The organism is Novosphingobium sp. AP12 (genome assembly GCF_000281975.1).
Taxonomy (GTDB): Bacteria; Pseudomonadota; Alphaproteobacteria; order Sphingomonadales; family Sphingomonadaceae; genus Novosphingobium.
The window spans coordinates 1-44,629 of record NZ_AKKE01000175.1 but is presented as its reverse complement, the minus strand read 5'-3'; the positions used below and the strand labels follow the sequence as shown (position 1 = coordinate 44,629).

The 44,629-nt window shown below is 67.2% G+C and carries 47 protein-coding genes and 1 tRNA gene; 24 read left to right on the top strand and 24 right to left on the bottom strand.

The window, feature by feature from the left end:
* Window positions 1-150 precede the first annotated feature (150 nt).
* A tRNA-Thr gene (locus tag PMI02_RS25110) sits at window positions 151-226 on the top strand.
* A gap of 304 nt (window positions 227-530) precedes the next feature.
* Here PMI02_RS25110 and PMI02_RS25105 read toward each other — a convergent pair.
* The 3 genes from PMI02_RS25105 to PMI02_RS25095 all read right to left on the bottom strand — a co-directional run bounded on the left by PMI02_RS25105 (window position 531) and on the right by PMI02_RS25095 (window position 5,278).
* Entirely contained in the window at window positions 531-1,826 is a 1,296-nt protein-coding gene (locus PMI02_RS25105) for an MFS transporter (protein WP_007688366.1), read from the bottom strand.
* A 52-nt stretch (window positions 1,827-1,878) separates the two neighbouring features.
* Window positions 1,879-2,757, bottom strand: a complete 879-nt coding sequence (locus tag PMI02_RS25100) for an alpha/beta fold hydrolase (RefSeq protein WP_007688364.1) — start codon at window positions 2,755-2,757, stop codon at window positions 1,879-1,881.
* 166 nt (window positions 2,758-2,923) lie between these two features.
* On the bottom strand, window positions 2,924-5,278 hold the full coding sequence (locus PMI02_RS25095) for a TonB-dependent receptor (protein WP_007688362.1): 2,355 nt from the start codon (window positions 5,276-5,278) through the stop codon (window positions 2,924-2,926).
* A gap of 111 nt (window positions 5,279-5,389) precedes the next feature.
* Between PMI02_RS25095 and PMI02_RS25090 the strand changes: the two genes are divergently transcribed.
* Together PMI02_RS25090 and PMI02_RS25085 are read left to right on the top strand one after the other, a co-directional pair.
* On the top strand, window positions 5,390-6,004 hold the full coding sequence (locus PMI02_RS25090; protein WP_036505431.1) for a TetR/AcrR family transcriptional regulator: 615 nt from the start codon (window positions 5,390-5,392) through the stop codon (window positions 6,002-6,004).
* A 98-nt stretch (window positions 6,005-6,102) separates the two neighbouring features.
* Window positions 6,103-6,747 carry a L,D-transpeptidase family protein gene (locus tag PMI02_RS25085; protein WP_007688358.1) on the top strand — a complete coding sequence of 215 codons (645 nt, stop codon included), beginning with the start codon at window positions 6,103-6,105 and terminating at the stop codon, window positions 6,745-6,747.
* A gap of 3 nt (window positions 6,748-6,750) precedes the next feature.
* On the opposite strand, the gene tilS is transcribed toward PMI02_RS25085, so the two are convergent.
* The 5 genes from tilS to PMI02_RS26685 all read right to left on the bottom strand — a co-directional run bounded on the left by tilS (window position 6,751) and on the right by PMI02_RS26685 (window position 12,574).
* Window positions 6,751-7,731, bottom strand: a complete 981-nt coding sequence (tilS, locus tag PMI02_RS25080) for a tRNA lysidine(34) synthetase TilS (RefSeq protein WP_007688357.1) — start codon at window positions 7,729-7,731, stop codon at window positions 6,751-6,753.
* The gene (locus PMI02_RS25075) at window positions 7,712-8,680 is read right to left on the bottom strand and encodes a tol-pal system YbgF family protein (protein WP_007688354.1); all 969 of its coding nucleotides are present in this window, start codon (window positions 8,678-8,680) and stop codon (window positions 7,712-7,714) included. Before PMI02_RS25075 ends, tilS begins: the two co-directional genes overlap by 20 nt.
* Before the next feature lie 162 nt (window positions 8,681-8,842).
* On the bottom strand, window positions 8,843-9,841 hold the full coding sequence (locus PMI02_RS25070; RefSeq protein ID WP_007688352.1) for a helix-turn-helix domain-containing protein: 999 nt from the start codon (window positions 9,839-9,841) through the stop codon (window positions 8,843-8,845).
* A 147-nt stretch (window positions 9,842-9,988) separates the two neighbouring features.
* Complete coding sequence (ptsP, locus tag PMI02_RS25065) at window positions 9,989-12,265, bottom strand: phosphoenolpyruvate--protein phosphotransferase (protein WP_007688351.1); 2,277 nt, start codon at window positions 12,263-12,265, stop codon at window positions 9,989-9,991.
* Window positions 12,266-12,418: 153 nt separating this feature from the next.
* Window positions 12,419-12,574 (bottom strand): YdcH family protein, encoded by a 156-nt coding sequence (locus PMI02_RS26685; protein ID WP_007688349.1) that lies wholly within the window; start codon window positions 12,572-12,574, stop codon window positions 12,419-12,421.
* A 251-nt stretch (window positions 12,575-12,825) separates the two neighbouring features.
* Between PMI02_RS26685 and PMI02_RS25060 the strand changes: the two genes are divergently transcribed.
* From PMI02_RS25060 to nadA, 5 genes are all read left to right on the top strand, one after another.
* Window positions 12,826-13,023, top strand: a complete 198-nt coding sequence (locus PMI02_RS25060; RefSeq protein WP_007688346.1) for a YdcH family protein — start codon at window positions 12,826-12,828, stop codon at window positions 13,021-13,023.
* Between the two features lie 182 nt (window positions 13,024-13,205).
* Window positions 13,206-13,670: a DUF1465 family protein gene (locus PMI02_RS25055; protein ID WP_007688344.1), complete on the top strand. Its 465-nt coding sequence runs from the start codon at window positions 13,206-13,208 to the stop codon at window positions 13,668-13,670.
* Window positions 13,671-13,714: 44 nt separating this feature from the next.
* Window positions 13,715-14,599: an MBL fold metallo-hydrolase gene (locus tag PMI02_RS25050; protein WP_007688342.1), complete on the top strand. Its 885-nt coding sequence runs from the start codon at window positions 13,715-13,717 to the stop codon at window positions 14,597-14,599.
* 77 nt (window positions 14,600-14,676) lie between these two features.
* Window positions 14,677-15,393: a hypothetical protein gene (locus PMI02_RS25045; RefSeq protein ID WP_007688340.1), complete on the top strand. Its 717-nt coding sequence runs from the start codon at window positions 14,677-14,679 to the stop codon at window positions 15,391-15,393.
* A gap of 92 nt (window positions 15,394-15,485) precedes the next feature.
* A complete protein-coding gene (nadA, locus tag PMI02_RS25040; protein ID WP_007688339.1) occupies window positions 15,486-16,472 on the top strand; it encodes a quinolinate synthase NadA in 987 nt (328 codons plus the stop codon).
* 21 nt (window positions 16,473-16,493) lie between these two features.
* On the opposite strand, the gene trxC is transcribed toward nadA, so the two are convergent.
* The 5 genes from trxC to PMI02_RS25015 all read right to left on the bottom strand — a co-directional run bounded on the left by trxC (window position 16,494) and on the right by PMI02_RS25015 (window position 19,833).
* Window positions 16,494-16,937, bottom strand: coding sequence for a thioredoxin TrxC (gene trxC / locus PMI02_RS25035; RefSeq protein WP_007688338.1), 444 nt, complete (start codon window positions 16,935-16,937; stop codon window positions 16,494-16,496).
* Window positions 16,938-16,989: 52 nt separating this feature from the next.
* On the bottom strand, window positions 16,990-17,538 hold the full coding sequence (locus tag PMI02_RS25030) for a pseudouridine synthase (RefSeq protein WP_007688337.1): 549 nt from the start codon (window positions 17,536-17,538) through the stop codon (window positions 16,990-16,992).
* 3 nt (window positions 17,539-17,541) lie between these two features.
* Window positions 17,542-18,447 (bottom strand): DMT family transporter, encoded by a 906-nt coding sequence (locus PMI02_RS25025; RefSeq protein ID WP_007688336.1) that lies wholly within the window; start codon window positions 18,445-18,447, stop codon window positions 17,542-17,544.
* A 128-nt stretch (window positions 18,448-18,575) separates the two neighbouring features.
* A complete protein-coding gene (locus PMI02_RS25020; RefSeq protein WP_007688335.1) occupies window positions 18,576-19,562 on the bottom strand; it encodes a TerC family protein in 987 nt (328 codons plus the stop codon).
* A gap of 82 nt (window positions 19,563-19,644) precedes the next feature.
* Window positions 19,645-19,833: a DUF465 domain-containing protein gene (locus tag PMI02_RS25015; protein ID WP_007688334.1), complete on the bottom strand. Its 189-nt coding sequence runs from the start codon at window positions 19,831-19,833 to the stop codon at window positions 19,645-19,647.
* Window positions 19,834-20,130: 297 nt separating this feature from the next.
* Here PMI02_RS25015 and PMI02_RS25010 point away from each other — a divergent pair, with 297 nt between their 5' ends.
* From PMI02_RS25010 to PMI02_RS24985, 6 genes are all read left to right on the top strand, one after another.
* Window positions 20,131-21,045 carry an SPFH domain-containing protein gene (locus tag PMI02_RS25010; protein ID WP_007688333.1) on the top strand — a complete coding sequence of 305 codons (915 nt, stop codon included), beginning with the start codon at window positions 20,131-20,133 and terminating at the stop codon, window positions 21,043-21,045.
* Between the two features lie 7 nt (window positions 21,046-21,052).
* Window positions 21,053-21,253, top strand: coding sequence for a hypothetical protein (locus PMI02_RS25005; protein WP_007688332.1), 201 nt, complete (start codon window positions 21,053-21,055; stop codon window positions 21,251-21,253).
* Window positions 21,254-21,256: 3 nt separating this feature from the next.
* Window positions 21,257-21,526: a hypothetical protein gene (locus tag PMI02_RS25000; protein ID WP_007688331.1), complete on the top strand. Its 270-nt coding sequence runs from the start codon at window positions 21,257-21,259 to the stop codon at window positions 21,524-21,526.
* A gap of 75 nt (window positions 21,527-21,601) precedes the next feature.
* Window positions 21,602-22,558: a right-handed parallel beta-helix repeat-containing protein gene (locus PMI02_RS24995; RefSeq protein ID WP_007688329.1), complete on the top strand. Its 957-nt coding sequence runs from the start codon at window positions 21,602-21,604 to the stop codon at window positions 22,556-22,558.
* Window positions 22,559-22,621: 63 nt separating this feature from the next.
* The gene (locus PMI02_RS24990; protein WP_007688326.1) at window positions 22,622-22,981 is read left to right on the top strand and encodes a hypothetical protein; all 360 of its coding nucleotides are present in this window, start codon (window positions 22,622-22,624) and stop codon (window positions 22,979-22,981) included.
* 68 nt (window positions 22,982-23,049) lie between these two features.
* Window positions 23,050-23,355 carry a hypothetical protein gene (locus PMI02_RS24985; protein WP_007688324.1) on the top strand — a complete coding sequence of 102 codons (306 nt, stop codon included), beginning with the start codon at window positions 23,050-23,052 and terminating at the stop codon, window positions 23,353-23,355.
* A gap of 56 nt (window positions 23,356-23,411) precedes the next feature.
* On the opposite strand, the gene ribA is transcribed toward PMI02_RS24985, so the two are convergent.
* The 8 genes from ribA to PMI02_RS24945 form a co-directional block, all read right to left on the bottom strand.
* The gene (ribA, locus tag PMI02_RS24980; RefSeq protein WP_007688322.1) at window positions 23,412-24,479 is read right to left on the bottom strand and encodes a GTP cyclohydrolase II; all 1,068 of its coding nucleotides are present in this window, start codon (window positions 24,477-24,479) and stop codon (window positions 23,412-23,414) included.
* Window positions 24,480-24,481: 2 nt separating this feature from the next.
* Window positions 24,482-25,270: an exodeoxyribonuclease III gene (gene xth / locus PMI02_RS24975; protein WP_036505430.1), complete on the bottom strand. Its 789-nt coding sequence runs from the start codon at window positions 25,268-25,270 to the stop codon at window positions 24,482-24,484.
* A gap of 520 nt (window positions 25,271-25,790) precedes the next feature.
* The gene (locus tag PMI02_RS24970; protein WP_007688319.1) at window positions 25,791-26,447 is read right to left on the bottom strand and encodes an outer membrane lipoprotein carrier protein LolA; all 657 of its coding nucleotides are present in this window, start codon (window positions 26,445-26,447) and stop codon (window positions 25,791-25,793) included.
* Window positions 26,448-26,489: 42 nt separating this feature from the next.
* Window positions 26,490-26,657 (bottom strand): 50S ribosomal protein L33, encoded by a 168-nt coding sequence (rpmG, locus tag PMI02_RS24965; protein ID WP_007688317.1) that lies wholly within the window; start codon window positions 26,655-26,657, stop codon window positions 26,490-26,492.
* A 153-nt stretch (window positions 26,658-26,810) separates the two neighbouring features.
* Entirely contained in the window at window positions 26,811-27,605 is a 795-nt protein-coding gene (gene ppk2, locus PMI02_RS24960) for a polyphosphate kinase 2 (RefSeq protein ID WP_007688315.1), read from the bottom strand.
* Between the two features lie 3 nt (window positions 27,606-27,608).
* Window positions 27,609-28,421 (bottom strand): undecaprenyl-diphosphate phosphatase, encoded by an 813-nt coding sequence (locus PMI02_RS24955; protein ID WP_007688313.1) that lies wholly within the window; start codon window positions 28,419-28,421, stop codon window positions 27,609-27,611.
* 110 nt (window positions 28,422-28,531) lie between these two features.
* Complete coding sequence (locus PMI02_RS24950) at window positions 28,532-30,676, bottom strand: M13 family metallopeptidase (RefSeq protein WP_007688311.1); 2,145 nt, start codon at window positions 30,674-30,676, stop codon at window positions 28,532-28,534.
* A 147-nt stretch (window positions 30,677-30,823) separates the two neighbouring features.
* A complete protein-coding gene (locus PMI02_RS24945; RefSeq protein ID WP_036505427.1) occupies window positions 30,824-32,650 on the bottom strand; it encodes an ABC transporter transmembrane domain-containing protein in 1,827 nt (608 codons plus the stop codon).
* 181 nt (window positions 32,651-32,831) lie between these two features.
* Here PMI02_RS24945 and PMI02_RS24940 point away from each other — a divergent pair, with 181 nt between their 5' ends.
* From PMI02_RS24940 to PMI02_RS24915, 6 genes are all read left to right on the top strand, one after another.
* The gene (locus PMI02_RS24940) at window positions 32,832-34,076 is read left to right on the top strand and encodes a polyhydroxyalkanoate depolymerase (protein ID WP_007688307.1); all 1,245 of its coding nucleotides are present in this window, start codon (window positions 32,832-32,834) and stop codon (window positions 34,074-34,076) included.
* A gap of 166 nt (window positions 34,077-34,242) precedes the next feature.
* Window positions 34,243-34,908 carry a murein L,D-transpeptidase catalytic domain family protein gene (locus tag PMI02_RS24935; RefSeq protein ID WP_007688305.1) on the top strand — a complete coding sequence of 222 codons (666 nt, stop codon included), beginning with the start codon at window positions 34,243-34,245 and terminating at the stop codon, window positions 34,906-34,908.
* Between the two features lie 82 nt (window positions 34,909-34,990).
* Window positions 34,991-35,608, top strand: a complete 618-nt coding sequence (locus PMI02_RS24930) for a TetR/AcrR family transcriptional regulator (RefSeq protein WP_007688303.1) — start codon at window positions 34,991-34,993, stop codon at window positions 35,606-35,608.
* Entirely contained in the window at window positions 35,608-36,627 is a 1,020-nt protein-coding gene (locus PMI02_RS24925; RefSeq protein ID WP_007688301.1) for an XdhC family protein, read from the top strand. Before PMI02_RS24930 ends, PMI02_RS24925 begins: the two co-directional genes overlap by 1 nt.
* Window positions 36,624-37,181: an NTP transferase domain-containing protein gene (locus PMI02_RS24920; RefSeq protein WP_007688299.1), complete on the top strand. Its 558-nt coding sequence runs from the start codon at window positions 36,624-36,626 to the stop codon at window positions 37,179-37,181. The genes PMI02_RS24925 and PMI02_RS24920 overlap by 4 nt, the downstream gene beginning before the upstream one ends.
* 26 nt (window positions 37,182-37,207) lie before the next feature.
* Entirely contained in the window at window positions 37,208-38,356 is a 1,149-nt protein-coding gene (locus PMI02_RS24915; protein ID WP_007688298.1) for a 12-oxophytodienoate reductase, read from the top strand.
* 18 nt (window positions 38,357-38,374) lie between these two features.
* Here PMI02_RS24915 and PMI02_RS24910 read toward each other — a convergent pair whose 3' ends face one another.
* Together PMI02_RS24910 and PMI02_RS24905 are read right to left on the bottom strand one after the other, a co-directional pair.
* The gene (locus tag PMI02_RS24910) at window positions 38,375-38,734 is read right to left on the bottom strand and encodes a hypothetical protein (protein ID WP_007688296.1); all 360 of its coding nucleotides are present in this window, start codon (window positions 38,732-38,734) and stop codon (window positions 38,375-38,377) included.
* Window positions 38,735-38,816: 82 nt separating this feature from the next.
* Window positions 38,817-39,572: a TetR/AcrR family transcriptional regulator gene (locus PMI02_RS24905; RefSeq protein WP_007688294.1), complete on the bottom strand. Its 756-nt coding sequence runs from the start codon at window positions 39,570-39,572 to the stop codon at window positions 38,817-38,819.
* 216 nt (window positions 39,573-39,788) lie between these two features.
* On the opposite strand from PMI02_RS24905, the gene PMI02_RS24900 reads away from it, so the two are divergent.
* Genes PMI02_RS24900 through PMI02_RS24885 form a run of 4 tightly spaced genes read left to right on the top strand, consistent with a single transcriptional unit; the run spans window position 39,789 to window position 43,678 of the window.
* Window positions 39,789-40,673 carry a TauD/TfdA family dioxygenase gene (locus PMI02_RS24900; RefSeq protein ID WP_007688292.1) on the top strand — a complete coding sequence of 295 codons (885 nt, stop codon included), beginning with the start codon at window positions 39,789-39,791 and terminating at the stop codon, window positions 40,671-40,673.
* Between the two features lie 32 nt (window positions 40,674-40,705).
* Entirely contained in the window at window positions 40,706-41,782 is a 1,077-nt protein-coding gene (locus PMI02_RS24895; RefSeq protein WP_007688290.1) for an LLM class flavin-dependent oxidoreductase, read from the top strand.
* A gap of 24 nt (window positions 41,783-41,806) precedes the next feature.
* Window positions 41,807-42,697, top strand: a complete 891-nt coding sequence (locus PMI02_RS24890; RefSeq protein WP_007688288.1) for an SDR family NAD(P)-dependent oxidoreductase — start codon at window positions 41,807-41,809, stop codon at window positions 42,695-42,697.
* 15 nt (window positions 42,698-42,712) lie between these two features.
* Complete coding sequence (locus PMI02_RS24885; protein WP_007688286.1) at window positions 42,713-43,678, top strand: TauD/TfdA family dioxygenase; 966 nt, start codon at window positions 42,713-42,715, stop codon at window positions 43,676-43,678.
* A 162-nt stretch (window positions 43,679-43,840) separates the two neighbouring features.
* Here PMI02_RS24885 and PMI02_RS24880 read toward each other — a convergent pair whose 3' ends face one another.
* Window positions 43,841-44,527, bottom strand: coding sequence for a phytanoyl-CoA dioxygenase family protein (locus PMI02_RS24880; RefSeq protein ID WP_007688284.1), 687 nt, complete (start codon window positions 44,525-44,527; stop codon window positions 43,841-43,843).
* Window positions 44,528-44,629 lie beyond the last annotated feature (102 nt).

The window sequence follows — 44,629 nt, the reverse complement described above, 5'->3', positions numbered from 1 at the left end:
CCCCCCCCCCCCCCCCCCCCCGCCGATCCCGCTGGTCCGTCAGGCCATGATGAAGGAAGACGCGCCCCACGCGGTTTTCTGACCCTAAAGGTTTAGGCTTTACCGGCGCCCCCCGCTCGCGGTAAGGGCGCCGGACTTGCCTTAGGGCATGCCGGCTTAGCTCAGTTGGTAGAGCACCTGATTTGTAATCAGGGGGCCACGGGTTCGAATCCTGTAGCCGGCACCATTTCCGCACATCGAAGGACAGTCTAGAGCGGGCGCCGCCTGGCGCTCTTGCTCCGCCGCGCGCGTTCAGATCTTGGGTGTCGAGCCAGCAGGCCGTGCAGGGAGACTTGCGCGTGCACCTGGCATAGCCGTGCGCGCAATTCCAGCGCCTTAAGCCATTGATCCAAAGACATAAGACATGAATAATCCGGCGCATCTTGGGTGATTACCACCGGGATTTGCCGATTCAATATTCGGCTAATGCAATTAACGTGTTTTAATGTGTCTCGCTTGGCGGGCGGCTCGGTGCAAACCCGAGCCCTTGCCTATTTCTCCGCGACCCATTCATTGCGCAGCGCCGGCCCGGCGAGGGTCATCAGTGCGGCCGCGATGAGGTAGAGGACTAACGCGAAGAGCATCGAGTAGCGCAATGATTCCGCGCCCCACACCGGCGCCAGCGCCTTCGACAGCGCGCCCAGCGCGTAGATGCCGCCGCCGAGGCCGATGAGGTTGTTGATGAGCAGGAACAACGCCGAGGCAGTCGCGCGCGCGGGAGGCTCGACGAGGTGCTGCACGGCGCTCGTCACCGGGCCGAGCCAAAAGTAGGCGAGCGCCTGGGGCACTAGGAACATCAGGAAGGCCAGCGGCACGCTGGAGGTCCAGATGCCGCCGGCGAAGAGCGGCACTGCGCAGACGAAGGCAATGGCGGGCACGCGGCCGTACCAGACGCGGTCGCCCTTCCCCAGCCGGTCCGCCAGCGCGCCGCCGGCCAGCACACCGACGCAGCCGCCCAGCAGCAGCACCGCGCCGATGAACCACGAGGTATGGACGAGGTCGAGCCCGAAACTGCGCTGGAGCAGGCTCGGCAGCCAGAACATGAGACCATAGCCGAGCATCGAACTGGAAGCGGCGCCGAAGCTCAGCAGCCAGAACGCGCGTTTGCCGGCCAGCGTCCGGGCGACTTCGCCGAAGCGGATCGCTGGCGCATCGGTGGCGGTGCGCGCGGCGCGTGGCTGGTCCCGCACCACCAGCTTGAACAGCGGGGCGATCAGGATACCGGCGAGGCCGACGACCAAAAATGCCGTACGCCAGTCCACCGCCTGCGCCACGTACCCCCCCGCCAGCACGCCAGCCGCCGAGCCGAGCGGGATGCCCAGCGAATAGATCGAAAGCGCCAGCGCGCGGCGGTGGCTGGGGAAATGGTCGCCGATCACCGCGTAGCTGGGGGCGACGCCGCCCGCCTCGCCGATGCCGACGCCCACGCGCGCGGCGAAGATGTGCCAGAACCCCTGCGCCAGCGCGCAGGCCGAGGTGAACAGGCTCCACAGCACCAGCGATCCGGTGATGACCCAGGACCGGCTGGTGCGGTCGGCCAGCCACGCCAGCGGGACCCCAAGCGTCGAATAGAGGATCGCGAAGGCGAGGCCGCCCAGCATGCCGAGCTGCGCGTCGTCGAGCCCCAGGTCGGCCTGGATCGGCGCCGCGAGGATCGAGAGAATCTGTCGGTCCACGAAGTTGAAGATATAGACGAGCAGCAACATTCCCAGCACGAGGTTGGGCGAGGCTCCGGTGCGGGCGGCCGCAGGGGGGATCACTGCATTGTCCACGGGCTGCATTTTCATTCCCGACCTCATTTCGTCATCCCCGCGAAGGCGGGGCGGGTGAGCCCTGCCATCACGCCCCTCTCCCCGCATGCTCCGCCAGAAACGCCTCGATCGCGGCCAGCGCTGCCGGCTCGTCGAGCATCGGCGCATGGCCGACGCGCGGTACTTCCACGCTTGCATAAGGCCCGGCGTGCCGGCGCGCCATCTCGGCGACGGTGGCGGCGCTCAGCAGGTCGGAGAGCGCGCCGCGCACCACCAGCACCGGGACGGCATCGAACAGGTCCCACAGCGGCCAGAGATCGGGCGGCACCGCCTCGGGATCGTCGCCCGCCAAGCCTTGCGCGATCGCGGGGTCGTAGGAGAAGGAGACGGTGCCGTCGGCATTAGCCCGCGCGATCCGGCGGGCGAAGGCGTCCCACTGCGCGCCGCCGTAGTCCGGGAAGGCCGGGGCGTTGATGGCGCGGGTGCGCGCGGCGGCCGCGGTCCAGTCGGCCATGGCGCCCGCCGGGCCGACGTAGCCCTGGATGCGCGCGAGGCCGGAGGGTTCGAGCACCGGGCCAATGTCGTTGAAGATCGCCGCCTGCGCCAAGCCCGGTCGCAGCGCGTTCATGGCGAGCGCCATCAGCCCACCCATCGAGGTGCCGACGAGCGCCGCGCGGGTAATGCCAAGGTCGTCCACAAGCGCCAGCATGTCCTGCGCATAGACGTCGGGGCGGTACTGCGCGGGGTCCGCGTCCCACTGCGACAGGCCGCGCCCGCGCTGGTCCGGCACGATCATCCGGTAGCGCCCAGCAAGCCGCGCGGCGAGCGGCTCGAAGTCGGCGCTGTTGCGGGTGAGGCCGTGCATCATCAGCAGTACCGGCGCATCGGCGCGCGCCGCCGGATAGTCCCGCGCGGCAAGCTCGAGCCGGCCGTCGGCACTGCGATAGCGGTGGACGCGATAGTCCATGAGATATCCCTTTCCTGCGCGGCTGTACCGCGAGCCCGGTCCACCGCCCCCGTTCTTCGTCATCCCCGCGAAGGCGGGGACCCATCTGATGACAATGCAATCTGAACCGAAATCAGCTGGGTTCCCTCTCGGGAATGACGAAAGTCTTGGGTGGAGACATTGGCCCTCAAAACTCCAGCGTCGCGGTCGCGAAGACCTGGCGCGGATTGCCGTAGAAGGTGGTCAGCGTGCCCTCGGTGCCGAGCGTCGGCACGAATTGCCCGTTGGGCCTCGTCAGCAGCTCTCCGGTGACCGGGTTGGCGGCGAGGAACGTGTAGCCCGAGGTCTTGTAGCGCTTGTCGAACAGGTTCTTGCCGTGGACGCCCAGGCTCCAGCGCCCGCCCGGCGCGGTGTAGACGAGGCTGGCGTCCAGCAGGCCGTAGCCATTCTGGTCGAGGTATGGGTTGGGGATCTCGAACTGGTAGGTCTTGCCGCGATACGAATAGGTCGTGCTGAAGTTCACGTCGCCCTCGCCCACCGGCGTATTGTAGGCGAGGGTGGCGCTGCCGGTCCACTTGGGCGTGTTCTGGACCTTGCGGTTGTCCGCCACGTCGGTCGGCACCCCGGCGATGTTGGCGATATATTCCTTGTACTGCGCGTCGATGTAGCCGAGCGAGCCGGACAGGCTGAGCCGGTCACCCGCCATCGCCAAGTCCTGTGCAAGGCGGCCGGTCGCTTCGAGTTCGAAGCCGTTGAACTTCGCCTTGCCCGCATTGGTGATGACGCCGCAGAACGTCGGCAGACCGCCCACGGTGCAACCCGCCGAGCCCGGGATCTGCACGTCCTTGTAGTCCATGTGGAACGCCGCCGCCGCGATGTAGAGCACGCCGCCGAAGAGGTTGCCCTTGTAGCCGATCTCGTAGCTGTCGACCGTCTCGGGCTCGAAGCTCAGGTAGTCGGAAATCTCGGCGTCGGTCGGGCGGCCCGGCGTCGCCGCGGGCGCGTTGACGCCGACGCCGCGCGGGTCGAAGCCGCCGCCCTTGAAGCCCTGGCTGTAGCTTGCGTAGAGGTTGTGGTCAGGGCTCGGCTTGAAGCTGATCGAGGCGCGGGGCGTGAACTTCTCGAACTTGGCCTTGCCCGAGAAGTCGGTGCTGGCGGCGCCGAGCGGCACGCCCGCCCCGCCGAACACCGGAGAGCCCCCGCCGAGGTAGTTCTGGCGCAGGATCTGCGCCTTGCGCTCGTCCCAGGTGTAGCGCCCGCCGAGCGAGAGGCTGAACTGCTCGGTGAAGTCGAAAGTGAAGTCCCCGAACACCGCGAACGTCTCGGTGTCGACGTTGGCCTGCGTGAAGGCGGTCAGGCCATTGATGGCGGTGAAGAGGCGGGTGTCGAACTGGGTGTCGGCCTTGGCGCCGAGGTAATAGCCGCCGATCATGCCCTGCACCATGCCGCCATCATCGTAGAGCAGCTGGAATTCCTGACTGACCTGCTCGTTGCGGTAATAGGCCGGCACGTCGAGATCGACCGCAGGCAGCGCGTCGAAGTCGATCGGCGAGGCGCTGTCGTCCTTGCGCCAGGCGCTGATCGAGCGGAACGTGATGCGGTCGGTCAGTTCGGCGGAGGCATTGATGGCAAGGCCGTAAGCCTCGACCTCCTGTTTCGGGTCGATGAGGCCGCCGCGCGTGTCGTATACGTCGTCCAGCACCGGCGCGCCCGAGGCGTAGCCGGGGATCAGTCGGTGGCCGCCGCGCGCGTTGGACTTGTCCTTGGTGTAGTCGCCCGAGATCCGGATCAGCACCGGCTCGCCGTAGCCGCCGATGTCGACGCTGGCGCGGCCCGCCCAGATGTCCTTGTCGTAGTTGTCCTCGCCCGTGGTTAGGTTGGTGCCGAAGCCCCCGCGCGACAGCCGCGCCGCCGAACCGCCGATGCGCACGAGGTCGTTCACCGGCGCCGATGCGGTGACGACGAGGTCGGCCTGGTCGTAAGTGCCGTAAGTGCCCTTGACCTTGACGGACAGGTCCTGCGGCAGCTGCTTGGTCACGTACTTGACCGCGCCGCCGATGGTGTTGCGCCCGTAGAGCGTGCCCTGCGGCCCGCGCAGCACTTCGATGCGCTCGACGTCGTAGATGTCGAGCACGGCGCCCTGGGGACGGTTGAGGTAGACGTCGTCGAGATAGATGCCGACGCCCTGCTCGAAGCCGGAGACCGGGTCCTGCTGGCCGACGCCGCGGATGAAGGCCGAAAGGGTCGAGTTGGTGCCGCGAGAGGGCTCCAATGTCACGTTAGGTGCGCTCTGGGCTATCTCCGTGACGTCGATCGCGCCCGACTTTTCGAGCTGGTCAGCGCTGAAGCTGGTGACGGCGATCGGCACGTCGACGAGGCGTTCCTCGCGGCGGCGGGCCGTGACGATGATGTCGCCGCCAGTCTGCTCGGCCGGGCTTTGCGCAGCAGGTGGGGCTTCCTGGGCCATCGCCGGGACCGTCGTCAGCCCGCCGCAAATGGCCAGCATGCTCGAGGAAATCGCGAGGAATCGCGCCTTGCGCATCGTAGTCTCTCCCATGGTCGCTTCTTGTTAGCGACCCTCATATTGATAGTTGAACCATGTTTCAACTTTGAATGTTTGCCAAGGCCGAAGGAGCCGTCTAGCTGTGTCGCGATGACCACAGGACAAGCCCTTCCCGACAAGGCGCCCCGCACCGAACGCGGACGGCGAACCTTGCGCAAGCTGCTGGACGCAGCAGCGCTGGAGTTCGGCGAACGCGGCTTCCACGAGGCGTCCATCACCGCGATCACCAAGCGCGCGGGCACGGCGCTGGGCAGCTTCTATACGTACTTCAATTCCAAGGACGAAATCTTCCGCGCGCTGGTCGACGACCTCAGCAGCAAGGTCCGCGAGGCTGCGCTGAGCGCCCGCCAGCAGGACCTGCCCGCGCTGGAGACCGAACGCGCTTCGCTCACCGGGTTCCTGCGCTTCGCCAGCGAGCACAAGGAAATCTACCGCATCATCGACGAGGCCGAGTTCGTCAATCCGGACAGCTTCCGCCTCCACTACCGCAACACCGCCCGCCGTATCCACGAGCGCCTCGCCGAAGGCATTCGCAAGGGCGAACTGCGCGAGGACCTGGGCGAAGCGCATGCCTGGGCCATCATGGGCATGAATGTGTTCCTGGGCCTTCGCTACGCGGTCTGGTCGGAAGACGCCTCGGCCGATGAAGTGGCTGAACTGGCGAACTCGATCCTGCGCGAAGGCATCACTCGCAAGGACGGTTAGCTGACATGGCTTCCGCATGACTGGCGCTGGGCCGTCATTTACGCGATGATAAGGCCGACCTGTCAGGATCACCCGGCCTAACGAATCGGACAATCAACGTGGACGCGCGCATCCTCCTCGCCTCGGGCTTCGTCGCCCTGGCTACCATCGCCGGGGTGCTGGTCGTCGCCGCATCGCCTGGCAAGCCGGAGCCCGCCTCGCTTGCCGAGGCCAAGCTGACGCAGCCCAAGGTCGCGGCCGCGAAGCCCGCTCCGGCGCCAATTCCAAAGAAGGACGAGCCCTTCGTCATCAAGCGGATCCTACCGATCAACGGGCCGATCAAGTACGGGCAGTGGCACTGGGACGACAAGAACGTGCCCGCCGGCCCGATCGTCGTGACCGTCGACCTGGAGGCGCGCGTCCTTTCGGTGTTCCGCGCCGGCTACGAGATCGGCGCCACAGCCGTGCTGCTCGGGACGGAGGACAAGCCGACCCCGCTCGGCGTCTATCCGATCACGCAAAAGGACAGGGACCACGTCTCAAACATCTACACCGGCGCGCCGATGCCCTTCATGCAGCGCCTGACCGACGACGGCATCACGCTGCACGGATCGAACGTCGAACTCGGCTATGCGAGCCACGGCTGCGTGGGCATGCCCAACGACTTCGCCGCCAAGCTGTTCGCGACCACTCATCTAGGCGACAAGGTCTACATCACGCGCGGCAAGCAGGTCGGCATGGGCGACAGCCTCGTCGGCGGGTAGACCTTATTTCCCGGGCTTCACCGCGCGCACCGGGGCCTTCGCAAAGCTCCAGCCGCCCGAATTGGGCCGTGCTACAAGGGCACCGATCGAGGCGGGACGCCCTGCGACGAGGCTCTCTACCAGCCGCGAGATCGCGCCGCCGCGCGCCTCCTCGTCGAGTTCGCGCACGATCCGGGCAACCACGCGCAAGGCCACCGCGCGCGGCGCCTGCGGGCGATACTTCAGTCCCATCGGCTCCTTTTTGACACAGGAGCGCCATTCGAGCGCGGCCATCCAGTCCAGCGCGGCGTCCGCCTCCGCGAGGTTCGCGGCGCTTTGGGCAATGGCGCGTACGTCGAGCCAGTCAGCATCGGCCAGCGCCTTGCGGACACGCACCCGGTCGAACCGGTCGTTGGTGTTGCTGGGGTCCTCGACCGCTATGAGGCCGGCGCCGCGCACGACCTCACCCAGTTCCGCGCGCCGCCAGTCCAGCACAGGCCGCAGCAGCGGCAGGTCCGAGCCGGGCACGACGCCGCGCGAACGCACGCTCGCTAGGCCCGCGAGGCCACTGGCCCGGTTGAGGCGCATGATGAGCGTTTCCGCCTGGTCATCGGCCTGGTGCCCGGTAGCAAGTGCGGCGAGGCCCTGCACGGCGGCCCATTCCGCCAGCGCACCGTAGCGCGCCGCCCGTGCCTCCGCCTGAATATTGCCGGGCCCGACTTTGACCCGCAGAACGGCATGGGGAACGCCGAGACCGATGCAAACCTTCGCGACTTCCGCCGCTTCCTCTGCGCTTTCAGGGCGCAGGCCATGGTCGACGGTAGCCGCATCTACCCGCCCCGGCAGCGCGGCGTTGGCGAGCAGGAGAAGCGCTAGGCTGTCTGGCCCGCCCGACACGGCCACGCCCAGCCGCGCGCGCGCTTCATCGACGCCTTCGGCCCAGATCGCCGCCAGACCGGCGCGGAACCGGTCGGCAGCGCCCGCATCAGCTACAGGTGAGCCCACTGCGCGTGCTGTTGTAGAGCCCGCTCAGGCGGCCTGCGGCCTCGCTGGCGTAAGTCTCGCTGAACTCGGCAAGCGCGATGCAGGCGCGCTTGGTGTCCTTGAGCTGCTTCATCGAAACGCCGAGGTAGAGCAGGCTGTCGGGCGCACGATCGCCGCGCTTGTCGGTCTGGAAGTTCTGGAGGAACCACTTGGCCGCTTCGCTCGGGTTGTTGTCGTCAAGGTAGGCCCGGCCGAGCAGGTTGCGGCCCCAGCTGGCGCGGGCGTGCTTGGGGTATTTTTCCAGGTAGAGCTTCAGCTGCTGCTGCGCCTCGGGGTAGAACTTCGCTTCCCACAGGCGGTAGCCATAGCTGTACTCGTCGTCGGCGGCGTCCGCGCTCTGGGGCTTGACGATGGCCTTCACCGCCTCGACCCGCGAGGACGGCGCGGCAACGGGCTTGGGCGCCGGGGTTGCCGCAGGAGGCGTCGATGGGCGGGCCGCAGGGGTGTTAGCCGGGACGGACGGGCCAGTCGCCGGGCGAGCGGAGGTCCCGCCGCTCATCGCATCCAGATTGCTCTGCGACGCAGGGGGCGGAGCGAGGATCGGCGCAGCGGCAGGAACACCGCCCGCGAGCTTTTCCTCGAGCTGGCTGATGCGATTGGTGTTCTGCTCGACCTGCGCGGTCAGCCGCGCCATCTGCGCCTCCACCGAGTCCATGCGAGTGAGCAGGTCGCTCACCGGCGTGCTGGCGGGGCCACCTGGCGTTGTCACCGGAGCGGGCCGCGTCGTGATCTCGGGCTCGAAATACTTGCCGTCGTTGCCGGGGAAGACCTTGCGCTGCAGCGCGCGCACTTCGCCTTCGACCTTGTTCAGGCGTGCACTGGTGTTGGCGTCCTGCGCGAAGGCCGGAGCCGCCCCGCCGACGAGGATCGCCGCCGCGGCAGCCGTGGCCAGCCAGTGTGCGCTGCGCATTGCGCCTAGGGGACGTGTCCCAAGGGTACGTATCATCGCCAAATCAACTCCGTGCCGGACATTCCGCCGCGCCGCTTTGGCAGCGGCTGGCAGAACCGGGAATTAACCAATTGGACCATCCGGCGGTGTTGCCCGAAACAGCCCCCGCCTGTCGAGCCAGGGTCAGTTGGAAGTCGTGGAAAGCGAAGCCGGCAGCAGCGATTCCGGCGTCGGCGCCTCGGTCGGCCTTCGCCCCGTCGTCGCCGCGGGAGCATTGCGCGCGGTAGGACGCCGCGTTGGCGCCTGGACCTGAGGCTGGCCCGGCGCGGTGTTCGTCGTCGGCAAGGATGCAGGAGGCGCAGGCACAGGCACGGTGCTGCCCGCCGAGGCCGGATTGGCGCGGGCCAGTAGGTCGGCTGCGGCGAGCGAGACGCCCGACATCAGGCGCGGCTCCGTATCGAGCGGGGGCAAGGCCTTGCCGCCGACCGAGACTTGTAGCGCATCGGGGCGCCCGGTGCGCAGCTGCAGCCCCGGCACGCCGGCGGGAGCCGTCCAGCTTTCGCCCTTTGCCAGTTCCTTCTGCAGCACCTGCGCGCCGGTACTGTCGGTCACCTTGACCCAGACCTGGTCGCCGGTGGCGGTCAGCACGACCGGGCCGGAGGCGGGCACGGGGGGCGGTGGAGGCGGCGCGGAAGCGACGGGCGCGGATGTGCCGCCGGGCGTCTCCGCCTTGTCGGCGACGAGGTCGGGCAGCTGGCCCTCGGGCGAGAGGAAGCTGCTCCAGAATATCAGCAATACTGCCACCGCGACCACCACGCCCGCTGCTGCGACCCAAGCGAGGCGCCGGGTCGGCACGCGTGCGGGATCGCCGGGCTCAAAACTGGTGATGGTCTGCGGGCGCTCGACCACTTCGCTGTCGAGCTGTTCGCGCACTTTCGCGGCGATGACGTTCTCGCTCAATCCCACCGCACGGGCATAGGCGCGCGCAAAACCCACCGCATAGGTCCGCGCGGCGAGGTCGCCCAAGCGGTCTTCCTCGATGGCCAGGAGATGGCGTTCGGCGACCTTGGTCTTCGATGCGATGTCCGCGCGGCTGAGCCCGGCGGCTTCGCGGGCTCCGCGAAGCTGGCTTCCGACGCTTTGCGACGCGGGCGCACGACCTTGGGATTCGACGTTTTCCATTCCGCTCCAGAAGCGATGTGTGTTGCGACCTGACCTCGACCTAACCAAACCGTCTGACGCTGCAAAGTCAATCAGTCGGCAGTCAATCGCCCGAAAATTCTGCGGTAAACCTCCGCATCAACCGATTGCGGCCGAAATCGGCCGGCCTCAGTCGACGGGGATGTCCCGCTCGGCGGCCCAGGCGACCATGGCCGCGCGCATGTCGGCCGGCGGCGACGTCATCCAGCCTTCCATGGCCTTGGTGATCTCGCCGAGGTCGACCTTGCCTACCAGCTCCTTGATCGGGCCGATCGCGGCCGGGGTGATCGACATGCGGCGGATGCCCAGGCCCAGCAGCGCCAGCGCCTCAAGCCGGCGCCCGCCCATCTCGCCGCAGACGCTGATGTCCACGCCGGTGCCGTCGAGCGTGCGGACCACCCTGCGCAGGAAGCGCAGGATCGCCGGGCTCAGCCAGTCGTAGCGTTCCGCCAGCTTGGGGTTGGAACGGTCGGCCGCGAACAGGAACTGCGTCAGGTCGTTGGTGCCGATCGAGAGGAAGGCGATCTTCGGCGCCAGCAGGTCGAGCTGCTCGGCGAGCGCCGGCACTTCCAGCATCACGCCGTAGCGGATCGCCTCGGGCAGCACTTTCTTGCGCTTGCGCAGGTAGTCGAGCTGGCCGTCGAACACGGCCTTGGCGGCGTCGAACTCCCACGGCTCGGCAACCATCGGGAACATGACGTTGAGCTTGCGGCCGGCCGCCGCCTCCAGCAGCGAGCGCGCCTGGACCTTGAGCAGACCGTCGCGTTCGAGCGCGACGCGCAGCGCGCGCCAGCCCATCGCCGGGTTTTCCTCGCCCTCGCCGTCGTCGTGGCGCAGGTAGGGCAGCGTCTTGTCGCCGCCGATGTCGACCGTGCGGAACACCACCGGGCGATCCCCCGCCGCGTCGAGCACGTCGCGATAGAGGCGGGTCTGCTTCTCGCGCTGGGGAAGCGTCGCCGAGACGAGGAACTGGAACTCAGTGCGGAACAGGCCGATGCCGTCGGCGCCGGTGAGGTTGAGGTTGACGACGTCGTCGCGCAGCCCCGCGTTGATCATCACGTTGATGCGGGCGCCGTCACGCGTTGTCGGCTGCACGTCACGCATGCCGGCATAGATCGCCTGACGCTCCCGGCTCTTGGCGAAGCGCGCGTCGAACGCTTCGAGCGAGCCGGTCGACGGGCGCACGGTGCAGGTGGCCTGGTCGGCGTCGAGCAGCAACTGGTCGCCCTCGCGCACGGCACCGCGCAGGCCCCGCACACGGCCCAGCACCGGCACACCCATGGCGCGCGCGACGATGACGACGTGGCTGGTGAGCGAGCCTTCCTCGAGCACCACGCCCTTCAGTCGCCGTCTATCGTATTCGAGCAGTTCGGCCGGGCCAAGGTTGCGCGCAATGAGGATCGCGTCGTTCCTGAGGCCCATCGACGCTGCCGTGCCGAGCTGGCCCGAGACGATCCGCAGCAGGCGATTCGCGAGGTCTTCCAGGTCGTGCATGCGGTCGGCAAGCAGCGGGTCGTCGATCTGGCGCATGCGCATGCGGGTGCGCTGCTGCACGCGCTCGATCGCCGCTTCTGCGGTGAGGCCGCTGTCGATCGCCTCGTTGATGCGGCGCGTCCAGCCCTCGTCGTAGGCGAACATGCGGTAGGTCTCGAGCACTTCCTCGTGCTCGCCGCCGACGCCGAACTCGGCCTGGCTGGACATGCGGTCGATCTGTTCGCGCATGCGCTCGAACGCCATGATGACGCGCTGGCGCTCGGCCTCGGTGTCCTCGGCGACGACATGCTCGATGGTGACGCGCGGCTGGTGATACACCGCGACGCCAAGCGCGAGGCCCTTGACCAGGGTCAGGCCATGGAGCTGGACCGGCCCGGTCTGCCCGGCGCCGAGAGCACGCGCGTCCTCCTCGTCGATGAGGTCGGCGTTGGTTATCAGTTCCGACAGCACCATCGCCACCGTCTGCAGGGCCTCTATCTCCACTTCCTCGTAGCGGCGCGGCTCGACGTGCTGGACGCAGAGCACGCCCACGGCCCGCTCACGCCGCACGATGGGCACGCCGGCAAAGGAGTGGAACTTGTCCTCGCCCGTTTCGGGACGATACGAGAAGTCGGGGTGGGCTGCCGCTTCGGCGAGATTGAGCGTACCCGTCTGGTCGGCGATCGTGCCGACGAGGCCCTCTCCCACGGCCATGCGCGTGACGTGCACGGCTTCTTGCGCAAGACCGCGCGTGGCGAAGAGTTCGAGCATGCCTTCGCGCAGGAGATAAATCGAGCAGACCTCGCTATCGAGGCTCTCGCCGATCACTTCCACCACGTTGTTGAGCTTGGACTGCGCATTGCTGCGCGAGGCCATCACCTCGTGGAGGCGCGTGAGGATTGTTCGGGCTGCTTCGACGGCTCCGCTGGTCATTTGTTACGCGTAACGCAAAGCGATCGCTTTGTGAACGCAGCGGATGCCGTCGAATCAGCTTATGTGGGTGATATCGGAATCTCCGGTTCGACCGGTGGATTTCTCCGGTGGTCTAATGGCCGGCGGCGAAATGTCCGCGGCTCAAATCGGCGGTCAGAACCGGCCGATTTCCTCCTTGAGCCTAAGCTTTCGCTTCTTGAGGGCCTGAACCACCGCAGCATCAGGAACCGGACGGCTCATTTCCTCGTGGATCTGCCGTTCGATGCCGGCATGCTTGAGCTGAAGGGCGCTGACGTGCGAACTATCCATAGATGGTTCCTCCTCTTGGGCCGGACCCCTGGCGGTGGACCTAAATGGCGAGTGACCCGAATTGGCGACTCGGCTTCGATGATCCGGCGCAAAACCCAAGGAACCACATCCGGCCGACCTTGCGAAGACTCCTATTGCTTCATATCGGTGAATCGCGTGAATCCTGCGTCAGGCAGGATTCGGCCGCGCACTGCCCCGAGCAGCGCACGGACGGTCGCACCAGCGCGTTTATTTGAGCAAGGAATTCCGGCGTGACCGAAGAGGAAATGCGCAAGCGCCTCGAAATCCTGAAGATCGAGCACCGCGACCTCGATGCCGCGATCGATGCTTTGATGGCTGCCGGGTCCGGCGACCAGTTGCAGATCGCGCGGCTGAAGAAGCGCAAGCTGCGCCTGAAGGACCAGATCAGCCAGATCGCCGACTACCTGATCCCCGATATTATCGCCTGAGCCCACCAGAACCGAGCCCTGTTCAAAAGCTGTCAGGCCCGAAACTTGCGCCATTTCCCCGCGAAACCTGCGGGTGTTTTTCGGCCCGCAGGCGTACCGATCGGGGACAGGCGAATTTTTGCGCGGGATTTTGGATATGGGGCAGTTGCCGCCGACTCGCGGTTCGGAAATATGACCGCATCATGTCCGCACCGTGCCCGATCAGCCCGCGCATCCTCGAAGCGCTTTATTGCGAGGCCCTCGTGCTGTCCGACGAGGTGCACGGCGCCTTTACCCTGTCCGGGCGGATCGAGAGAATAAACCGCGACGAAGACCTCGCGCGCATTGCGCTGTCGAGCGAAGGACTGCGCACGACCACGCGGATGATGCATGCCATCGCCTGGCTGCTCAATCACCGCGCATACTTCCTGGGCGAAATCAACGAGGCGCAGCTGCGCCGCCACGGCCGCCTCTCGCCCGACATGCGCCAGTCGGACCCGGTGCAGACGGCCCTTCTCGACACCGCGACCGCGCTACTGGTCGACACCACCCGCCGCTTCTACGAGCGCCTGCTGCGTCTCGACGAGTCCTGGCGCCTGGCCGCTCCTGTCGCCCCCAGCGCCATCGACAGCTTGCGCCAACGGATCGAGGGCAGGCTGGTCGGCTAAGGCCCAATCTCGACACGAGGGCCGCAAGCCCCCATATCTGCGGCATGGACGCTACCACCGAGATCGACAGGCCCTATGCCCTCGCCGAGCGTGTCGGCCCACTGGTCAGGCGGGTGCTGGCGCGCAACCCCTCGCCTTTCACGTACACCGGCACCCAGACCTATATCGTGGGCGATGGGTCCGAAGTGGCGGTGATCGATCCCGGTCCGGACGAACCCGAACACATCGCCGCGCTGGTCGAGGCGATTGGCGATAGCCGCGTCGTCGCTATTGCCTGCACCCACACCCACCGTGACCATTCGCCCGCCGCCGCTCCGCTCAAGGCGCTCACCGGCGCTTCTATCATCGGCTGCGCAGCGCTGGTGCTCGACGATGACGGCCCGCGCGCCGACGCGTCCTTCGATGCCGGCTACAAGCCCGACCGCGTGCTTGCCGACGGCGAGGCGCTCACCGGCGAGGGCTGGACGCTGCGCGGGGTGGCGACGCCGGGGCACACCTCGAACCACCTCTGCTTCGCGCTGGAGGAAACCGGCGCGCTGTTCACCGGCGATCACGTCATGGGCTGGTCGACCAGCGTCGTCTCGCCCCCCGACGGCGACATGACCGCCTACATGGCCAGCCTCACCAAGCTCTACGAACGCGAGCAGGACAGCGTCTATTACCCCGCCCACGGCCCCGAGGTGACCAAGCCCCGCCAGCTCGTGCGCGGCATGATCGGCCACCGCCGCCAGCGCGAGCGGCAAATCCTGCGCCAGGTCGAATCGGGCGTCACGCGCATCACGGATATGGTGCCACTTATGTACAAGGGCGTGGACGAACGCCTGTGGCCGGCCGCCGGGCGCTCCGTATTGGCCCACCTGCTCGACCTGGAAAAGCGTGGAGTTACAGTGCGCCGCGAAGATGAGTGGGGCCTCGTCGCGGCGAATTAGACATTCGTCGACAAGCATTGGCCGAAAAGCGCTGAAAGATTTACTATCCGCCATCGTCACGGGGTGGAGGATAATTCATGGCAACCACAGCCGGCGCACAAGTGGTGCGCCTTTCGTTCTGGGCGAAGATGACGATCGGCATGAGCCTGTTCATCGTATTCGGCTTCGCGCAGTTCGCGCTGCGCGGCTTCGTGCCATACACGCAGGTCCCGCTGATCTTCCACCTCCACGGCATGACGATGCTCGCATGGCTCGGCCTGCTGTGCACGCAGTCGGTACTGGCGGGGCGAGGCGTCGGCCTCGAAATCCACCGCAAGCTCGGCTGGGCGAGCGCGTTGATGCTGCCCCTCATCATGGTGCTGGCGAGCGTCACCTGCGTGACCGCCTTGCAGGCCGGCTTCTTCCCGCCGTTCTTCACGCCTGCCTATTTCCTCGCGCTCGTCCACGTCGGCGTGGTGATCTTTGCCGTGCTGCTGGCCACCGCCATCGCCTGGCGCGCACAGGCGGACTGGCACAAGCGGCTCATCATCGGCTCGACGGTGTTGCTGATGGAGCCAGCCCTCGGCCGCGTGCTGCCCATGCCGTTCATCATGCCCTGGGGCGAGTGGGTGGCCATGGTGATCCAGCTTGGTGTCGTCGCGCTGGTCGTGCGGCACGACCGCCGCTCGCTGGGGCGGGTCCATCCCGCGACCATGGCGGTGATGCTCGCCGTCGTGCTGGGACACGTTGTGATCGAACTGTTGGCGATATCGCCGTGGTGGATCGCGTTCGCCGGGCGGGTCGCCGCCGCCTGACTGCGCATTTTCCCCTTGGGTCCGCGACCTCTCGTGCCTAGATAGGCCCCGCCGCGGCGCAAGGACCGCAGCACGCGACCAGAGGGAATGCCATGACCGTAATGCCCGCCGATCTTTCCGGCATCGACGTGCGCGCCGAGATCGAACGGCTGCGCAAGGAACGCAACGCGGTCATCCTCGCCCACTATTACCAGAAGCCCGAACTGCAGGACCTTGCCGACTTCGTGGGCGACAGCCTCGAGCTCAGCCGCAAGGCCGCCGAGACCGACGCCGACGTCATCGCCTTCTGCGGCGTCAAGTTCATGGCCGACACCGCCAAGATCCTCTCGCCGAACAAGATCGTCGTGCTGCCCGACCTCGACGCCGGGTGCAGCCTCGAGGATTCTTGCCCGCCTGAGAAGTTCAAGGCCTTCCGCGAGGCGCATCCCGACCACATCGCGCTGACCTACATCAACTGCTCGACCGAGGTGAAGGCGCTGTCCGACGTGATCGTAACCAGCTCCAGCGCCGAGACGATCCTGCAGCAGATCCCGCGAGACCAGAAGATCATCTTCGGCCCCGACCGGCACCTCGGCGGCTACCTCAGCCGCAAGTTCGACCGCGAGATGCTGCTGTGGCCGGGTGTCTGCATCGTCCACGAGGCGTTCAGCGAGACCGAGCTGCTCAAGCTCAAGGCGCAGCATCCCGGCGCACCGATCGCCGCGCACCCGGAATGCCCGCCGACGATCGTCGACCACGCGGACTACGTCGGCTCGACTAGCGGCATCCTGCAATATGCCAAGACGATGCCCGGCGACACGCTGATCGTCGCCACCGAACCGCACATCATCCACCAGATGCAGCTGGCGATCCCGAACAAGATCTTCATCGGCGCGCCGGGAGCGGACGGCAACTGCAATTGCAACATCTGCCCCTACATGGCGCTCAACACCATGGAGAAGCTTTACCTCGCCCTGCGCGACCTGGAGCCGCGCGTGGAGATCGAGGAAGGCCTTCGCCTCGCCGCGAAGAAGAGCCTCGACCGCATGCTCGACATGGCAAGCGGCACCATCGGCCTCGGCGACCTCGGCGCGCGCTGAGGACGCCGGCGGGGCGGCGCGCTACCCCCGCGCTGCCTGCCGTGCCCACGATATGATCGCGCTGCCGGGCATGGCGCCAGACTGGCGCGCGATCTCGCGGCCCTTGCGCAGCAGGATCAGCGTCGGGATCGAGCGTATCGCATAGCGCCCGGCGATCGCGCTTTCGGCCTCGGTATCGAGCTTGCCGAGGCGCATCTCAGGCTCCAGCTGCGCGGCCGCGGCGGTGAAGGCCGGGGCCATCTGCAGGCACGGCCCGCACCACGAGGCCCAGAAATCCACCAGAAGCGGCAAATCGCTGCGGCTGGCGTGGGCGTCGAAGTTGGCGGCGGTCAGCGTGACGGGCGCTCCGGCGAACAGCGGATTGCGGCACTTCCCGCAGGTGCCGCCAGCGCCCAGTCGCTGCGTCGGCACGCGGTTGGAGGTCGCGCAAGTGGGGCACACGACGATCACGCTGTCCTGGGTCATCGCATCATCTCCTTTTGCGCCTATCTGGGAACGGCCCGCCGCCGCGTGAAGGTCAAGCTGCCACTTCCCGCCACTCACCGGGGGCCAGGCCCTCCAGCGTCCAGTCGCCGATGCGCCAGCGCACCAGCCGCAGAGTGGGGTGACCGACCGCGGCGGTCATGCGGCGGACCTGCCGGTTGCGGCCTTCATGGATGGTGAGTTCGATCCAGCAGTCGGGCACGCTCTTGCGGAAGCGCACCGGCGGCGTGCGGGGCCAGAGGTCGGGCGCGTCAATGCGGCTGGCCTTGGCGCGCAGGGTCGGGCCGTCGTTGAGGACCACGCCATTGCACAGGGCCGCGATCGCCGCCTCGTCCGGTTCGCCCTCGACCTGCACGAGATAGGTCTTGGCGGTCTTGTACTTCGGATCGGCGATGCGCGACTGCAGGCGTCCGTCGTCGGTGAGCAGCATCAGCCCCTCGCTGTCGCGGTCGAGCCGCCCGGCGGGGTAGACGCCGGGCACCTGGATGAAGTCCGACAGCGTCGCGCGCGGGGTGGGGGACTTCAGGTCCGTGAATTGCGCGAGCACGTCGAACGGCTTGTTGAAGAGAATGAGGCGCGCCATGGATCAGGCCTTTCCTGAGGGTTTGTCGCCCGCCTTCGCAAGCATCAGTGCAGCGGCGAGCAGCACCATGCCAAGCACGTCCAGGGCGCTCAGCGTTTCCCCGAAGGCGAGCCAGCCGACGGTCGCGGTGAGCGCCGGCTGCGTCATCAGCGCGAGACCGATTACCAGCGGGGTGAAGTGACGCAGCGAGTAGATCAGGAAGCCCTGCCCGATGAGCTGGCTGGAAATGGCCAGCGCGATCAGCGGGGTCCAGTTGTGCGGCCAGATCGTCTCTCCCAGCAGCACCGCGACGAGCAGCATGACCGGCACGCTCGCCGCAGTCGAGACGGCCAGCAGCGAATACTGCCCCAGCCGCTCGCGCGCGCCGTTGAGCATGATGATGTAGAAGGCATAGAACAGCCCGCCCAGCAGGCAGAACAGGTCTCCCACGAGGTTGTCGTGGCTGATCTCCAGCGAACCGCCCATCAGCAGGCCCGCGCCGCCAAGCGCAGCGGCGATGGCGGCTATCTCCAGGACGCGCGGCGCACGGCGAGCGACGAACAGGCCCCAGACCATCACGATCAGGCTGCCTGAGTTGCCGAACAGCGAGGCGTTACCCAGCTTGGTCCGCACGATGCCGAAGTGCCAGGCCGCAAGGTCGAGCGCAAAGAACACGCCCGCCCCGATCACGAGCGCGAGAAGGCCCGGCCCCATGCGCCGCTGCGCCGCCGGCTCGCGCGCGGCGAGGAGGACCAGCACCGGCAGCGCCAGCGACAGCCGCCAGAACCCGGCGGCGACGGGGCCGGTGTCCGACAGACGCACGAACCACGCCCCGAGCGCCAGCGCGGCGTTGGCGACGAGCAGCGCCAGCAGGTGGCGGGGCGTCCAGTCGTGGCCGGGGACGGCAGGGGCGGCGGTGGTGGTACTCATCGCCGCCTCGTAGCGGCATGACCCGGCTGGCGCACCTGCTTATTGGCGGCTGGAGTGACGCAGCGCGCTTCTCCTGCCCCGCCACAGCCCCTCTTTCGTCATCCCCGCGAAGGCGGGGGGACGGGCGATTACTCCGGCGTCACCACGCCCCCCTCGCCCCGCGTCTTCCACAGGGACCACACCACCCCGCCCGCGATCAGCGCCAGCGTCACGCCAAGGCTCAGGAGCGGCGGAAACTTAGCCCCGCCCAGCGCGAAGTCGGCGATCAGGATCTTGCCGCCGATGAACACTAGGACCAGCGCCAGCGCGTACTTCAGGTATTCGAAGCGGTGCACCATCGCCGCCAGCGCGAAATAGAGCGCGCGCAGGCCCAGGATCGCCATGATGTTCGAGGTGTAGACGATGAAGGTGTCCGTGGTGATCGAGAAGATCGCCGGAACCGAGTCGACCGCAAAGACGAGGTCGGCGAGGTTGATGACCACCAGCGCCAGGAACAGCGGGGTCGCCGCCCACACCAGCTTGCCCTTGGCGTCGGTCTCACGCACGAAGAAGTGCTCGGCATGATGGACCTTGGTCACGCGCATGTGGCGCGAAATCCAGCGCACCGCGGCGTTGTTGCCGATGTCCGGGTCGTGGTCGGTCGCGAACAGCATCTTCACGCCGGTGTAGATCAGGAAGGCCGCGAAGATGTACATGACCCAGTGGGCGTTGGCGACCAGCGCCGCGCCGCCCGCGATCATGAGGCCGCGCAGCACGATCACCGCGAGGATGCCCCAGAGCAGGGCGCGGTACTGGTACTTGGGCGCAATCGCGAAGAAGCCGAAGATCATCGATATGACGAAGACGTTGTCGATCGAGAGCGCCTTCTCGATGAAGTAACCGGTGTAGTAGTCGATCGCCGGCGCCGAGCCCTTGGCCCACCAGATCCACGCGCCGAAGACCATGGCGATACTGATGTAGAACACCGAGAGCTTCAGCGATTCGGCGATGCCCATCTCGCGGTCGTCCTTGTGCAGGACGCCGAGGTCGAAGGCGGTAAGCAGCAGCACGACGGCCGCGAAGGCCAGCCAGAACCACGCCGGGGTGCCGAGCCAGTCGGCGAAGAGGAATTCCATAATATGTCGCCCTAGCCGGGGGAAAACGGATGCGCCGGCGCGCGAGGCCGAACCTCGGCACGCCGGCCGTCAGGTTACGAAATCAGAGCCCGCGGGTGCCGGCCCACTGCTGCGAAGGCAGCAGCGAGGCGAGGCGCGCTCTCAGTTCGAGTTTCCGTTTTCTCAGCCAGGCGATTTCCAGCGGATCGACGATACGCCGGGTCCTGGCTCGCTGGATCAGGGTGTCGAGCTTCTGGTAACGCTCGAGCAGGCGGAACATGCGGTCGGTCATTTCAAATCCCTATCGAACTTGAGTTGGTTCGATCGGATGAGCCGGAAGCAGGTTGCGTAACGAATCAATGCCAGTGGCGTCTACGTCTGGAACCTGCACCGGTTTTACCCGATGCGGTCCGACATCACGAGGCGCAAGATGATCCTGCGCCGCGCCAGAGGGGCCCGGCCCGCATCACCTAGATACGGCAGAATCGGTCCGGTTTCAAGATGGAGCCAGGCCGGGTGACGACGGATGTTGACGCCGCCTCGCCGAATGATATTAAAGTGATATCACTTTTCGAGAGGGGTCTCGCCGATGTCCGATTCGCATCTGCCCATCAACACCAGCCGGGAGAGCGCTGCCTCTACCCGTAGCGGCTATGTCATGCTCGTCGTGTTCCTGGTGCTGCTGGTGGCGATCGTCGCCGCCGTCGTCAGTCTGGCGTCGAGCGATGACCCGGCGCCCGGTACGATCGTGGCGGTGCTGGTTTTCCTGCTGCCCGCCGTTATCGTGCAGGTGCTGATCGCCGCCGGCTTCTACATGATCCAGCCCAACCAGGCGGCCGCCATCACCCTGTTCGGGAGCTACCGCGGCACCGACCGGACCGCCGGGCTGCGCTGGGTCTGGCCGTGGATGGGCAAGACCAAGATTTCGGTGCGCGCCAACAACGTCGTGTCGGAAAAGCTAAAGGTCAACGACCTGCGCGGCAATCCGATCGAAATCGCCACGCAGGTCGTCTGGCGCGTGTTCGACACCGCGCAGGCGCTCTACGACGTCGACGACTACCGCGCCTTCGTGAACGTGCAGATCGAATCCGCCGTCCGCTCGATCGGCTCGCGCTACGCCTACGACGACGTCGAGGATACCGAGATCACGCTTCGCGGGAGCCACACGCAGGTAAACGCCGAACTGCGCACCGAACTGATCGAACGCCTGCAGGTCGCGGGCCTGACGGTCGACGAATGCGGCCTTACCCACCTCGCCTATGCACCCGAGATAGCCGGCGCCATGCTCCGCCGCCAGCAGGCCGAGGCGGTGATCGCCGCGCGGCGCAAGCTGGTGGAAGGCGCGGTCTCGATGGTCGAGATGGCGCTGGCCCAGCTCTCGGAAAAGAACGTGGTCGAACTCGACGACGAGCGCCGAGCGTCGATGGTCTCGAACCTCATGGTCGTGCTATGCGGCGAGCGGGAGGCCCAACCGGTCGTCAACGCCGGCACGCTCTACTCGTAAGGCGCTTATGGCGAGCCCCGGCAAGAAGGCTTTCGCGCTCCGTCTCGACCCGGCGCTGTATCAGGCGCTGGAACGGACGGCGGCGGCCGACTTCCGCTCGGTCAATGCGCAAGTGGAAGTGCTCCTGCGCGAGGCGCTCGCCCGGCGCGGGGTAAAACCGGAGAGCGGCGAGCCCGCGCGGCGGGGACGGCCACCCAAGGAGGATTGATCGATGCTCCACAAGATCAATGAAAAAGGCGCCTGGTTTGCACCCAAGCGCTACGGATACGGCGCCGGTCTGCCCCTCAACCGGCAGGGCTGGTTGCTGATCGCCAGCTACGTCGCCGCGCTCGGCGGCATCGGCTTGCTTGACAAGGCCGGCCACGGCGGCGAGCGAACGGCGGCCTTCGTGCTGTTCCTTCTCGTTACCGGCCTGTTCGCGCTCATCGCCGCCAGGCGCACGCGCGGCGGCTGGAAATGGCGCTGGGGCGAGAAGGAATAGGACGGCGAGTGTCCCTGCGCGGGACGCTGCCGAAGCGTTTACCACTTGGGCCGTAACCCGCGCTAACTTGCCAGAATGACCCGGCTTTCCCGACTCGCCTTCGCCTCGGCCGCACTCCTTGCCGCCGTCCCTCCCGCATCCACGCTGGCCCAGGGCGCTCCTGCGGAGGCGCCCTATACCGTGGTCGAGAGCGGGCGCACCTACAGCCGCCTGCAGGACGCAGTCGACGCCATAGGCGAGGGACGCGGCACCATCCGCTTCGCCTCGATGCGCTTCGCCGACTGCGCGGTGCAGGGTTCGGGCGATGTGACCTACCAGGCTGCCGTCCCCGGCCAGTCGGTGCTCGACGGCGTCGCCTGCGAAGGCAAGGGCGCGCTGGTGCTGCGCGGTCGCTCGGCGAAGGTGGAAGGCCTCGTCTTCGCCAACATCCGCGTCGACGACAAGAACGGCGCTGGCATCCGGCTCGAACATGGCAACCTGTCGGTGGGCCAGAGCTGGTTCCGCGACAGCGAACAGGGCATCCTCTCGGCCGACGATCCGGCCAGCACCATCACCATCGACAAGTCGACCTTCACCCGGCTCGGCACCTGCGAAGGGTCGGGCTGCGCGCACTCGATCTACATCGGCAACTACGGCGCGCTGACCGTGACGCGCAGCCGCTTCGAGGCGGGCACCGGCGGCCACTATGCCAAGACCCGCGCCGAGAAGGTGGCGATCCTCAACTGCAGCTTCGACGATTCGCGCGGCCGCGCCACCAACTACATGATCGACCTCAGCGACGGCGCCACTGGCGAGATCTCGGGCAACTGGTTCGTGCAGGGGCGCGACAAGGAGAATTACTCCGCCTTCATCGCCGTCGCCGCAGAGCACCGCAACCACACCTCGGGGGGCCTCGTGATCGAGAGCAACGACGCCCGCTTCGCCCCCGGCATCGAGCGCCGCAGCGCCTTCGTCGCCGACTGGTCGGGCGACGCGGTGAAGCTGGGCACCAACACCATCGGCGCCGGACTGGTCCGCTACGAGAAGCGCTGAGGGCGAAGGGGCGGGCCCACCCCGCCCTTGCCACCGCCGCCCCCGATCCCTAGCTCAGCGCTGATGGCTTTCGCCCCCGCCTTGTTTGCGCGCATGCATATCTGGTCCCTGCTCCTGCTCGCCGCGATCGGCCTGCAGGCGGCGGAGCCGATCCGCGCGCCACTGGAGCGGATGCAGGGTTCCGCGTTCAGCGCAGCGACGCTCGACGTGGCGCTCGCCACCGCGCGCCGGACGCAGGGCCAGCAGGTTGCGCCCGCGCAGCCCCTGCCTATCCCGCCGGTCGCCACGGCGGAGCAGGACGTGGCCGCGCTCCCGCGTTTCGTACTCGCCCAGCCATCGCATCTGCGCCCCGAGGCGCGCGGCCCTCCTCCGCGCAGCCACCCGGCGCGCCTCCCCGACAGCACCGCACCGCCCATCGCCTGAACCGGTCCCGACCTGAGGCGCGCGATCCTGCGCGCCTCGACCATTCCCGTTTTCAGGACGATTTTTCCATGGCTACCCAATCCACCGGCGCGTCAGGCGCCGATGCCGACGGCCGCGCCGAAGCCGCGATGCTGCTGGCCCGCTACCCCGACCTCTCCGAGCGCGAACTCGGCATGCTTAAGCACTGGTTCAAGAGTGTCGCCGGGCCGCTCGACGTGGGGCTGCTCGCCAGCGATCCCGCGATCGCCGAGCAGTACCGCGCCTATCGCAAGGACCACCACGACCGCTTCTCGGCGAAGGACATCGCCATCGGCGCGCTGTTCGCCGCCATCGCGGTCTGCGTAGTCGGGATCATGATCATGATGGTGCCCTGACCGCGCGGGGCCGGACCGCTGGGTTCGCCGGACATCGCCTGCGTCCCGGCTCCCCCTCAGCCGAGCAGGTGGCCGGTCCGGTCCCGCTTGGTGTCGAGATAGCGCGCGTTGTGCGGGTTCGCCGGCAGCTGGTGGGGCACCCGCTCGATCACCTCGACGCCGACCTCCCGAAGCGCGGCAACCTTGGCCGGGTTGTTGGTCATCAGCCGGATCCGCGAGACGCCCAGCAGTTCCAACATCCGCGCCGCGACCGGGAAATCGCGCGCCTCGGTCGGCAGGCCGAGGCGGTTGTTGGCGTCCACGGTGTCGTAGCCCAGGTCCTGCAGCCGGTAGGCCCGCAGCTTGTTGACGAGGCCGATGCCGCGTCCCTCCTGCCGCAGATAGAGCAGCACGCCCCAGCCGCCCTGCCCGGCCTCCTCGGCCATCGCGCGCAGCGCCGCGTCGAGCTGCGGGCCGCAGTCGCACTTGAGGCTGCCGAGGATGTCGCCGGTGAGGCATTCGGAATGGAGGCGCACCAGCGGCGGCCGGTCGCCGTCCTGCGTGCCGATGACGAGCGCGACATGCTCGCGCAGGTCGTCGAGCGCGCGGAAGGCGACGATCTCGGCATTTTCCGCCGCCGCGACCGGCAGGTGCGCCCGGCTGGCGATGCGCAGGCGGCGCGTATCCTTCCATTCGGCCAGATCGGCGGGGGAAACTCCCTGTACCTCGCCCTGGGTTTCCGGCGCGACGAGGAAGGCCGGGAGGATGCCGGCAAGCCGGGCCAGTTCCATCGCAGTTCGCGCAGAGCCGAGATCGTCGATATGTTGGGCGGCGAACGGCCCCTTCATCGGCCATGCCAAGTCTAGTGCCGGATCGGCGACGGCGCGGGCGGTGTCGAGGTCGAAGGGCTCGGCGGCGCGGATCAGCACCGGGGCCTCGGGCACGGCGGCCTCGCGCTGGTTGGCGAGCTTGAGCGTCACCGCGCGCGCCGCCGAGATCAGCATCCGGGGCGCGACGACACCCGGCGCGAAAGCGGTTTCCGCCGGCAGCAGCACATCGCCGCTCGCGACGCGCACCGGCCAGCCGTGCCGCAGGGCGTCGAGCGCCAGCGCCACGCGGCGGGCACCGGCCGAGGGCAGGCCCATGCTCAGAGATCGAGCTCCGTGATCAGCGGGATATGGTCGCTCGGCTGTTCCCAGCGGCGCGTTTCCTCGACGAAATGGTGCCCCCGCGCCTGCGCGGACAGCTCGGGCGAGGCCCACATGTGGTCGAGGCGGCGGCCCTGGTCCTTCTCGCGCCAGTAGCTGCGGTAGGACCACCAGGAGTAGTTGCGCTCGGGCGCGGGAATGAACTTGCGGCCCATGTCCTCCCACCCGTGCGCGTCCTGGAAGCGCTTCAGCGTCTCGACCTCGAGTGGGGTGTGGCTGACGACCTTGAGCAGCGCCTTGTGGTTGTAGACGTCCGATTCGAGCGGGGCGATGTTGAAGTCGCCTACGATCAGCGTCGGGCGGTCTATCTTGTCGGCCCAGCGGGTCATGCGTTCGAGGAAGTCGAGCTTCTGGCCGAACTTGGGGTTCACCTCGCGGTCGGCGACGTCGCCACCGGCGGGGATGTAGACGTTCTCCAGGATCATGCCCTGGCCCGGGCCGAGCAGTTCCACGCCGATGTGGCGGGCCTCGCCGTTATCCTGCCAGTCGTGCTTCGAGAAGTCGCGGAACGGCACCTTCGAGACGGTGGCGACGCCGTGGTAGCCTTTCTGGCCGTGGATGGCGCGGTGGGTGTAACCCAGCCGCTCGAACATTTCGTGCGGGAAAAGGGGTTCGGCGACCTTGATCTCCTGCAGGCACAGCACGTCGGGCGCCTGCTCGGCCAGGAGGCGCTCGACCTGGTCGATGCGCAGGCGGACGGAGTTGATGTTCCAGGTGGCGATCTTCATGGCGCTGGCTTTAGGCATGGGCGTGGCGAAATGCCAGAGGGTGGGGGCCGCGTAATGCGAGGGTGCCCCTCCACCATCCTGCGGATGGTCCCCCTCCCGGAGCAAGCTCGGGCTTAACCGTGAGCGACGTTTTGGATGGTCGGATTTTGCTTCAGCCCGGAGCGAGAATGGCTGTCTTCGAGAACCGGAGCGGAGCGTACTTCAGTACGTGAGCACCGGAAGCGCAGAAGGCGGCCGTTCGCAGCCGGAATGGGCCAAAAGCCGGCCACCCAAACAGAAAACCCTCGAGCCGGGGGCAGAGGCTCGAGGGTTCCTGTAAGCGTTCGTCACGCTAGCATCAAAGCGACCACTCAGGAGGCGCGGGCAACAGGGGGGAAAACCCGCCTCAAAGCCGCTCTGACAAGTTCAATGTAGGTGCGATCGCCTTGCTGGCAAGTGAACGAAGTTCAGAAAACTGTCGCGGTTTGTCGCTAGGCACGCACAACCATCGACGAGCCGTTCCGCGCCATCGACGACCGCCTCAGCGGCGCGTTTTCGGGCGCGGATCGTTCCAACGGAAATCCGCATCGGTGACCGGCACACCGTAGCGCTGGTTCGAAAGCGCGATGGTGGTGCGCTTGTTCTGCGAATCGAGCGCGACCCAGTAGGTCAGCTCCAGCCCGCCCGGTGCGGAGGCCTTGCGCTGGAAGATGAGGGTGATGACGCCGTACTCGGGATGGGTGCGGTCGCGGACCTCGATGCTGGTGACGTTGGGGTTGCCGGTCTGCAGGACCTTGCCGAACTTCGCGACGTCGCGCTTCGGGTCGAGCAGCGCGCCGAGCGGGCTGTTGCTGATCGGCCAGCGCTGCACCTGGCGCACGTCATAGTCGATCAGGGTGAGCGCCTTGCCGTCACCGACGATGAGCATGTTGGCGCTCTTCTCGTACTGGAAACGGATGCGGCCCGGGCGCTTGAGCGTCAGGACGCCGCGCACGGCCTGGCCGGAGCGGTCGGTCTGGACGAAGTCCGCCTTCAGGGTGTCGATGGCGCGCAGCGCCTCGACGGCTTGGTCCAACTGCTTGGCGTCCTCGGGAGAGGCGGCGAGCGCGGGAGCAGCCGGAAGGAGGGCTGGAACGGAAAGCGCGGCCAAAGCGGCCGCGCCTACGCAGGATCGAAAGGTCTTGATGGTACGGTTCATGGCATCCCCATTGGGTTCACAGCCTTGAACCGACCGTGAACCTTACTTGATCTTGGCTTCCTTAAACTCGACGTGCTTGCGCACGACGGGATCGTACTTGGAGAAGCTCATCTTCTCGGTGGTGTTCCGCGGGTTCTTCTTCGTGACGTAGAAAAATCCGGTGTCGGCGGTCGAGACCAGACGGATCTTGACGGTTGCGGGCTTCGCCATGGCGGTTCCTGTACTCTCTAAGTTTCAGCCGCCCTGGCAGGCCGGCGTTACGACAATACCACAAGGGCGACACCAACGCGCCGCCCCGTAAGGTGCGCCCCTTGCTGGATCGAGCCCGCAAAGTCAAGCGCGAGCCATCGATTCGGCGGCCCGTCAGGTCTCGAAAAACGGCTCGATGGGCTTGAGAACGCCGAATTTCTCGCGGCGAAGCTTTCCTCCGAGCGGCGGCAGGTCGAGTTCGGGCGCGTCGCAGGCGGTGTCGGGCAACCGGTCAAGGAAGTCGCGAATCAGAGTGAGTCGGCCCCGGCGCTGGTCGTTGAAGTCCACCAGCGTCCAGGGCGCATGGGTCGTATGCGTTGCCGCCAACATCGCCTCGCGGGCCTTGGTATAGTCGGCGTACTTGCCGCGCGCGGCGATGTCGATGGGCGAGAGCTTCCAGCGCTTGAGCGGGTCCTCGGCGCGTTCAGCCAGCCGCTCCTCCTGCTTCTCCTGGTCGCAGGAGAGCCAGTACTTGAACAGCAGGACGCCGTCCTCGACGAGCGCATGCTCGAAGATGGGGGCGTGGCGCAGGAATGCATCCACCTGCGCTTCGCTGGCATAGCCCATCACCTTCTCCACTCCGGCGCGGTTGTACCACGAGCGGTCGAACAGGACGATCTCGCCCTTGGCGGGTAGATGCGGGACGTAGCGCTGGAAATACCACTGCCCCTGCTCGCGCTCGCTCGGGGCGGCAAGCGCCACCGTGCGGCACTGGCGGGGGTTGAGTTCGCTCGACAGCGCCTTGATCGCACCGCCCTTGCCAGCGGTGTCGCGCCCCTCGAACAGGACGACGATCCGCGCGCCGGTCTTCTGAGCCCAGCGCGCCATGCCGACGAGTTCCTCCTCCATCGGCTCGAGCAGCTTCTCGTAGTCCTTGCGGCCAAGCTTGTCGTGGTGACCGCTGCCCATCGCTCAGACCCTTGCCAAAAGAACGAGAGCGACGATGCCGGCGACGATGCGGTACCACGCGAAGGGCGCGAAGCCAGACTTGCTGACGAAGGCCATGAACGCCTTGATCACCACCAACGCCACCACGAAGGACACGAAGAAGCCGATCGCGATCTCGTTCCAGCCAACCGGCCCGGTGCCGCCCGACAGTTCGCTGCCGTGCTTGATGAGTTCGAGGGTGGTCGCTCCGACCATCGTGGGGACGGCGAGGAAGAAGCTGAATTCGGCTGCCGTGCGCCGTTCGATGCCCATCGCCAGCGCTCCCATGATTGTCGCGCCCGAGCGGCTGACGCCCGGCACCATCGCCAGGCACTGCGCCAGTCCGACGCCCACGCACTGCTTCGCGGGCAGTTCGGCGACGCCGGTCAGCGGGCCGGGCTTGCTGATCTTCTCGATGCCGAGGATGGCGATGCCGCCGACGATCAGCGCCCAGGCGACCACCGAGGGCTCGCCCAGCAGCCCTTCGATCCAGTTGTTGAGCAGCAGGCCCAGGATCGCCGAAGGGATGAAGGCCAGCAGCACGTTGCGCACGAAGCGGATCGAGGTCGGGTTGAGCTTGAGCAGCCCCATGCCCACGGCCCAGAACGTGCGCCAGAACTGCACGATCACGGCCAAGATCGCGCCGAGCTGGATGACGATGTTGAACGTCGCCCACTGGCTCGAATCGTAGCCGAACAGCCGTGTTGCGAGGATGAGGTGCCCGGTCGACGAGACCGGCAGGAACTCGGTGAGGCCCTCGACAATGCCGAGGAGGATCGCGGTGAAGGTCAGGTCCATCGGCACGAGGTCATGCCGGATGGCGCGGCCAAGTCAAGCCAGTGGATGGCGCAACGCGGGAATTTGGCCGTCAACTCCCCCTCCTCGTTCCGAAGAGGGGGATGAAGAGATCACCAGATCCGCAGACGGTCCTTCGGCGCGAGGTACAGTTTCTCGCCCGGCTTGACGCCGAACGCCTTGTACCACTCGTCGAAGTTCCGGACGATGCCGTTGACACGGTACTGCGGCGGCGAGTGCGGGTCGGTAATGAGGTACTGGCGCGCCTGCGCCTCGCGGACCTTCGAGCGCCAGACCTGCGCCCAGCCCATGAAGAAGCGCTGGTCGCCGGTGAAGCCGTCGATCACCGGGGCTTCCTTGCCGTTCAGCGAGAGCTTGTAGGCGCGGTAGGCGAGGCTGAGGCCGCCGAGGTCGCCGATGTTCTCGCCCATGGTGAGGCGGCCGTTGACGCAGGTCTTGCCCGCGTCGAATGGACAGAGCGCGTCGTACTGCGCGGCGAGCGTGTCCTGCATCTTCTCGAACGCGGCCTTGTCGGCGGGCGTCCACCAGTCGCGCAGGTTGCCGGTGCCATCGGACTTGGCACCCTGGTCGTCGAAGCCGTGGCCCATCTCGTGGCCGATCACCGCGCCGATGCCGCCGTAGTTGACCGCAGGGTCGGCCGAGAGGTTGAAGAACGGCGGCTGCAGGATCGCGGCGGGGAAGACGATCTCATTGAAGGTCGGGTTGTAGTAGGCGTTGACCGTCTCGGGCAGCATACCCCACTCGGCGCGGTCCACCGGCTGGCCGATGCGGTTCATGTCGAAGGCCGACTGCCAGGCCCCGGCGGCGATGACGTTGCCGAGCGGCGCCGTCGCCGAGAACGTCAGCCCGTCGTAGGTCTTGAAGGTGTCGGGCGCGCCGATCTTGGGCGTGAAGGCATCGAGCTTGGCCTCGGCCTCGGCGCGGGTCGCCGGGCTCATCCAGGCGAGTTCCTTGAGGTTGGACGCCATCGCCTTGCGCAAGTTGGCGACGAGGTCGGTCATCGCCGCCTTCTGCTCGGGCGGGAAGTACTTGGCGGCGTAGATCTTGCCGACAAGTTCACCGGCCATGCCCTCGACTGCGGCGATGCCGCGCTTCCAGCGGGCGCGCTGCTCCGGCTGGCCGCTAAGGGCCTGGCCGTAGAACGCGAAGGTCGCCTGGTCGATGTCGGAGGGCAGGACGGCGGCGTTGTCCTTGAGGAAGTGCGCGGCCATCCACGCCTGCCAGGTGGCGACGGGCACGGTGTCGATCAGCTTGACGACTTCGGGCATGCCGGGGCCGAACAGCGTCTGCGCCTTGGCGGCGTCGATGCGGGCAGTCTTCAGTTCTTCTTCCGAGGGCGGCATCTCGCCGACCAGCACATAGCTGGCCTTGCTGGCGCCGACCGAGTCGATGAAGGCCCGCACCACGCCGGGCGAGCCCATTGCCTCGAACTCGGCGACGGTCAGCCTGTTGTAGGTCAGGTCGCGGTTGCGCGCGCCGGCGCGGTCCCAGTCTGACTGCGCGACCCAGGTTTCCAGCGAGAGCACGGCGCGCGCAGCCTGCTGCGGGTCCTCGTAGCCCGCCTTGCCGAGCACGAAGGCGAGGTAGGCCTTGTACTTCTCGCGGATGTCCCGCGAACGCTCGTCGGTCTTCAGATAGTAGTCGCGGTCGGGCAGGCCCAGACCGGTGATGCTGGCATTGAGCGCGTAAGTGTCGCTCTTCTTCTCGTCGGCATCTACATAGAGGCCGATCGGCGAGGCGAAGCCGGGCTGCCCGAACAGGCGGGCGAGGTCCGCCGGGGTCTTCGCAGCGTAGATCTTGTCGAGGTACGGGCGTGCGGGGGCGAGGCCGGCCGCGTTGATCGCATCGGTGTCCATGAACGCCTTGTACGCGGCGGCGATGCGCGCGCCGTCGGTGCCGGGCGCGGGATTGGAGGCGACGAGGCCATCCATGATCGCGTGGACGCGCGTTTCCGACAGGTCGTTCAGTTCGAGGAACGAGCCCCAGCGGGTACGGTCGGCGGGGAGTTCGACGGTCTTGTTCCAAGTCCCGTTGACGTAGGCGTCGAAGTCGTCGCCCGGCTTGACCGAAGGATCGATCCACTGGGTCTGGACGCCGAACTTGCCCCAGTCGGCCGAAGGCGCGAGCGAGGGCGCGGCCGGGGCGGCCTCCTGCGCGAGGGCGGGCGCGGCGAGACTCAGGGCGAGAAGGGAAACAGCGGCGCGCGATGCGAGCGCCTTGCCGGAGAAGCGGGGCATGTCCTGACCTTTTAAAAAAGAGTGTGCGACAGGAATTTCAGCGGGGATCGAATGCCCCCGGATGGCGCGCAACATAATTGCAACATCGCGCAATGCCAGCCGAAAATGGGCGGGATGGCCGGCGCCGGTGCGTCGGCGCAAAGTCCCTCAGCCCAGCGGGATGACCGGCGGACTGTCGAATTGCAGCGAGGCGAGCCGCGCATAGAGCCCGCCGGCCCGGCTCAGGCTGTCGTGGGTGCCCTGCTCGACGATGCGGCCGCCGTCCATGACGACGATCCGGTCGGCCTGGCGCACGGTGGCCAGGCGGTGGGCGATGACCAGCGTCGTGCGGTCGGCCATGAGGTGGTCGAGCGCGTCCTGCACCAGCCGCTCGCTTTCGGCATCCAGCGCGCTGGTGGCCTCGTCGAGCAGCAGGATCGGGGCGTTGCGCAGCAGGGCGCGGGCGATGGCGATGCGCTGGCGCTGGCCGCCGGACAGGCGCCCGCCGTCCTCTCCGAGGAAGGTGTCTAGACCCTGCGGCAGCGCGCGTAGGAACGTCTCGGCGTTGGCGGCGCGCGCCGCCTGCCAGATCGCCTCGTCGTCGGCCTGCCAGTTGCCGTAGCGCAGGTTGTCGCGGGCGGAGGCGGCGAACAGCACGCCCTCCTGCGGCACCAGCGCGATGCGTGCGCGCACCTGCGCCGGGTCGGCCGAGGCGAGCGGGACGCCGTCGATCTTGATGGCGCCGCCCTGGGGATCGTAGAACCGCTCGGCCAGCTGGAACAGCGTCGACTTGCCCGCGCCCGAGGGGCCGACGATGGCGACCGTCTCGCCCGGCTCGATCGCCAGGCTGAAGTCGTGCAGCGCTGGCAGCTCGGGGCGCGAGGGGTAGCGGAAGGTCACGCGCTCGAACGCCAGCTTGCCGCGCGGCGGGGCGGGCAGGTCCAGCGCGCGCGCCGGCGCGGCGATGGCGGGGCGCTCCTCCAGCAGTTCGGCAAGGCGGCTGGCCGCACCCGCGCCGCGTACGAGGTCGCCGTAGACTTCGGTCAGCGAGCCGAACGCGCCCGCGACGATGCCGGCGGTGACGACGAAGGCGGCGATCGTGCCTCCGGTGATGGTCCCTTCCGCGACGCCGATCGCACCGCGCCACATGATGACGGTGATCGACCCGAAGATCAGGAACATGATCACCGCGGTCATGATCGCGCGGATGGTGATGCGCCGCTTGCCGGTGTCGAACGTGCGCTCGACGGCGGCGGCGAAACGCTGGTGCTCGCGGCCTTCCTGGTTGAAGGCCTGGACGACCTTCAGCGCGCCGAGCACTTCGGCGGTCAGCGCGCCGATGTCGGCGACGCGGTCCTGGCTCGAGCGCGAGACGGCGCGCAGGCGGCGGCCGAAGGCGGCGATCGGCAGGATCACCAGCGGGATCGCGATGATGAGCCCAGCCGTCAGCCCCGGGGCCAAAGCGAAGAGGTAGATCACCCCGCCGATCGCCATGATCGCGTTGCGCAGCGCGACCGAGACCGTGGTGCCGACGATCTGCTCGATGATCGCCGTGTCCGAGGTCATGCGCGAGGAGATTTCCTTGGGGCTGTTCTCCTCGAAGAAGCCCGGCGCCAGCGTCAGCAGGTGGCGCTGAACCCTCAGGCGGATGTCGGCGACAACGCGCTCGCCCAGCCACGACACGGAATAGAACCGGATCGCGGTTGCGACGGCAAGAACCACCACCACGCCCAGCAGCATCACGAACCACCAGCGGATCGCGTGGGGATCGGCGCCTTTCGCAAAGCCCTGGTCGATGATCTGGCGGAAGCCGAAGGGGATCGCCAAGGTCGAGGTGGCGGTGGTCAGCAGCGCCAGACCGGCAGTGGCCATCCACCCCGGATACTTGAGCATCTCGCGCCAGACCATGCGCAAGGGGCCGAGGCTCCTGCGGCGCGCGGCCGGTTCGTCTGGAGTGCCTTGCGGCGCTGTCGAATTGCCCTGCGTCCCATCCATCCGCGCGCCCTTACAGCCTCACGAGGCCGAGGAAAAGAGCCGGTGATTCGAGACGAACCGGTTCCTGGCCGCGAAAAACACCTAGCGGATTTCGTAATTTCCGCGTTGCACCATTAACTCCTAATGCCCAGATCATGGGCTAAGAACCCGATCAAGGCCAGCGTCGGCCAGGAGACTCGACTTGCTTTACAACGCCTACGAACTGCAGCGCACCATGCTCAGCGGCGCCGCCGCCTGGGCGTCGGTCGGCTCGGAACTGCTCAGCAACCCCAAGCTTCCCATGGGTTATTTCGGCCTTGGCCCGATCATGGCCTCGGCGCTTGACGTGTTCGCGCACGCAGCCTCGCCGCGCGGCAAGCCTTCGTTCGACATCGAGGCAGTGACGGTCGGCGGCAAGATCCACCCGGTCACCGAATCGATCGTGCTTCACCGCCCCTTCGGCAACCTGCTGCGCTTCGCGCATCCGGGCCTGCCCAAGGGCGCTCCCAAGCTGCTGATCGTGGCGCCGATGAGCGGCCACTACGCGACACTGCTGCGCGGTACCGTCGCCCGCATGGTCGAGAGCAGCGAGGTCTTCATCACCGACTGGGCCGATGCCAAGCTGGTCCCGGCGAGCGAGGGCAGCTTCGACCTCGACGACTATATCGACTACCTAGTCGGCTTCCTCGAGCACATCGGCCCGGGCACGCACGTTCTTGCGGTGTGCCAGCCTTCTGTCCCCGCCTATGCCGCGACCGCGATCATGGGTGCCAAAGAGCACCCCTGCCGCCCCGCGACGCTGACCATGATGGGCGGCCCGATCGACACGCGCGAGGCGCCCACCAGCGTCAACGACGTCGCGACGCAGCAGCCGCTTTCATGGTTTGCGGGTAACGTGATCGCCACGGTGCCGCACACTTATCCCGGCGCGGGCCGCAAGGTCTATCCGGGCTTCCTGCAGCTCTCCGGCTTCATGGCGATGAATCTCAAGGCGCACATGATGAGCCATTACGCCATGTTCAAGCACCTCGTCGCGGGCGACGGCGACAGCGCGGACTCGACCAAGGCGTTCTACGACGAGTACCGCTCCGTCTGCGACATGACCGCCGAATTCTATCTCCAGACCATCGAGCACGTGTTCCAGAACCACTCGCTGCCCAAGGGTGAGTTCGTCCACCGGGGCGAGGTCATCGACCTATCGGGCATCCGCGACACGGCGTTGCTGGCGATCGAGGGCGAGCGCGACGACATCTCGGGCATCGGCCAGACCCGCGCCGCGCTGCACCTCGCCAGCCACCTGCCCGACAGCCGTAAGAAGTACTACCTCGCCGAGGAAGTGGGCCACTACGGCATCTTCAACGGCAGCAAGTGGCGCACCCGAATCGCCCCGGTGCTGGAAGATTGGATGGCCCAGCACAGCCGCAAGCCGCTGAAGGTGGTCGCCTGAACCCGGATCGCCCCCGGCCTAGCCGGGGGCGCTGCCCGGCAATGCGCCGAACCGCTCCATCCTTGCGCCGGTGCTGACGATGAAACGGTGGATCGACGCGATCGATTGTGTTATAAGTGCAACTATGGATCGGGCGCATTCTCGACGGAAAGTACTTAAGGGTAGTTTGGTAGCGGGGCTTGGCCTCGCCCTGCCGGCACGCGCCTTCGCGGCGGAGGACGCCGCGGAAACCGGCGACGCCGCCGCCTCCACGCTCTCCGCCACTTTCCCCGCCGGCATCTCCACCACTCCGGCCATGGCCGACGGGCTCATCCCCTACCAGCGCCGCGTTCTCGAAGTCGCAGCGCGCCAGTCGCAGCGCGTGCGCGGGCAGCTCTGGCGGGCGGACGTGGTCGGCATCGTCGACTTCGCGCAGCCCTCGTCGCAGCCGCGCCTCCACTTCGCCAATCTCGAGAACGGCACCGTGCGCTCGTTCCTCGTCGCCCACGGGCGCGGATCGGACCCCGCCCACAGCGGCTGGCTGCAGAGCTTCTCCAACGTCCCCGGCTCGGAGGCGACCTCGCGCGGGGCCTACCTCACCGCCGAGTGGTACAAGGGCAAGTACGGCACTTCGATACGCCTCGTCGGACTGGACCAGGACAATTCGATGGCGCTCCCCCGCGCGATCGTCATGCACCCGGCCTGGTACGTCGACCCAACCATCGTGGAGAAGTGGGGCAAGCTCGGCCGCAGCGAAGGCTGTTTCGCCATGAGCAACTCCGATTTCAACGAGGCCCTCTGGCATCTGTCCGGCGGACGCCTGCTGTTCGCCGACCGGATCGGCCAGAGCTAAAGTACCGCTCCATCTTTCGCACTGCCAACCTTTCCCTCGGGCCGGTTAGACACCGGCCCGCCTCAATGATACAGCGTGGATCATGGAAACCAGCCTGAACGGCCTCAAACGCGATGCCCCGACCGATGCGCGCCAAGTGCGATCGCGCAATGCGCTGACCGCCGCGCTGCTGGCGCTGCTCGAGGAAAAGTCCTTCGACCAGCTCACCATCCGCGAGATCACCGCGCGGGCGGGCACCGGATACGCCACGTTCTTCCGGCACTATCCCACCAAGGAAGCGCTGCTGGCCGACGTCGCCTCGGCCGAGATCGCGGACCTGCTCGCCCGCACGATCCCCATTCTCTACGAAAGCAACAGCTACGAATCGACGCTGGCCCTCTGTGCCCACGTCTCGGACCACGCGATGCTGTGGTCTGCGCTTCTCAATGGCGGCGCCGCCGCGCTGGTGCGTGACGAATTCATCCGCCAGGCGCGCGGACTGGTCGACGGCGCGGTCTCCCAGAACAACTGGCTGCCCTCCGACCTCGGCGTGATCCACGGCACCGGCTCCACGTTCGACATCCTCGCCTGGTGGCTGGCGCAGGACGGCGAGACCCCGGCCCCCATCCAGTCGCCCGAGGATGTCGCCAACATCCTGCACCGGCTGGTGATCGCCCCGCTCATCGGCGACACCGTCGAGCGCCGCACCGAAGAGGCTTGATGACCACTCTGGCCGACCAAATCGCGGCCCCCACCGGCGAGATCGAGGGAGCCGACTGGCCTGCCTTCGGCTGGGTCGACGATATCCGCCCAGCGCTGGGCGAAGCCGTCGCCGCCGGGCGCCCCGCCGCGCTGGCGACGCTCTACAAGGTCGCCGGCAGTGCTCCGCGCGGCCCCGGCGCGCAGATGCTGTTCACGCCGAGCGAGCACGGCAGCGTCGCGGCGACGGGCTACTTTTCGGGCGACTGCATCGAGGGCGACGTCGCCAACCACGCCGCCCAGGTCCTCGCCGACGGCCAGCCCCGGCGCCTGCACTACGGCATGGGCAGCCCATGGATCGACCTGCGCCTGCGCTGCGGCGGCGCGCTCCATGTGCTGCTCGAGCGTGTCACGCCCGATTCGCCCGCCGTCGCCGCCCTGCTCCGCCACGCCGCCGAGCGCCGCTCCTGCACCTGGGTCAGTGACGGCGAAACGCAAGCCGTCACCGAAGACACCGGCCCGCTGCTGGCACTGACCGACGAGCCCTTCCGCATCGCCCGCCGCTACGACCCACCGCGCCGGTTGATCGTCTCGGGCGGCGATCCCGGCGCACTCGCCGCCGCAAGCCTCGGATCAATGGCGCAGTTCGAGACGATCCTGCTGCGTCCCGGCGGTCCTCACGCCCCGCCGCCCTTCCCGGTGTCGCAATATCTTCGCGAGGAACCTTCCGAAGCGCTCGCTCGGCTCAAGGTCGACCGCTGGACCGCCTATCTCGGCGCCACGCATGAGGATCACCACGACCTCGGCGGCTGCCTCGCCGCACTGCGCGGCCATGCGGGCTACGTCGGCATGATCGGCGCCAGGTCGCGCGCGCCCGAGCGTATCGCCGCACTGGAAGCGGTCGGTGCGACGCCCGAGGAGCTCTCGCGGCTGCATCTGTCGCCCGGCGTTCCGGGCCTCGGCAAGTCGCCGTGGGAAGTCGCGACCGGCATCATCGCCGAGATCATGCAGGCGCTGAACCCGGCGCGGGAGCGCGCTTGACCGAGCTTGTCGCCGTGGTGCTGGCGGCGGGCCGCGCCACTCGCTTTGGCGGCGACAAGCTCTCCGCCTCGCTCGACGCCGAGCCGTTGCTGTTCCACGCCATCCGCGCCGCCCGCGCCGCGCCGGTGGCTAGGGTGCTGGTCGTCGCCCGCCCCGACCTTGAAACCGGCGACTGGCAGGGAACTCCGCCCGTCGAGGTCGTCCGACTCGCAAGCACCGCGCTGTCCGACACTCTCAAGGCCGGCATCGCGGCCGCCGGAGATGCCTCTGGCGCCTTCGTGTTCCTCGGCGACATGCCGCGCATTCCGCATGGCCTCGCCGCCCGGCTCGCCGCCGCGATCGGCCCCGCCTACGCAGCCATGCCCCGCCACGAAGGAAAGCCCGGCCATCCGGTGCTGCTTTCCGCCCGCGCCTTCGCCGATATCCCGGCACTCACCGGCGACGAGGGCGCCGGCCGCCTGCTGCGCCGCCACAGCGATGTCGTGTTTGACGAGTGTTCAGATCCGGCCATACACTTCGACGTGGACCGGCCCGAGGACCTGAAGAAGGCGTAAGCGGCACGGCCCGGAAGAGACCGGATATGACCGACCTCGGTGCGCTGTTCACCCCGTTCCGGCTTGGCCGGCACACCCTGCCCAATCGCATCGTGTTTCCGCCGATGGGCCTGCAGGTCTGCGAGGGCGGCGTGCCGGGCGAGGAAGCCGCGCGGTACTACGCCCGGCGCGCGGAGGGCGGGGCCAGCCTCGTCGTCACCGAGGGCGTCTACATCGACCACCCTTCCTCCGGCGACAACCCGCTGCTCGGCCGCTTCCACGGCGAGGACGCTTTCGACGGCTGGCGCAACGTCGCCGCCAAGGTCCGCGCTGCGGGCGCGCTTTGCGTGCCGGAACTGTGGCACGTCGGCCTGATCTATCGCGGGCCGGACGTGCTCACCGGCGGGCCGCTGACCTACCGCGCCGAACTCGGCCAGATCAGCCCCTCGGGCTACATCGACCCCGCCAGCCGCGTCTGCGACGGCATGACTCAGGACCAGATCGGCGAGGTGATCGCGGCCTACGCACGCGGCGCGGCGAAGGCGGTGGACCTGGGCTTCGACGGCGTCGAGCTGCACGGCGCCCACGGCTACCTGATCGACCAGTTTCTGTGGAAGGCGCTCAACCACCGCACCGACCGCTACGGCGGCAGCCCGCGCGCCCGCGGCCGCTTCGCCGCCGAGGTGATCGCCGCCTGCCGCGCCGAACTGGAGCCCGGCATGCCGCTGATCCTGCGCCTCTCACAGTGGAAGATGGTCGACTACGCCGCGCGCCTCGCCGATACGCCGCAGGAATTGGAAGAACTGCTCGCCCCCGTGGTCGAGGCGGGCGTCGACCTCATCGACTGCTCGCAGCGCCGCTTCTGGGATCCGGGTTTCGAGGATGGGTCCGACCTCAACTTCGCCGGCTGGGTCAAAAAGGTGACGGGCGTTCCAACCTGCACGATCGGCTCGGTCGGCCTCGACAGCGATTTCTTCACCAACCTTGGCGAAGGGCTGGAATCGGGCCTTGACCTCGCCCGTCTCGACGACCTCATGCGCCGGTTCGACAGGGGTGACTTCGACCTCGTCGCCGTCGGCCGCGCCATGATCGCCGAGCCGGACTGGCCGAAGCTGGTTCGCGCCGGCCGCTTCGACCACCTCAAACCGTTCAGCCCCAAGGCCCTCGACGATGCGCTGATGGCGCATGTGAAGTGAAGGACGCCCCTTTCGGCGTCACTGATACCGCAGCATCTTCTCGAAGCCCTCGTTCGCCTTGGTCATCTTCGCCAGCTTCCTGAGATAACCGCGAAGATGCCGTTCGAACTTGGCATCGTCGTTGACGCCCGTTGCCCGGTAGTCGTCCAAGGCGATCAGTTCCTTGAGGCGCCTGGCGAACGCGGCCTGCTCGTTGGTGCAGTCCGCCCCCTTCAGGGAGCGGCAAACCCATTCCTCGGCGGCCGCCTTGTCGTAGTCGTCCTGCGCCTCGTACCCGCGCCTGTCCGCTGCCGCCTGATCCAGTTTCGACACTTCGAACCGGCGCTCCAGCCATTTGCGCACCAGGTCACCATCCCACGCCTTCGACGGATCACTCATTGCTTTCTCCAGACCAGCCCCGCCCATGCCCCAGTCAGGAGGAGAATGACAGAAGGCAGGTGTTCGAGGCAGGCGCGATTCCTCAGTCCCGCACCGCCCGCGCCGCCTGCTCCACCTTCTGCCGGGCCAGCGCGAGGCCATCCTCCGCCTCGCGGAGCAATCGGCGCAGTTCACCGCTCTCGCCTTGCGGAGCGACCGGCACGCGGTCGGTGACGCCGTGGAGGAAAAGGCGGACCGAGTAGCGGGTGTGGCGCTCGATAAGTGCGGGGTCGAGGTGCATGCCCCAGGCGGCGTTGCTGGCCGGGCCGCCAACAACGAGGGCCAGGAAGGCCTGCGCGGCGTCCTCGGCCTCGGCGAAGTCCCCGCCGGGCGCTCCGAGATGGCGGCGGAACAGGTCGGCGAGGTAGCGCAACGTCGGTTCGGTGCCGAGGCGCACGTTCTCTATCGCGATCTCGGGCATCGTCACGCTCTCGGCGTTGGTGAGGCGCAGCAGGCGCAGGCCGGCGGGGCCCAGCACGTTCTCCACGAGGATGGCGCCGATGCGCACGAGGCTGGCCTCGAAATCGGTGCCTTCTTGCGCGCGCAGGACCTCGACCGGGACCAGCCAGTCCTCGATCGCGCGGTCGAGCGCCGCCTTGAACAGCGCCTCCTTGTCGCCGTACCGGGCATAGACGGTGCGCTTCGCCATGCCGGCGGCGGCGCAGATTGCGTCGATGCTGGTGCCCGCGAACCCTTTCTCGAGGAACAGGTCGAGCGCCTTGTCGAGCAGTTCCTCGTTGCTGAGAGACGGCCTGCCCGGACGGCGGCGGACGGTGTCTGAAGGATCTCTGTCGGGCACCGTGGTCCTTTCATCGGCTCGGCCCCGACATTAGCGGCGCGATCGAAACCCGGCAACGGGGATTTGAAACGCATGCGGCTACATATTGCGCAAGGCGGCGGAATTTAGCACGTGACGAGGCGTCGAATCGATGCTAATGAAACGATCAAGGTAACATACGGGAACAGGACTTCGCGGTTAAGCGAGGCCGGGCCGACTGTTCGGGAGTGGATGACGATGGCACTGACGTCGGTCGATTTGACGCCGAGGATCGGGTCCGAGGTTAAGCTGGACAAGGCCGCGTTGCTCGGTGGTGCTCACGCAGCCGAAATCCGTAAATTGCTGGTCACGCGCGGCGCTCTAGTGTTCCGGGGGCTTAACCTCAGCGACGAGGAACTGCGCACCGTGGCCCGCTCGCTGGGGGACCTCAGGATCGGCTCGGCGAAACGGGCAGCGGACGGAAAGGTGCTCAACGAGGGCGAGGAGGGTGTGCTCAAGGTCAGCCTCGATCCCAAGGTGAACCCCGAATACGCGCGGTTCCTGTTCGGCAACCTGCTCTGGCACATGGACGGCACTTACGAACCGGTGCCCCCCTTCGCGACGCTGTTCACGCCGACGCGGCTCTCGCAGGAGGGCGGCGACACGATGTTCGCCAGCACTTACGCCGCCTACGAGGACCTGCCCAAGGACGAGCAGGAGCGGCTCGCCACCCTGCGTGTCGTCCACACCATGCAGGCCGCCCTGTTCCCGGCCAAGCGCGACTGCACGCCGGAGGAATTCGCTGTGTGGTCGAGCTATCCGCAGCGCGTCCATCCGCTGGTGTGGCAGCACAAGTCGGGTCGCCGCTCGCTGGTGCTGAGCACTTCGGGCGCATGGGTGGAGGGCATGCATGCGGCGGAGAGCCACGACCTCCTGCAGCGGCTGATGGCCCACGCGACCCAGGACAAGTACACCTACCGCCACAAGTGGCAGCCCGGCGATCTCGCGATCTGGGACAACACCGGCTGCATGCACCGCGCCATGCCCTTCGAGGCGGGCAGCAAGCGGGAATTTCACCGCTGCACCCTCAACGGCGAAGAGCCGGTGACGGCGCCTAAGCAGGCCGCCGAAGCGGTAGCGTAAATCAATACCTACGACGACGAGGAGAGAGAACGATGCAGGTCGGCGTACACCTGGGCTACCAGAACCTTCACGGACTGCCCGACTACGAATTTTTCCGCAAGGAGACTCAGCTGGCGGTCGAGGCCGAGGCGATGGGCTTTGACTTCGCAGCGATGGTCGAACACCACTTCACCGACTACGCCGCCTGCCCCGACCCGCTCCAGGCGCTGAGCTGGGTGGCGGCGAAGACCAAGACCATCAAGCTGATGCCCGCCGCCGTCATCCTGCCATGGAACGACCCGCTGCGTGTGGTCGAGAAGGTGGCGATGCTCGATGCGCTCTGTGAGGGCCGCCTCTACCTCGGCATGGGGCGCGGCGCCGCCCGGCGCGAGTTCGACAAGTTCGGCAAAAGCCTGTCGGACAGCCGCGAGATGTTCGACGAGGCCGCGCAGATCATCCTCGATGGCCTGGAAACCGGGATCGTCGAGGCCGACGGCAAGTGGTACAAGCAGCCGCGCGCCGAGATCCGCCCCCGGCCCGAGGGCTTCACCCGCGATCGCTGCGTGATGGTCTCGATGTCGCCCGGATCGTGCGAGGTGGCTGCCGAACTCGGCCTGAAAGCGCTGCGCTTCAGCCAGGGCGACTGGGCCTCGGCGATGCCTGAGATCGACAAGTACCGCGATACCTTCAAGGCGCTCCACGGCAAGGCCGCGCCGCCGTTCATCATCTCGGACTTCATGGTCTGCTTCGCCGACCGCGCCAAGGTGACCGACTATACCGACAAGTATTTCGCCGCGCAGTTCCAGCAGGTCGCCAACCATTACGAGTTCATGAGCCCGCACTTCAAGGAACTGCCCAGCTACGCCACCTACGCCTACATGGGCGACATGGCGGCCGCGCGCGGCGGGCCGGACAAGGCGTACAAGGACTACGTCGGCGGCAACCTCATCGGCACGCCCGAGGAGCTTTACGAAAAGCACCTCATGCGCAAGTCGATGGTCGGCGACTACGAGATCATCGCCAACTTCAGCTTCGGCGGCATGCCCTACGAGGATGTGTACGAACAGATGAAACTCTTTGCCGACAAGGTCATGCCGCTGCTGAAGGCGGAAGAGCCGGTGATGGCGTAGTCTGCGTCGCGAGGGAGAAGACACATGACCCAGATTTCGGCACGCACCGCCGTCGTCACCGGCGGGGGTAGCGGCATCGGCATGGGGCTGGCGAAGGAGCTGGCCCGCCAGGGCGCCCGCGTCGCGGTGGCCGACATCATGGCGGACAATGCCGAGCGGGTCGCCGCCGCCATCCGCGCTGAGGGCGGCGAGGCGATCGCGGTCACCTGCGACGTGTGCGACCGCACCTCGATCCGCGCCATGAAGGAAGCGGTCGATGCCGCGTTCGGGCCGGTCCAGCTGCTGTTCGCCAATGCCGGCGCCACCTCGTTCGACCCGCTGGTGGAGATGAGCGACGACGATGTCGACTGGATCCTCCAGGTCAACCTCCACGGCGTCATGAACACCACCCGCGCCTTCCTGCCGGACATGATCGCTCAGAAGCAGGGCCACGTCTGCGCCACCGCGTCGATGGCGGGGCTGCTGCCGGGCTGGATCCCGATCCACGCACCCTACTCCGCCGCCAAGGCCGGGATCATCGGCTTGATGATGAACCTCGGCCTCGAGCTGGCCGAGCATAACGTCCACACCACCAGCTACTGCCCGGGCGGCGTCGCCACCGGCATGAAGGACAACAACGCGCGCTACCGACCCGCCCGCTTCGGCGGCCCCGGCGAGGGCCGGGTGGAAGTCACCGAAGCCTCCAGCGTCGCCCACAACCACGACTTCTACACCCCCGAGGCGATCGCCCCGATGGTGCTGGAAGCGGTGCGCCAAAATCGCCCCTTCGTTTTCGACCATCCCGACCAGCGCGCGCACTTCCGGCGTACCTATTCGGGGATTGTCGAGGCGTGCTACGATGCGGCAGACGAATGGCATGCGCGCCATGGCACGCCCGAGGCCAATCCCGAGGGCGCGCGGCTGGTGCATTCGTAACGGGAGAGAAAAAACATGGCCCAGCTCGACGTCCGCCCGCTCATCGAAGGCCGCGACTTCGGTGTGCGCATCGCCGGCATCACGCTTGACGAGTCCACGCAGCCCGATGTCCGCGACGAGGTCAACGCGCTGTTCACGCGCCACGGCATGATCGTGTTCGAGGACGTGGAGCCCAGCGGCCGGATGCACGTCGCGCTCTCGGACGTGTTCGGTCCGATGAAGGACCACCCCAGCAAGGCAGTCCCGCGCGTCGACCAGGATGCCATGCCCGGCGTCATCGACATGACCTGCAAGCCCTTCCCCGAAGGCCGCATCGCCATCGGCGGGCGCGAGGTCACGCAGTGGCTGCCCTGGCACTTCGACCATGCCTACAACAACGAGCTCAATCGCGCCGGCGTGCTGCGCGCGCTCGACATCCCGCCCCAGGACGGCCTCACCGGCTTCGTCGACGGGATCGAGCTATACCAGCGCCTCTCTCCCGAACTGCGCACGAAGATCGACGGGCAGAACGTGCTCTACCGCATGAACGTCATCATGCAGGACTTCCGCTTCGGCGCCCCCGAGGACTACCGCTGCCTGTCCGAGAACCCCCACGCCGACGCGGTGATGGAAGCCGCTCAGGGCACCCCGCGCGCCGTCCACCCGGCGGTCTGGACCCGCGAGACCGGCGAGAAGGTGCTCCACGTCTCGCCGTGGATGGCCGAGGGCATCGAGGGTGACGAGACTCCGGAAGGCGAAGCCCTGCTTGACGCCGTCAGCCGCGAGATCTTCGCGCTCGGCAAGGAGCTGTCGTACTGGCACCACTGGAAGCCCACCGACATGCTGATCTGGGACAACTGGCGCGTGCTCCACGCCGTCAGCGGCCACGATCCGCAGTACGGCCGCCGCATGCAGCGCACCACCATCAAGGGCGACTACGGCCTCGGCTACTTCGAAGGCGGCGCGTCGAGCGACAACAAGATTCTCGAACGAACATACTGAGGCACTGACACGCCCGTATCGAAGTGCCCCCAGCCTTCGCCGGATGCCGTGGACGGCAGACTCGACCGCAGGCACAAATTTGACGACCGCCGAACGGCAAAAAGGGGTGGCTAGCGGGCTGTCGGCTTTGCGGAGCAATGATAAGCGAAGCTGCGATTGCAGTTAAATGCCGAGCCACTTCAACCCGCCGGGAAGTTGATCAGCCGAATAATCGATCTGCAATACACGGCGATGACCGGCAGCAAACGAGGGTTCTGACGCGTGTAGAATTGGTGTCGCGTAGGCCCAAACGTCCCCTGCTTCTGCTAGACACGCGTATGTGCCGCATCGAGCGACGACATCCCCATACTCTTCAACCGGCACGCGCCCAGCACGGTGCGAACCGGGAGCGATTAGCAGCGGGGAATTTTCTGCGGAAACGTCATCGAGATGAACTCTGAGCGTAAGCATCCGGGTTAAAAGGTCGAACGGCGGGGCAACATGCTGCATCCCTGCTTTGGTCGTCCAAGGCCCATAGCCCTCAACATCGATACGCCGTTGCACGCAAATAGTGCGATCCTGATGCCATGCCAGCGACCAGTTCGTTTCTGCGGTCTTGTCAAACAGGATCGCACGGACGGGGCGGCAATCAGACCCAAGGTAGTCCGCCGCGATTGCCCCTATGGCCCCTTGAGCCGCTACGATGGTGCGAAGCTTCTCTATGCCGTGGATTCGGACACCGGCCCGCTCCGTGGGGAGGCCGTGTAGCGCGGCGGAAATTTCGCGCAGCGATTGCAGCCCGCCTGCACGGAAATGCTGAGCACCGTCTTTGCTCAACCTAAGGGTATCGATGACCGTTGCCTGTTCCATCTCAGCATCTAACGATTTGCCGCGCACTGGGGCAATGTCTTCGTTCGAACAGCTTCAAAGGCTCGCCAGACGTCCGGAAGGGGTGATGGGGTGGACGCCCCC

Excerpts from the sequence above, each read along its gene's own strand:
- PMI02_RS25105 (WP_007688366.1), bottom strand. The coding sequence starts at position 1,826 with ATGAAAATGCAGCCCGTGGACAATGCAGTGATCCCCCCTGCGGCCGCC.
- PMI02_RS25100 (WP_007688364.1), bottom strand. The coding sequence starts at position 2,757 with ATGGACTATCGCGTCCACCGCTATCGCAGTGCCGACGGCCGGCTCGAG.
- PMI02_RS25095 (WP_007688362.1), bottom strand. The coding sequence starts at position 5,278 with ATGCGCAAGGCGCGATTCCTCGCGATTTCCTCGAGCATGCTGGCCATT.
- PMI02_RS25090 (WP_036505431.1), top strand. The coding sequence starts at position 5,390 with ATGACCACAGGACAAGCCCTTCCCGACAAGGCGCCCCGCACCGAACGC.
- PMI02_RS25075 (WP_007688354.1), bottom strand. The coding sequence starts at position 8,680 with ATGCGCAGCGCACACTGGCTGGCCACGGCTGCCGCGGCGGCGATCCTC.
- PMI02_RS25070 (WP_007688352.1), bottom strand. The coding sequence starts at position 9,841 with ATGGAAAACGTCGAATCCCAAGGTCGTGCGCCCGCGTCGCAAAGCGTC.
- ptsP (WP_007688351.1), bottom strand. The coding sequence starts at position 12,265 with ATGACCAGCGGAGCCGTCGAAGCAGCCCGAACAATCCTCACGCGCCTC.
- PMI02_RS26685 (WP_007688349.1), bottom strand. The coding sequence starts at position 12,574 with ATGGATAGTTCGCACGTCAGCGCCCTTCAGCTCAAGCATGCCGGCATC.
- PMI02_RS25055 (WP_007688344.1), top strand. The coding sequence starts at position 13,206 with ATGTCCGCACCGTGCCCGATCAGCCCGCGCATCCTCGAAGCGCTTTAT.
- PMI02_RS25050 (WP_007688342.1), top strand. The coding sequence starts at position 13,715 with ATGGACGCTACCACCGAGATCGACAGGCCCTATGCCCTCGCCGAGCGT.
- PMI02_RS25045 (WP_007688340.1), top strand. The coding sequence starts at position 14,677 with ATGGCAACCACAGCCGGCGCACAAGTGGTGCGCCTTTCGTTCTGGGCG.
- nadA (WP_007688339.1), top strand. The coding sequence starts at position 15,486 with ATGACCGTAATGCCCGCCGATCTTTCCGGCATCGACGTGCGCGCCGAG.
- trxC (WP_007688338.1), bottom strand. The coding sequence starts at position 16,937 with ATGACCCAGGACAGCGTGATCGTCGTGTGCCCCACTTGCGCGACCTCC.
- PMI02_RS25030 (WP_007688337.1), bottom strand. The coding sequence starts at position 17,538 with ATGGCGCGCCTCATTCTCTTCAACAAGCCGTTCGACGTGCTCGCGCAA.
- PMI02_RS25025 (WP_007688336.1), bottom strand. The coding sequence starts at position 18,447 with ATGAGTACCACCACCGCCGCCCCTGCCGTCCCCGGCCACGACTGGACG.
- PMI02_RS25020 (WP_007688335.1), bottom strand. The coding sequence starts at position 19,562 with ATGGAATTCCTCTTCGCCGACTGGCTCGGCACCCCGGCGTGGTTCTGG.
- PMI02_RS25015 (WP_007688334.1), bottom strand. The coding sequence starts at position 19,833 with ATGACCGACCGCATGTTCCGCCTGCTCGAGCGTTACCAGAAGCTCGAC.
- PMI02_RS25010 (WP_007688333.1), top strand. The coding sequence starts at position 20,131 with ATGTCCGATTCGCATCTGCCCATCAACACCAGCCGGGAGAGCGCTGCC.
- PMI02_RS25005 (WP_007688332.1), top strand. The coding sequence starts at position 21,053 with ATGGCGAGCCCCGGCAAGAAGGCTTTCGCGCTCCGTCTCGACCCGGCG.
- PMI02_RS25000 (WP_007688331.1), top strand. The coding sequence starts at position 21,257 with ATGCTCCACAAGATCAATGAAAAAGGCGCCTGGTTTGCACCCAAGCGC.
- PMI02_RS24995 (WP_007688329.1), top strand. The coding sequence starts at position 21,602 with ATGACCCGGCTTTCCCGACTCGCCTTCGCCTCGGCCGCACTCCTTGCC.
- PMI02_RS24990 (WP_007688326.1), top strand. The coding sequence starts at position 22,622 with ATGGCTTTCGCCCCCGCCTTGTTTGCGCGCATGCATATCTGGTCCCTG.
- PMI02_RS24985 (WP_007688324.1), top strand. The coding sequence starts at position 23,050 with ATGGCTACCCAATCCACCGGCGCGTCAGGCGCCGATGCCGACGGCCGC.
- ribA (WP_007688322.1), bottom strand. The coding sequence starts at position 24,479 with ATGGGCCTGCCCTCGGCCGGTGCCCGCCGCGTGGCGCTGGCGCTCGAC.
- xth (WP_036505430.1), bottom strand. The coding sequence starts at position 25,270 with ATGAAGATCGCCACCTGGAACATCAACTCCGTCCGCCTGCGCATCGAC.
- PMI02_RS24970 (WP_007688319.1), bottom strand. The coding sequence starts at position 26,447 with ATGAACCGTACCATCAAGACCTTTCGATCCTGCGTAGGCGCGGCCGCT.
- rpmG (WP_007688317.1), bottom strand. The coding sequence starts at position 26,657 with ATGGCGAAGCCCGCAACCGTCAAGATCCGTCTGGTCTCGACCGCCGAC.
- ppk2 (WP_007688315.1), bottom strand. The coding sequence starts at position 27,605 with ATGGGCAGCGGTCACCACGACAAGCTTGGCCGCAAGGACTACGAGAAG.
- PMI02_RS24955 (WP_007688313.1), bottom strand. The coding sequence starts at position 28,421 with ATGGACCTGACCTTCACCGCGATCCTCCTCGGCATTGTCGAGGGCCTC.
- PMI02_RS24950 (WP_007688311.1), bottom strand. The coding sequence starts at position 30,676 with ATGCCCCGCTTCTCCGGCAAGGCGCTCGCATCGCGCGCCGCTGTTTCC.
- PMI02_RS24945 (WP_036505427.1), bottom strand. The coding sequence starts at position 32,650 with ATGGATGGGACGCAGGGCAATTCGACAGCGCCGCAAGGCACTCCAGAC.
- PMI02_RS24930 (WP_007688303.1), top strand. The coding sequence starts at position 34,991 with ATGGAAACCAGCCTGAACGGCCTCAAACGCGATGCCCCGACCGATGCG.
- PMI02_RS24925 (WP_007688301.1), top strand. The coding sequence starts at position 35,608 with ATGACCACTCTGGCCGACCAAATCGCGGCCCCCACCGGCGAGATCGAG.
- PMI02_RS24915 (WP_007688298.1), top strand. The coding sequence starts at position 37,208 with ATGACCGACCTCGGTGCGCTGTTCACCCCGTTCCGGCTTGGCCGGCAC.
- PMI02_RS24910 (WP_007688296.1), bottom strand. The coding sequence starts at position 38,734 with ATGAGTGATCCGTCGAAGGCGTGGGATGGTGACCTGGTGCGCAAATGG.
- PMI02_RS24900 (WP_007688292.1), top strand. The coding sequence starts at position 39,789 with ATGGCACTGACGTCGGTCGATTTGACGCCGAGGATCGGGTCCGAGGTT.
- PMI02_RS24895 (WP_007688290.1), top strand. The coding sequence starts at position 40,706 with ATGCAGGTCGGCGTACACCTGGGCTACCAGAACCTTCACGGACTGCCC.
- PMI02_RS24890 (WP_007688288.1), top strand. The coding sequence starts at position 41,807 with ATGACCCAGATTTCGGCACGCACCGCCGTCGTCACCGGCGGGGGTAGC.
- PMI02_RS24885 (WP_007688286.1), top strand. The coding sequence starts at position 42,713 with ATGGCCCAGCTCGACGTCCGCCCGCTCATCGAAGGCCGCGACTTCGGT.
- PMI02_RS24880 (WP_007688284.1), bottom strand. The coding sequence starts at position 44,527 with ATGGAACAGGCAACGGTCATCGATACCCTTAGGTTGAGCAAAGACGGT.